The organism is Mycobacterium sp. RTGN4, from assembly GCF_033804635.1.
GTDB lineage: Bacteria > Actinomycetota > Actinomycetes > Mycobacteriales > Mycobacteriaceae > Mycobacterium.
In genome coordinates this window covers 285,358-342,321 of record NZ_JAPZLB010000007.1, presented here as the reverse complement: position 1 = coordinate 342,321, position 56,964 = coordinate 285,358, and the positions used below count along the sequence as shown (strand labels likewise).

Sequence of the window (56,964 nt, the reverse complement as noted above, 5' to 3'; positions counted from 1 at the left end):
CTTGACGAAGGTGCCGTCCTGAATGTCCTTGAGGATGGCGCGCATCCGCTCCTTGGTGTCCGCGTCGATGACGCGCGGACCCGACAAGTAGCCACCGAACTCCGCGGTGTCGGACACCGAGTAGTTCATGCGGGCGATGCCACCCTCGTACATCAGGTCGACGATGAGCTTGAGCTCGTGCAGCACCTCGAAGTAGGCCATCTCGGGCGCATAGCCCGCCTCGACCATGACCTCGAAGCCCACCTTGACCAATTCCTCGGTGCCGCCGCACAGTACGGCCTGCTCACCGAAGAGGTCGGTCTCGGTCTCTTCCTTGAACGTGGTCTTGATGACGCCGGCCCGGGCGCCGCCGATGCCCTTGGCGTACGACAGCGCCAGCGCCTGCCCCTCACCCGTGGGGTCCTGGTCGATCGCGATCAGGCAGGGCACGCCCTTGCCGTCGACGAACTGACGACGTACCAGGTGCCCTGGCCCCTTGGGCGCCACCATGCCGACGGTGATGTCGTCCGCAGGCTCGATCAGATCGAAGTGGATGTTGAGGCCGTGGCCGAAGAACAGCGCATTGCCGGCCACGAGGTTCGGCTCGATGTCGTTCTTGAAGATCTCGGCCTGTGCGGTGTCGGGCGCCAGCAACATGATCACGTCGGCCCACTTGGCGACCTCGGCGGGCGTGTCAACCTCGAGTCCCTGCTCGGTGACCTTCTCGCGGGACTTGGAGCCCTCCTTGAGGCCGACCTTCACCTGAACACCCGAGTCGCGCAGGCTCAGCGAGTGCGCATGCCCCTGGCTGCCGTATCCGATGACGCCTACCTTGCGTCCTTGGATGATCGACAGGTCTGCGTCGTCGTCGTAGAACATCTCAACTGCCACTTTGAATTTCCTTCTCTGTGTTCGTATTTCGTCGAAAACTATTACTTCGAGGTGACGATCCCGCGCGGACCGCGGGCGAGCGTCACCAGTCCGGACTGAGCGATTTCCCGGATGCCATAGGGCTCGAGGAGATTCAGCAACGCCGTCAGCTTGCCTGCCGTACCGGTGGCCTCCACGACCAACGACTCCGCCGACACGTCGACCACCTTGGCGCGGAACAGATTGACCGCTTCGATGATCTGCCCGCGGGTCGTCGCGTCGGCGCGCACCTTGATCAACGCCAGCTCACGCGACACCGAATTGTCCTCGTCCTGCTCGACGATCTTGATCACGTTGATCAACTTGTTGAGCTGCTTGGTGACCTGTTCGAGCGGGAAGCCCTCCACCGAGACGACGATCGTCATCCGGGACAGGTTCTTCTGCTCGGTCGCGCCGACGGCAAGCGACTGAATGTTGAAGCCACGCCGAGAGAACAGCGATGCCACGCGCGCGAGCACGCCCGGCTTGTCCTCGACGAGCACCGACAGGGTGTGGGTATGAATGCTCATCAGGCGTGTCCCTCGTTGCCCTGGTCGTCGAAGAGCGGCCGAATTCCCTTGGCCGCCTCGATCTGGTCGTTGCTTGTGCCCGCGGCGACCATCGGCCAGACCTGGGCGTCGGCGCCGACGATGAAGTCGATCACCACGGGTCGGTCGTTGATCGCCCGGGCCTGGTTGATGACATCCTCGACGTCTTCGGCTCGCTCACAACGCAATCCGACGCACCCCAGGGCTTCGGCCAGCTTGAGGAAGTCCGGGATGCGACGATCGTGCGTCGACAGGCCGGTCTGCGAGTAGCGGCCTTCGTAGAAGAGCGTCTGCCACTGCCGCACCATGCCCAGGTTGCCGTTGTTGATCACGGCGACCTTGATGGGCGCACCCTCGACGGCACAGGTGGCGAGCTCCTGGTTGGTCATCTGGAAGCAGCCGTCGCCGTCGATGGCCCACACCTCGGCGTCGGGCCTGCCGAATTTGGCACCCATCGCGGCGGGCACCGCGTAGCCCATGGTGCCGAGTCCACCGGAGTTCAGCCATGTCTTGGGGTTCTCGTACTTGATGAACTGCGCGGCCCACATCTGGTGCTGCCCAACACCTGCCACGTACACCGCGTCCGGTCCCGCGATGCGGCCCAATGTCTCGATGACGTACTCGGGGCTCAGGCTGCCGTCACTCTGCGGTCCGTAGCTCAGCGGGTAGGTCGCCTGCACGCTGCGCAGGTACTCCCACCAATTGTCGATGTTCAGGGTGACCGAGCCATTCCCCCGCTCGCTGCGGTCCTGCCCGACGGACGACACGCCGTCCTTTCGCAGCACCTCGACGAGGTCCCGGATGACGGCCTTGACATCGCCCACGATCGGCACATCGGCGTTGCGGTTCTTGCCGATCTCGGCGGGGTCGATGTCGGCGTGGATCACCTTCGCCTCGGGTGCGAACGAATCCAGCTTGCCGGTCACGCGGTCGTCGAAGCGGGTACCCAGTGCGATGAGCAGATCGCTCTTCTGCAGCGCGCCCACCGCAGCGACCGTGCCGTGCATCCCGGGCATACCCAGATTCTGCGGATGGCTGTCCGGGAAGGCGCCACGGGCCATCAGTGTGGTCACCACCGGGATTCCCGTGAGCTGAGCCAACTCCAGGAGTTCGTCGGTCGCCTCGCCGCGGATGACGCCGCCACCCACGTACAACACGGGCTTGCGGGCCGCGGCAATGAGCTTGGCTGCCTCACGGACCTGCCGGCTGTGCGGCTTGGTGTTCGGCTTGTAACCGGGCAGGTCGATCTTCGGCGGCCAACTGAAGGTGCACTGGCCCTGCAGAACGTCCTTCGGGATGTCGACGAGCACCGCACCCGGCCTGCCCGACTTCGCGATGTGGAATGCCTCGGCGATCACCTGGGCGATGTCGTCGCCGTTGCGAACGAGGAAGTTGTGCTTGGTGATCGGCATGGTGATGCCGGAGATGTCGGCTTCCTGGAAGGCGTCGGTGCCGATCAGGGCCCGGCCGACCTGTCCGGTGATGGCGACGACGGGAATGGAGTCCATCTGGGCATCAGCCAGTGGGGTGACGAGGTTCGTCGCGCCTGGCCCAGAGGTGGCCATCATCACGCCGACCCTGCCGGTGGCGTGGGCGTACCCGCTGGCTGCGTGGCCCGCGCCCTGCTCGTGACGGACGAGCACGTGACGGAGCTTCACCGAATCGAACAGCGGATCGTAGACCGGCAACACGGCTCCACCGGGAATGCCGAAGATGACCTCGACGTCGAGCTCCTCCAGTGCGCGGATTACCGCCTGCGCGCCAGTCATCTGTTGCGGGGCAACCGTTCTCGGCTGCGGGGTGGGCGGGTTCGCGACTGCGGGCGTTCCGTTCGCACGGTGTGTCGGCTCCGGTGGTCGCGTGGTGGGTGCGCTCACGATGTCTCTCGGTCTCTCTTCGTCACGATCAGTGGGTTCTCGGGCAACAAAAAACCCCCGTCAGCGTCTGCTGCACGAGGGTTGCGCGTCGATGCTCGTAGGCTCAGGCCTGGTTATGCACCAACACGCCAACCAATTACTACGAGCAATCCCGTTTTCATAATGCTCGACGGTAGCCCCCGCACTGGTCGAAGGTCAAATTTCGGACCAGTGCAAGGATGGTCGTCGTGAGTTCGCCAGCAGCCCAGGGTGCCACCGCACCCGTCGTCGTCAAGATTTCGCCGATGGCCCACCTGGCGGTCGGGTTCTTCGCGCTCGGCCTGCTGGCCCTGGTGCTGGCCAAACCGGAGGTCTTCGCCCCGTTGCTCGTCCTGCCGGTGATCGCGTCGACGATCATCGTCCGCTACCGCACGGTGGCCGACAGGGACGGCGTCACGGCACGCACTCTGGTCAGCAGCACGACGGCGCCCTGGTCGGACGTGGACGGGCTGCGTTTCGACAGGTCTTCGTGGGCATTGGCCCGCCGCAAGGACGGGTCCGAATTTCGGCTGCCCGCGGTGACCTTCACGACACTGCCGCTGCTAGCAGCGGCGACTGACGGTCGCGTTCCGAATCCCTACGAGTAGCAACGCCTACGCGAGCGGGTTGGCGCCGTTGAGGAACACCCAGACGGCGACGCCAACACCTATACCGAGCACCAGCGCCGCGGCCGAGCCGAGGAACGGCCGACGGGCCCATCCGCGACCCGCGTCGAATCCGTAGCGTCCCGGGCCCGTCAGCACCAGGGCCGCGGCCACCACGATCAGCGTGACCTGGTATTCGTGCCCTTCGGGCAGGAAGAAGGGGAAGTAACCGGACGCAGGCTGAGCGACCACCGCAGCGAGCAGCGCGTTGATCAGGTAAGCGACGGCGGCCGCGGCGGCCAACGGGGTGAAGAGGCCGAGTACCAGCAGCGTGCCCGCGCCGAGCTCCGCGGCGACGCCGACGTAGCTGAGCGCGCGTGCGTGCTGGAAGCCGAGCTCGGCCAGCGACTCTGCGAAGCCACCGAAGCCGGTCCCGCCCCACCATCCGAACGCCTTCTGCAGGCCGTGAGCGATGAGCAGTGCACCAAGCCCGACCCGCAACAGCATCAACCCGATGTCCTGGGTGCCGCGTCGACCCGCCGTCCGGATGTGCTCATCGGTGACGCCGTCGGGTTCGATCTCGGTGGGCTCGACGAGGCGCGCCTCGTGACGCCCGCCGGGCTGGACATAGGGCAGCGGCTCCGGGTCGCCGAGCAGGGCGTATCCCTGCTGGTCCGGTGCCCCCGTACCGCTGTCGTAGCGGGGAATGGCCGTGGTCTCGAAGTCACCGGAGTAGGTCGCCGAGGGCAGATCGTCTTCGGGATCGACCAGGCGCGCCGACTCCGGCCGCGAGGCGTGCCCCTGAGGCGGTTGCCACGCGCGTGGGTCGTGAGAAGTACTGGTCACCAAACCAGCGTAAGTGCTACTCACCTGGGAATGGCGGATTGGCGCGTTGCTTTCCCAACATATTCGGGGGTGTTTCGACCCGGCGTGGTGCAACCAGCGTGGCGAGCATCGCCAAACGATCCGTAACCTGGCCTGCATGAGATTGCGCCGGCCGATGCAAGGTGTGCTGGTGCTGCTCTGCGCCGCGGTGCTGTGCGGGTCGGGTTGCGCGCGCTTCAGCGAGGCGCAGTCGGAGCCGTTCACGAAGCCGCCGCAGTTCGGCGCGGCACCGAGTTCGACGCCACCGCCGCCCCCGCCGCTACCGCCGTCGACGTTCAAGAAGGTCTGCCCCGCGCCAGGGGTGTTGCAGGGCTGCCTCGACAGCACGAGCGGGCTGATCATGGGGCCCGATAGCCACTCGGCACTCGTCGCCGAACGGGTGACCGGCGTGGTCAAGGACATCTCGGCCAATGCCGAACCCAAGGTGAAGATGGTGATTCCGGTCGACCCGTCCGGTGACGGCGGCCTGATGGACATCGTGCTGTCGCCGACGTATGACCAGGACCGCTTGATGTTCGCGTACGTGAGCACGCCCACCGACAACCGCGTCATCCGCATCGCGGACGACGACGTGCCCAAGCCGATCCTGACCGGAATTCCCAAGGGCGCCACGGGAAACATGGGCGCGCTGATCTTCACCAGCCCCACCACCCTTGAGGTGCTTACCGGCGACGCGGGCGATCCCGCCCAGGCCGCGGACCCGGGTTCGATGGCGGGCAAGCTGCTTCGCATCGAACAACCGACGACGATCAATCAGGCGCCGCCCACGACCGCGCTGAGCGGCCTCGGGGCCGCAGGCGGTCTGTGCCAGGACACTGGCGACGGCTCGCTGTACATCACCGATCGCACACCCACGGGCGACCGCTTGCAGCGCATCACCAAGGATTCGGTCGTCTCGACGGTGTGGAACTGGCCGGACAAGCCAGGCGTCGCGGGGTGCGCCGCCTCCGACGGCACCGTGCTGGTCAACCTGATCAACACCAAGCAAACCGTCGCCGTCCGGTTGGCCCCGGATACGGGCGCGGTGACGGGTGATCCCGAGGTGCTGCGCCAGGACCAACACGGGCACGTCTGGGCACTGCAGATGTCACCGGACGGCAACGTGTGGGGCGCGACGGTCAACAAGACCATGGGCGACCCAGAAAAGCTCGACGACGTCGTCTTCCCGCTGTTCCCGCAGGGCGGATTCCCGCGCGCCAACGCCGACAACACCTAGCCGACGGGCGCACCTTTACGATCCTGTCCCGCAGTGTTACGTTCCGAATTGGTTGGTTGCGGAGCAGGACTGGCTGACTGAGAGGCGATTTCACGTGTCGGACCTGTGCAATCCGGATTTTGCGCAGCTGACCGCAGCCCTCGGATCGCCCTGCACGGGCGCCCCGCCCATCGTGCACCTAACCAATCCGTTCGAGCTGGCGAACTGGACCTTGCCGGTCGTCGAGCTGTTGATGGTCAGCGGCGCGTTGATGGCCTTGGTGTTCGCGATCCGAAGGCTGCGCCGCGACGGCGACCCCACCAATCTGGCGTTGTGGTTCGCCTCCGTCGTCTACCTGCTGATCATCGAGCCACCGCAGTACTTTCCCGAGGCGTTCGGCATCGCAGACCAACTCGGAGTGGTGTTCGCGCACAACGTATTCACCGTGGACTTCATGTACGACCGACTCCCCCTGTACATCGTCGCGCTGTATCCGGCGACGATCACGCTCGCATTCGATGTGGTGCGCGCGGTCGGTGTGTTCGAGCGCCGCGGAGCGGTAATCGGTTCCGTGTGTGTCGGTTTCGTCAACGGGTGCTTCTACGAGGTGTTCGACCACCTCGGCCCGCAATTGCGGTGGTGGGCCTGGAACGACGACAACGCGCTGAACCACCCGATGATGAACTCGGTGCCGATGACGAGCGTGGTGATCTTCGCGATGCTCGCGCCTGCAGCGTTGGCGTTCCTCGTCTACGTCTTCGTCGGTCGACGCGTCGCACGTGGCGACTCGGTCCGAGGATGGGGATTGGGTTGGCGGACAATGGCAGCGGGCGCACTCGTTGCCCCTGCGATGACGCTCCTGAGCCTGCCCACATCGCTGTTCGAACGTCACAAGACCGTGCAGGCCATCGTCTTCGCGGCCGAGCTGGTCATGTTCGCGGTCGTTGCGGTGCCGGTGCTCGTCCAGCAGTGGCGCCGCACGCGACGCGAGGGTAGTGAGTACCCAAGCACTTTCGTCAAGGTGTTCGGTGCGCTGTATCTGGCGGTCTTCGCCGTGCTCTGGCTCACCGCGCTGCCCGACTATGCCGGGGCCATCGAAGGAATGACTAGCTCAGGCACACCGATCGGCAATGTCGCCTATGCCACAGTGTGTTTCGTCTTCGCGGGCTACTGCGTGGCTGGGGTCAGCACCGTCGTGCAGCGCGGACAGCAGCGTCCAGTGTCCGACGATCTGCCTGCGGCGCTGGCCTGATCAGGCGTGCGCGACCAGCCGTTCGCGCACCTCGGCGGGTGATACGGTGCGCGGATCGGCCGGCGGACCCGCCTTCAGATGCTGTGCCAGCACCTTGGCGGTCTCGGGCACCAATCGGCGCGACGCAGCCAGCATCAGTCGGGAGTCGTCTGCGGACATGGCTCGCACCACCGCGCGCGCCATCGGAGTCACCGCGGCATCCACGGCGGCGGGCTGATCGAATCCGCCCATGTGACGCATCCACTTCGGCAGCGTGGCGATGGCCGCAGGCGCCATGATTCGACTGCCCGCCCACAACCGCACGCCACGGTCCTGCGGCGTCCACAGCAGATAGCGCATGGCGCGATCGGCGTGTTCGGAGGTGCATAATCTGCCGCGCACGTCGGCAAAGTATTGGCGCACTTCGGTTCTCGATGCAGGTACGTCCGACGGCTTGCAGGTCTGCAGTTCCGCCGCGATGCGCGACTCCGCCCAGTAGCGGGATTCCTCGGTGGGCGACAGCGGCCCAGGTCCGTAGCGCTCATAGCATTTGAGCACCGAATGCCAGCCGGTCACGTGGATCCACAGTTGGGCATCGGGATTGTTGGCGCTGTAGCGCGCCCCGCTGATCGGCTCGATGCCCTTCGCCTTCGCGTGCACCTTCATCAAGGCGTCCGACACCCCGACCGCGGTGCGCCCATCGGCAACGGCGACAGTCAGGAAATAGGCCAGCGTCCGGTCCAGGCGCCCGCGGGGGTCGGAGTAGATCCCCGCACTGTCGGCGACCGCAGCCGCCAAGAATGGGTCGAAGTGTTCCAGCACGACCGAGCGCTGGAACCCGATGAGCGCCGTCGGGGAGGCCCACACCTTCCAACTCGGCGATCCGGGCCCGAAGAACCCGTAGTCGTCCTGGCGGATGGCCGCATTCGTATTCCACATAGCGCTGCTACCTCGGCTTTCGCGTCAATACAACGCAACCGTAGCAATTTGCGCCTTGGAATACAACAGTGGCGTAATATTGACGGCGTGACCGTTCGGCAGCGCCGCAAGTACGCGCCCCGCCTCCCCCGTGAGGAACGCCGCGAACAGCTGCTCGACGCGGCGCTGACGGTGTTGGCCGACGGCCCGCTGCACGAACTCAGCATGGAGGCGGTTGCCGAGGCGGCGGACGTCGGAAAGCCGGTGCTGTACACCGTGTTTCGCACACGCCAAGAGCTCGTCGCGGCGCTGCTGCAGCGCGAACACCGGCGCGGACTGGAGCAGGTCCGCGTCGCGATGCCGGACGACCTCTCGACCCAGGGACCGACGGGCGCATACACGGCAACGGTGTCGGCGTTTCTCGCGGCGGTGCTGGACAATCCGACCCGCTGGAGGCTGATTCTCACCGTTCCGGACAGTGCGCCCCGCGAATACCGCGACTCGCTACGCGTGGCCCGCTCCGCGATCCTCGCGCAATCGGAGGCCCTGGCGACGGCCGGTATCGGCCTGGATTCGCGGCTCGATGGCCTCGATCCGGCGCTGCTCGGACACACCATGCTGTCGTTTGCCGAGATGCTCGGCCGGTTGGCGGTCAACGACCCGGCGGCCTACCCCCGCTCACGGCTCGAGTCGTATGCGACGACCGTGATGAAGGCGCTGGGCCGCTAGCGCTCGCTACTGCGGACCGGGCAGCCGCAGCATCATTCGCGTCCCGCCCATCGGGCTGACCTCGAGTACCGCTGTGCCACCGTGCAATTCGGCCTGCTGCGCGACCAGCGCGAGCCCAAGCCCCGAACCCGACCGGGACGCCGTCGTGCCGCGATGGAAGCGCTCGAACACCGCGATGCGTTCCTCTTCCGGCACCCCCGAGCCGTCGTCGTCCACCGCGATCTCGACACCGTCACCGGAACTCACGACGCTGAGCTGCACGCGGGTCGCGCTGCCATGCTTGACGGCATTGGCGATGGCGTTATCGATGACAAGCCTCAGACCGGCAGGCAACCCGAGCATCAGGACGGTCGTCGACGACGCCAACGACACCTCGAGACCCGGGTAGTTGTGCGTCGCGTCGTGCGCGGCCCGGTCCAGTAGCTCCGTGACGTCGACCGGAACGAAGTCGTCGACCGTCGTCAGCTGGCCCTGCGCCAGCCGTTCCAGCGCCATCAGCGTCGCCTCGATCCGGGTCTGCGTGCGCATGACGTCGCCGATCACCTCGTCGCGTTGTTCATCGGCGAGGTTCATCGTGGACAGCACCTCGAGGTTGGTACGCATGGCCGTCAACGGTGTACGCAGTTCGTGCGATGCCACCGCGGCGAAGTCGCGCGCCGACTCCAAAGCCGCTCGGGTGCGCTGTTGCTCGTCACCGATGCGCGCCAGCATGCCCTCCACCGCCTCGGAGATCTCGACCGCTTCCCACACGCCGCGCACCTGCACCTCGTCCGGGTTGGACTGCGCGTTGATGGCCCGCGCCTGCTGCGCAAGCAACCGGAACGGGTTGACCATGATCACCGCAATCACCCAGCCGACCAGCAAGGTGCCCAGAATCACGCCGGCGCAGATCCAGAACACCCGCCAGTGAAGCGAGTCGATCTGGGCCTGGGTCTCGGCCACCGGAGCGCCGAGCGCAATCGACGCCGTGCCCGTCGTGATGGTGCGGACCCGGTACTCGACCCCACCAATCGTGGTGTTGGAGTAGCCCCGCGGAAGCTCGGGCAAGACGACGTCGCTGGGGATCGACACGGTGATCTGTCCGATGCGGGCCGTGCGCACCAATCCGTTTGCGGTGGCTTGCGGTTCGACGCCGCTCTGCTGCGCACTCCTGAGCAGGGTGTTGACGTCGCCAAGGCTGCTCAGCGAGTCCAGTCGACGGTCGAGTTGGTTGTACTGGTCGTTGGTGACGCCGACCCACACCCAGGCGCCGAGAATCAGTACCAGCGTGATGACGCCAAGCGCACCGACGACGACGATCGACCGCAACGAGAGCAGCCGAAGCGGCTGTCGCAGCAAGCGGTGGACCAGATCTTGAGGTTTCATCACTAGCCGCAGGCGGCCAGCACCAATTCGCGCACCAAGGCGGCGTCGGCCTGCCCCTTGGTGGCCTTCATGACCGCGCCGACGATGGCGCCTGCGGCCTGAACCTTGCCGCCCCGAATCTTCTCGGCCACATCGGGATTGGCCGCGAGCGCCGCTTCGACGGCAGCCTTGATCACCGAATCGTCGCGGACCACGGCGAGCCCGCGGTCGGTCATCACCTGCTCGGGTTCGCCCTCGCCTGCCAGCACGCCCTCGATAACCTGACGGGCCAACTTGTTCGACAGCTTGCCCTCGTCGACCAGCTTGATCACCGCGGCCACCTGGGCCGGGGTGATGGCCAGCGCGTCGAGTTCGACTCCTTCTTCGTTGGCCTTCTGCACCAGAAAGTTGCCCCACAGTGCGCGCGCCGATTCGCTCGACGCTCCGTGCGCGACGGTCGCGGCCACCAGGTCGATGGCGCCGTTGTTCACCAGGTCACGCATGACCTCGTCGGAGATCCCCCACTCCACCTGAATGCGCTTGCGCGACAACCACGGAAGCTCGGGGATGGTCTGACGCAGTTGCTCGACGAGTTCGTCGCTGGGCGCCACTGGTTCGAGGTCGGGCTCGGGAAAGTAGCGGTAGTCCTCGGCGGTCTCCTTGCTTCGGCCCGCCGTGGTGTGCCCGTCCTCGTGGAAGTGCCGGGTCTCCTGGGTAATGCTTCCGCCGGCCTCGAGCACCGCGGCCTGGCGCCGCATCTCGTAGCGCACCGCCACCTCGACGCTCTTCAGCGAGTTCACGTTCTTGGTCTCGGTGCGGGTACCGAACTCACTGGCGCCCTTGAGTTTCAAGGACAGGTTGGCGTCGCAACGCATCGAGCCCTGGTCCATTCGCACGTCGGAGACGTTCAACGCGCGCAACAGATCCCGCAACGCGGTCACGTACGCCCTGGCGATCTCCGGCGCGCGCTCACCCGTGCCTTCGATGGGCTTCGTGACGATCTCCACGAGCGGCACGCCTGCGCGGTTGAAGTCCAACAGCGACGTCGTGGCACCCTCGATGCGGCCGGTGTCGCTGCCCAGGTGCGTCAGCTTGCCGGTGTCCTCCTCCATGTGCGCGCGTTCGATCTCGATGCGCCACGTGGTGCCGTCGTCCAACGGCACGTCGAGGTAGCCGTTGACGGCGATCGGCTCGTCGTACTGGCTGATCTGATAGTTCTTCGGCTGATCCGGGTAGAAGTAGTTCTTCCGCGCAAACCGGCCCCACGGCGCGATGCCGCAGTTGAGCGCCAGCCCGATGCGAATGGCCGACTCGACGGCGCTCCCGTTGAGCACCGGCAGTGCCCCAGGCAACCCGAGGCATACCGGGCACACCTGAGTGTTGGGCTCGGCCCCGAACTCGTTGGCGCATCCGCAGAACATCTTCGTGGCGGTGGACAACTCGACGTGCACTTCCATGCCCATCACGGGGTCGTAGCGCGCAATGACCTCGTCGTAGTCCAGGAGTTCGGCAGAGGCGACGGTCATGATGGCAATCCTAGTAAGCCCATCCGTCGAGACTGCGCCCAGATCGCGACCACGGCCGATTTCACGATCTCACTGCAGTTTCGACGCTGGCGGAGAGAACAGTCAGCCGAAGAACTCGGCGGCGTCGTCGTAGCGCCCCTGCGGCACCAGCTTGAGTTGGCGCACCGCGTCGGCCAAGGCCACCCGCCCGATCTCCTGACCGCGCAGCGACACCATCATTCCGTACTCACCGGAGTGGGCGGCATCGGCGGCGTTGACCCCGAACCGGGTGGCCAGCACACGGTCGTACGCCGTCGGCGTGCCGCCGCGCTGGACATGGCCGAGCACCGTCGTCCGCACTTCCTTCTTGATCCGCTTCTCGATCTCGACGGCCAACTGCTGAGCGACGCCAGTGAACCGCTGGTGTCCGAACTCGTCGATGCCACCGTCACGAAGCTGCATGGAACCCTCGGCAGGCTTGGCGCCCTCGGCCACCACGCAGATGAAGTGCGAATCACCGCGCACGAACCGCTGCTTGACCAGTCGGCACACTTCTTCGACGTCGAACGGCTGCTCCGGGATGAGCGTCATGTGCGCACCGGACGCCAGCCCCGCGTTCAGCGCGATCCATCCGGCGTGGCGACCCATCACCTCGACGAGCATCACCCGCTGATGCGATTCCGCCGTGCTGTGCAACCGGTCGATGGCGTCGGAGGCGACCTGCAACGCGGTGTCGTGGCCGAAGGTGACGTCGGTGCAGTCGATGTCGTTGTCGATGGTCTTCGGAACCCCGACCACCGGGACGTTCTCCTCCGACAACCAGTGCGCCGCGGTCAACGTGCCCTCGCCGCCGATCGGGATCAGCACGTCGATGCCGTTGTCCTCCAGCGTCTGCTTGATCTGGTCGAGGCCCGCGCGCAGCTTGTCAGGGTTGACGCGAGCGGTGCCGAGGATGGTGCCGCCCTTGCCGAGCAACCGATCGTTGCGGTCGTCGTTGGCGAGCTGGATGCGGCGGTCTTCCAACAGCCCGCGCCAACCGTCCAGGAACCCGACGACAGTCGATCCGTACCTGACGTTGGACGTCCGCACGACGGCCCTGATCACGGCATTCAGGCCAGGACAGTCGCCGCCGCCGGTGAGCACTCCGATCCGCATCTGCTCATCCTCCCCTGTCAGACCGCGGTTGGCAGCGGACCGCGCGCAGCCTCGTAGGCTCCGCCGACGCGATACAGCCGATCGTCGGCAAGCGCAGGGGCCATGATCTGCAGCCCGACGGGCAGGCCGTCGTCCTCGGACAGCCCCGAGGGCACCGACATGCCGCAGTGCCCCGCCAGGTTCAGCGGCAGCGTGCAGAGGTCGAACAAGTACATCGCCAGCGGATCGTCGACCTTCTCCCCCAGCGGGAACGCCGTAGTGGGAGTGGCAGGCGAGACCAGCACGTCGACGCTCTGATACGCGCGCTCGAGATCGCGGGCGATCAGCGTGCGTACCTTCTGCGCCTGGTTGTAGTACGCGTCGTAATAGCCCGCCGACAGCGCGTAGGTGCCGATCATGATGCGGCGCTTGACCTCTGGGCCGAAGCCGGCCGCGCGGGTCAACGCCATCACCTCTTCGGCGCTGTGCGTCCCGTCGTCACCGACCCGCAATCCGTACCGCATCGCATCGAAGCGGGCCAGGTTGCTCGACACCTCCGACGGCAGGATCAGGTAGTAGGCCGCCATCGAGTGGTCGAAGTTCGGACAGTCGACCTCCGTCACGTCGGCGCCCAGCGCAGTGAGTTGGTCGACCGCGGCGTTGAACGAGGCCAGTACGCCCGCCTGGTAGCCCTCGCCACTGCGCAACTGCTTGACGACGCCGACCCGCACGCCCTTCAGGTCTCCGGCCGCGCCCGCCTTGGCCGCAGCCACGACGTCGGGCACCGCGACGTCCACCGACGTCGAGTCGCGCGGATCGTGCCCGGCGATCACCTCGTGGAGCAACGCGGTGTCGAGCACCGTGCGCGCACACGGACCCCCCTGGTCCAGTGACGATGCGCAGGCGATCAGGCCGTACCGCGAGACCGTGCCGTACGTCGGCTTGACGCCGACGGTCGCGGTCAGCGCCGCCGGCTGACGGATCGAACCGCCGGTGTCCGAGCCCATCGCGAGCGGAGCTTGGAATGCAGCAAGTGCGGCCGCACTGCCGCCACCCGAGCCGCCGGGCACCCGGTCGACGTTCCACGGGTTGCGCGTCGGCCCGTACGCCGAGTTCTCCGTCGAGCTGCCCATCGCGAACTCGTCCATGTTGGTCTTGCCGAGGATCGGGATGCCCGCCGCGCGCAGGCGGGCCGTGACGGTCGCGTCATACGGTGAGCGCCAACCCTCGAGGATCTTCGAACCGCACGTCGTGGGCATGTCGGTGGTGGTGAAGACGTCCTTGAGCGCCAGCGGAACGCCGGCCAGCGGTGACGGCAGCGGGTCACCGGCTGCCACCGTCGCATCGACCTGCGCCGCGGCGGACAGCGCCTCGTCGGCGGCGACGTGTAGAAACGCGTGATATTGCCCGTCGGACGCGGCGATCTGGTCCAGGCAGGCCTGGGTGACCTCGGTCGCGGACACTTCCTTGGCTGCGATCTTGGCGGCGAGGTCAGCGGCACTCAGCCGCACTAGCTCACTCATTCGGCCTCCCCCAGGATGCGCGGGACGGCGAAGCGGCCGTCGACCGCCTTGGGGGCTTCGGCGAGCGCCTCGTCCTGGGTCAGGCACGGCGCGACGACGTCGGGCCGCGTGACGTTGACGTCCTTCAGGGGATTGTCGGTGGCTTCCACTCCTGTGACGTCGACGGCCTGGATCGCACCGACATGGGCAAGGATGGCGTCGAGTTGGCCGGCGAAGCTGTCCAGCTCGCCGTCGGTCAGGGTGAGCCGGGCCAGACGCGCCAGATGGGCGACGTCATCCCGGGATATCTGTGACACGACCACAAAGCCTAGTCAAGGGCTTCAGGGCCAGCTGCGAGGACTGCCGTGCGCAGGCTCCTGTGTCACAGTGTTGCGCGTGCCGTCATATCTGCTGCGCGTGCAACTGGAGGACCGACCGGGCAGCCTGGGCTCGCTCGCGGTCGCCCTGGGCTCGGTGGGCGCCGACATCCTGTCCCTGGACGTGGTCGAGCGCTTGGCCGGCTACGCCGTCGACGATCTGGTCGTCGAACTGCCACTCGGCGCCATGCCCGACATGCTCATCACCGCCGCCGAGAACCTGCAGGGCGTGTACGTCGACAGCATCCGGCCCCACACCGGACTGCTGGAAGCTCACCGCGAACTGGAGTTGATCGATCACATCGCGGCGGCGGGCTCGCGGGCCAAGAAGCTCGTCGTGCTCGCCGAGGAGGCGCCGAAGGTGCTGCGGGTCGGATGGTGCGCCGTGGTTCACCTGACGCCCTCGGGTCTCGAACGCGTCGCAGGTAGCCACGGCGCTCCCGAGACCGAAGCGCAGACCGCGCCCTGGTTGCCACTGGAACACGCTGCGGCACTGGATGGTTCGGGCGAATGGGTGCCACAAGTGTGGCGTGACATGGACACCACGTTGGCCGCAGCGCCGCTGGGCGATCAGGAGACCGCATTGATGCTGGGCCGGCCGGGCGGGCCGCTGTTTCGGCCGTCGGAGGTCGCGCGGCTGGGCTACCTGGCCGGGATCGTCGCGACAATCCTGCGCTGACGTCAGCCTCATTCCATCCGCCAACTGACGGCGATCTGCCAGGTTCACCACAGCTTGGTGACAGGCACTTGCGGTTACTTTCTAGCAAATCATGCTGCCGCGTCGGTTGCACGGAGGGAACTCGGGTGGGGACTGGGCTTTTCGTGGCGGCCGTCGTGCTGTTCATCGCCGCGGTCATCGTCCTGATCATCGCGCTGCGCAGGCCGCGAATCCCCAAGCAGGCACCGTCCCGCCAGGACCCGTTGGCGTTCAACGCAATGCCGCAGTTCGGGCCCCGCCAACTGGGCCCTGGCGCGATCGTCGGATACGGCGGCATCGATTACGTCGTCCGCGGCACCGTCACCCTCAGCGAAGGTCCATTCGTCTGGTGGGAACACCTTGTGGTGGGTGACGGCGCCGAGCCGCTGTGGTTTTCCGTCGAGGAGGACGAGGGTCGGCTCGAGTTGGCGTTCTGGAAGGCCCGCAGGGATCTCGTCCTCCAGCCTGGCGGGGCGCTGACCGCCGACGGCCTGCAGTTCCACGAGCAGGAACGCGGCCACGCGTCCTACACCTCGGAGGGCATGACCGGTTTGGGACCTGCCGGCCAAGTGGACTTCGTCGACTACGCCACCGACGACGGCGCGGCGCTGCTTAGCTTCGAAAGATACGGAGCCGACATGCCGTGGGAGCTGTCGACCGGCACCCCCGTGCGGGCCGGCGAACTCACCACGTATCCGGCGCCGCCGCCGACTGGCGCCTAGGACACCCCGGTGCCCCTGCACGAACTCGCCGTGACGCCAACGGACGTCAGTGACACGGGATTGCGGCTGGCGCTCAATGCGCCCGCCCCTTCACCGCTTGCCATCCTTCGGCTCGCCCATCCCGACGGCGGCGCACTCGAACTCGGCATTCTCGGTGCATCGCACGTCGTGACCGTCGCCCACGCTGATTCGGCATTCTCCGAACAGATTTCGTGCGCGGCGCAGGCGAGCGGCACCGGGCTGCCGACGCACGCCCGGGCTCCGGGATATGACCTACAGTCGCAGACGACGGCATCCGACGAAGCGCGGTTCCGCACGCTCGCCGGTCGGCTTCGCAGGCATTGCGCGCTGGAGCCGAGCTGGCTCGGTGGCTCCTTTCCCGGCGACACGGCCGCGCTGACGGCGATCCACGCCGTATCCGACGGCACGGGCTGGCACTGGGAGACGTGGCACCTCTACCCAAAGCGTCCCGGCGGCACCGTCGTTCACACCGAAAGCCGGTGGCGGCCGTGACGCGCGGGCGCCTCTTCCTGATCGCAGGCGTATTGGCGGTCGCGGGCGTGGGCTGCCTGATAGGCAGCGTCGTGGTCGGACCAAGCATCCCGTCCTACCTCGGCGACAACTACGACTCCGCGGGCCCGAACCGCTACAACTGCTCGGGTTCACCCGATGACGTCGCCGACGACATCGCCGAGGACCAGCCGCCGGAAGCCCGGACGACCGACGACAAGACCAACACCGAGTATCTGCGCTACGACGACAACGTCGTGACGGTCGGCAAGTACGGCAACCAGTCGTGCAGCATCCACCTGGAAGGCCTCAACGATGGCTACAACCAGGGGCACTACACCTACCTAGGCCCCGGCTTCTACCCCGGATCACCCGCGAGCAGTTCGGGCGGAAGCTCCGGCGGACCCGACGGCGTCAAGTGACGCTCCAGCCCACCCATTCACCCCGAGGAGACGCAGATGTACCTGGCCGCCATCGATTTCGGCACCATCAACACCGATGTCCTCGTCCAGAACGTCGTCAGCACCCTGCTGTACTTCGTGGTCGGGGTGGTCATCCTGATCGCGGGTTTCGCCATGATCGATGCGCTGACCCCGGGCAGACTGCGCAGGCAAGTATTCGTCGAGCGCAGGCCCAACGCGGTGGTCGTCACCGCGGCCACCGACGTGGCGCTGACGTTGGTGATCGTCTCGGCCATCGTGGCGAGCTCCGACAAGTTGGGGCAGGGCCTCGTCGACACGGTGGTCTACGGACTGGTCGGCGTGGCACTGCAGGGCGTGGCACTCGTCGTCCTTGAGGCCGTGGTGCCGGGGCACTACCGCAACATCGTCGACGCCGAACAGTTCCATCCCGCGTCGATCGCCGCTGCGGTCATACTGCTGGCGGTCGGAGGGATCAACGCGGCCGCGTTGTCATGATCACCGACGCTCCCCCGGCCCCCGCTGCTGCCTTCGGGCTGCGCTGGCGGGCGCTGCTGCTGGCTTCCGTCGCGGCCTGTGCCGCCTGCGGCATCGTGTATGAGCTTGCGCTGCTGACGCTTTCGACGAGCCTCAACGGCGGAAGCGTCGCGGCAACCTCGCTGATCGTCGCTGGTTACGTCGCGGCGCTCGGGGTGGGCGGGCTGCTCGTCAAACCACTGCTGGCGCGGGCGGCCGTCACCTTCATCGCCGTCGAGACACTGCTCGGGCTCGTCGGAGGGGTTTCGGCGACGGCCCTCTACGTCGCATTCTCGTTCGTCGGCGGCTCGGCATGGGTGCTCGCGATCGCCACCGCCTTGATCGGCATCCTGGTCGGGGCCGAAGTGCCCCTGCTGATGACGCTGCTACAGCGCGGGCGCACGGCGGGCGCCACGGACGCGGGCCGGGTGCTGGCCAACCTCAACGCCGCCGATTACCTCGGCGCGTTGCTCGGCGGGTTGGCGTGGCCCTTTCTGGTGCTGCCGCAGCTAGGGATGATCCGCGGTGCAGCCGCCACCGGGATGATCAATCTGGGCGCCGCCGCGATCGTCGCGATCTTCCTCCTGCGCAAGGTTCTGACCAGACGCGAATTCGCCAGTGCCCTGGCTGTGCTCGCGCTGGCTTTGGTGGTCCTGGTCGCGCTGATGGCAGCGGCGCAGGGCATCGAGACCACCGCCCGGCAGCGGCTCTACTCCGACCCGATCATCGCCTACCGGCATTCGGCGTACCAGGAGATCGTCGTCACCAAACAGGGTGACGACATGCGGCTGTACCTCGACGGCGGGCTCCAGTTCTCCACCCACGACGAGTACCGGTACACCGAGAGCCTGGTGTATCCCGTGTTGGGCGCGGGGGCGCGGTCGGTGTTGGTCATCGGGGGCGGCGACGGGCTCGCCGCGCGAGAGTTGTTGCGCCAAAAGGGTATCGACGACATCGTTCAGGTCGAGCTCGACCCGGCGGTAATCGCTATGGCCAAGACCACGATGCGCGCCGCCAACGGCGGCGCACTGGACGATCCGCGGGTACACCTCGTCGTCGACGATGCGATGACGTGGCTGCGGGTGCCGCACCCCGGCGTTGTGCCGGCTGGTGGTTTCGATGCGGTGATCGTCGACCTACCCGACCCGGACAACCCGGTGCTCGGGCGGCTGTACTCCGCGGAGTTCTACACGCTGATCACCCACGCGCTCGCCCCGCACGGGTTGATGGTGGTGCAGTCCGGCAGCCCGTACTCGACGCCGACGGTGTTCTGGCGGACCGTCTCGACCATCGGATCCGTCGGCTTCGCGGTGACGCCCTATCACGTGAACGTCCCGACCTTCGGCGACTGGGGGTTCACCCTGGCCCGGCTCGGTTCCGAGCCTCCGGTCCCCATGATGCCGAAAGACGCTCCGCCGCTGAGGTTCCTGAGTCAGCGAGTGCTCGACGCGTCCACCGTCTTCGCTGCGGACGTGGCCCCGCAGCACCTGGAACCCTCGACGCTGGATCACCCGCGCATCGTCGACGACATGCGCGCTGGCTATCGCTGACGCTCAGTCCGCCTCGGGGCCCTGTTCCAGCAGCCGTCGGAAGCCGTCCTCGTCCAACACCGGAACGCCAAGCTCGATGGCCTTGTCGTACTTGGACCCTGGCGCATCACCGGCCACCACGTAGGCGGTCTTCTTCGACACCGAGCCGGCCGCCTTGCCGCCGCGGGCCAGAATCTGCTCCTTGGCCTCGTCGCGGGAGAACCCCGCGAGCGATCCGGTGACGACGATCGAGAGACCTTCCAGCGTGCGCTCGATGCTGGCGTCACGTTCGTCGGCCATCCGCACGCCCGCCGCCCGCCACTTCTCGACGATCGCGCGGTGCCAGTCGACGGTGAACCACTCGACCACCGCGGCGGCGATGGTGGGCCCGACGCCCTCGACCGCGGCCAACTGCTCCTCGGACGCCTCTTCGATGGCCTGCAGGCTGGCGAACTCGGTGGCCAACGCGCGGGCCGCGGTGGGACCCGCGTGCCGAATGGACAGCGCGACGATGACCCGCCACAGCGGCTGGGCCTTGGCCTTGCCCAGATTTGCCAGCAGGCGTTGGCCGTTTGCGCTCAGCTCGCCCGCCTTAACCCGGAACAGGTCGGTGCGCAGTAGATCGTCCTCGGTGAGTGAGAACAGGTCACCCTCGTCGGTGATGACACCCGACAGCAACAGCGCCGTCGCGGCCTCATAGCCGAGCCCCTCGATGTCGAAGGCCCCGCGGCCCGCGACGTGAAAGACTCGCTCGCGCAACTGCGCTGGGCAACTTCGCGAGTTGGGGCAGCGGATGTCGGCGTCCCCCTCCTTGGCGGGCGCGAGCGTGGTGCCGCACTCGGGGCACTGCGTCGGCATCTCGAATTCGCGCTCGGTGCCGTCGCGGACGTCGACCACGGGGCCGAGCACTTCGGGGATGACGTCTCCGGCCTTCCGGATGACGACGGTGTCACCGATGCGCACGCCCTTGCGCTTGACCTCCGAGGCGTTGTGCAGCGTGGCCTGGCTGACCGTCGACCCGGCCACCTTGACCGGCTCCATGAAGGCGAACGGGGTGACGCGACCGGTGCGGCCGACGTTGACCTTGATGTCGAGCAGCCTGGTGGTGGCTTCCTCGGGCGGATACTTGTAGGCGATCGCCCAGCGAGGTGCGCGCGACGTGGCACCCAGCCTGCGCTGCAGCCCGACCTGGTCGACTTTGACCACCAGACCGTCGATTTCGTGTTCGACGTCGTGGCGATGCTCGCCCCAGTAGGCGACGCGCTCGGCGACTGCGGCAATCCCGGTCACCCGCGTGGTGTGGTCGGACACGGGCAAGCCCCATGCCTTCAACGCGCGGTAGGCATCGTGCAGCGTGGCCGGAGTGAAACCCTCGGCTCGGCCGAGCCCGTGGCAGATCATGTGCAGGTTGCGGCGCGCGGTGATCGCCGGATTCTTCTGTCGCAGTGAGCCGGCCGCGCTGTTGCGCGGGTTGGCGAACGGCAGCTTGCCCTCCTCGACGAGGTTGGCGTTCAGTACCTCGAAGTCGGCCAGCCGGAAGAAGACTTCGCCGCGCACTTCGAGCACCTTCGGGACCGGGAACTCCGCGTTCTCGGCGAGCGTCTCGGGTACGTCGGTGATGGTGCGGGCGTTGAGCGTCACGTCCTCGCCGGTGCGGCCGTCGCCGCGGGTGGCCGCCCGAACCAGCTTGCCGCCGCGGTACACCAACGCCAGCGCGACGCCGTCGATCTTCAACTCGCACAGGAATTCGGGATCGTCGCCGACCTCACCGACCAGGCGCGCCGCCCACGCCGTGAGTTCCTCGGGCGTGAAGACGTTGTCCAGTGACAGCATCCGCTCGAGATGATCGGCGGAGGTGAAGTCGGTGGCGAAGCCGGCGCCCCCCACCAGTTGGGTGGGTGAGTCGGGGGTCCTCAACTCGGGGTGACGCTCTTCGAGGGCGGTGAGCTCGGAGAGCAGCTTGTCGAACTCGCCATCGGAGATGACGGGCGCGTCCCTGACGTAGTAGCGGAACTGGTGGCCACGCACGTCCTCGGCCAGCGTCTGCCACTCGCGCCGCACCTCGGCGGGAACCGGATCGGCCTCAGGATCTGAGGAGGGGTCGGGCGGGGCTGAGCTCACCATCGAAGGCTATCGGAGAGCCCCGACGCTCAGCCGGTGTACTCGACGAACGTCGCCATCCCACCGTCGAGGTGGTAGTCGTTGTGGCAATGCACGATCCACCGGCCCGGGTTATCGGTGTCGAAGTCCACCTCGACGGTTTGCTCGGGTGGGACCAGCACGGTGTCCTTGCGGGGTCCCTTTCCGCCCGGCTGGACCACCTGGAACGTGTGGCCGTGCAGGTGGAACGGGTGGAACATCATCGACTGGCTGATGAACCGGAGCCGCACCCGCTTGCCTGCAGATAGTGCGATGGGGTTGTTGGGTGGATCGTAGAGCTTGCCGTTGATGGGCCAGGTGTAGCCGTCGAGCGGCCCGGTCAGCCGAAGATCGATCGAGACGTCCGGATTGCGTTGGGGCAGAGTCACATCCGGGGAAGACTCGAGCGCGGCGGTGTTGAGCGGTGCGCCGGCGCGCACGGTCTTGACGAACCCCTCGACGTCGACGTCGGACGGTTTCTGGTCGACCCGCAGATTCAGCTGGGCATACCCGTCCTTGCCCTCCGCGGCCGCGACCACCGGCACCGACGCGTTGACCGTCACGATGGCGTCGACGCGCTCCCCCATGCCAAGGATGACCGAGTCGGTGCGACGCGTCACGACGGGAAAGCCGTCAGTATGGGTGACGTTGAGCTGAACGCCCGGTACCGCGACGCGGAAGGCGGTATCCGCGCCCGCGTTGATGATGCGCAACCGGACCCGTTGTCCCGCACGATAATCGTGCACTTGTGGGTCCTTGGCGGTGCGGCCGTTGATCAGGAAGTACGGGTAGGTGACGTCACCGCCGTCCATGCCGAGCGGCATCGTCGGTCCGAGCATCGGCCCGCCCGCCGCCATCGGCTTCATGCCCGTCTTCTTGAGCTTCGCGGCCACCTCGTCCGGGGTGGTGCCCGTACCGTCGATCCAGTCGTCGAGCACCACGACCAGCTCGTCGTCGTAGTCCTTGCCGTCGGCGGGGTCCTCGATGATCAACGGTCCGTACATGCCGCGATCGAGTTGGGTGCCGACGTGCGAGTGGATGTAGTACGTGCCTGCGTCGGGCGCGGTGAACTCGTAGGTGAACTTGCCGCCAGGGGGGATCGCGGGCTGAGTCAGCACGGGTACGCCGTCCATCTTGTTGGGAATGGCCAGCCCGTGCCAGTGCACGGTGGTTTCCTGTGGCAGTGCGTTGGTCACGTGGGCGCGCAACTGTCCGCCCTTCTGGAGGCGGATCTCGCGTGCAGGCACGGTGTCCGTGTACGTCCACGTACGCACGACGACTCCCCCGAGATCTACGTCGGTCTCGCGTGCAGTCATGTCGGCGACCACGGGAGCCGCAGCGGGCGGGCCTGGGGCCGTCGGCCGCGGCGAGCACGCCCCTGCCACACCCGCGACCGCACCCATCGCGGACAGCGCGAGGAAGCCACGTCGGTCGATCATGATCCGATGGTGACACCGTCGCGAACCCGTCGGTGAGGAATCGACACTGTGCGTAACGTGCTCCCCGTGCCGCACCCGATCATGTTCGACGACGACGATCCCGGCCTCGCCGAGTTGAGGAAGCTCGCGCTCGGCTATCCCGAGGCGTTCGAGAAGGTGTCGCACGGCAGACCCGGGTTCTTCGTCTCCAAGATGTTCGCCATGTACGGCGGCAGCACGAGAGAGTCGGGCCAGATGGTCGCAGTCCCCCACTGCGTGATGGTCAAGGTCGACGAGGCCGAACGAACGGCTCTGCAGCAGGACCAGCGGTTCTTCTACCCGGCATACCTGGGTCCATCGGGCTGGTTGGGGTTGGACTTCTCGGTGGCCACGGTCGACTGGACCGAGGTGGGTGAACTGGTCGACGCGTCCTACCGACTCGTCGCCGGAAGAAAACTGACCAAGCTGCTCGACGAAGCCTGACCCGCCGCGAGCCCCACGTGGTTCGATCGAACACGCTATGAGTTTCGCGAGCCCCTTCCCCCAGGTCCAGATTCCCACCACCAGCCTGTACGAGTACCTCTTCGGCACGCTTGCCGACGACGACCGCGACCGCGTCGCGTTGGTCGACACCACATCCGACACGAAGACCACCTACGCCGACATGATCGCGCGCATCGACGCCTTCGCCGGCGCGCTTGCGCAGCGCGGTATCGGGGTCGGTGACGTGGTCGGATTGCTGGCACCCAACAGCTCCGCGTTCGCCATCGCGTTTCACGGCATCCTGCGAGCCGGCGCAACGGCCACCACCATCAACGCGCTGTTCACCGCAAACGACATCGCCAAGCAGCTGACCGACGCCAAGGCCACGATGCTGGTGACGGTGTCACCGCTGCTGGCGCAGGCCGCGGACGGAGCCGCCGCGGTGGGGCTGTCGGCCGCTCAGGTCGTGGTGCTCGACGGCCCTGGCCTCGCAGTCGACGGCCACCCCAACGCCGCCGACCTGGTCAGCCCCGGACTGCCCGCACCGGACGTGACTTTCGACCCGGCCACCCACATCGCGGCGCTGCCCTACAGCTCCGGCACGACGGCCAACCCCAAGGGCGTCATGCTGACGCACCGCAACCTGACCTCCAACGTCGCGCAGATCCGGCCGCTGCAGGGCATGACGCACGAGGATCGAATCCTGGCCGTGCTGCCGTTCTTTCACATCTACGGGATGACGGTGCTGCTCAACGCCGCCCTGCATGCGCGGGCGCAGTTGATCATCATGCCGAGCTTCGACCTCGAGGAATTCCTCGGCAACATCGCGAAATACAAGTGCACCTTCGCGTTCATCGCGCCACCCGTCGCGGTGGCACTGGCCAAGCACCCGCTGGTCGAGCGGTACAACCTGTCGAGCCTGCGCGGCATCATGTCCGGCGCCGCACCGCTTGACGAGGAACTCGGCACCGCGGTCAAGCAGCGGCTGGGCTGCCAGGTGGTCCAGGGCTACGGCATGAGCGAGCTGAGCCCGGTCAGTCACGTCACGCCGTTCGACGGAGGGCGCGAGCTCCTCGGTTCGACCGCGCGGATGAGTTCGTGCGGCTGGACCGTACCCAACGCCGTCACCAAGATCGTGGACGCAGACACCGGCGCCGAGATCGACCCGCCCGCATCCGGGCTCAGTGAGACCGGCGAACTGTGGTTCAAGGGCCCCAACGTGATGGCCGGTTACCTGGGCAACGACGAGGCCACCCAGGCGACGATCGACGCCGACGGCTTCCTGCACACCGGCGACGTGGCCCGGGTCGACGCGACAGGGTGTGTCTACATCGTTGATCGGCTCAAGGAGCTCATCAAGTACAAGGGCTACCAGGTGCCGCCCGCCGAACTGGAGGCCGTGTTGCTTTCCCACCCCGACGTCGCCGACGCCGCCGTCATCGGCGTCACCGACGCGGACTCCGGCGAGGAAGTGCCAAAGGCGTTCGTAGTCAAGCAATCTGGTGCCGACCTGACCGAAGCGCAGGTGATGGAGTTCGTCGCCGAGCACGTCGCCCCGTACAAGAAGGTGCGGCAGGTGGCGTTCATCGACGTCATCCCGAAGTCGGCGTCCGGAAAGATCCTGCGGAAGGATCTGCGCGGCAGCTAGCGATCGGCGAATTGGTCGGCGGCGTCCGCGCCGCGAGCCTGGCGGTAACCGATCCACACACCCGCCAGCGGCGCGACCACCAGGCCTGCGATGCCGAATACCAGCCCGCCGGGGAACGCCGGGTGCAGCGGCGCCCAGACGCGATCGATGAATTCGGTCCGCTGCGAAGCTAATTCACGCACTGCCGTCGTCGGCGGCGGTACCGCGGGGGCAGGCGACCACTGACCCGCCGCCGCGGGGTCGATCGGTAACGGGATCGGCTCTGGTGCCCTGGTCAGCCGGCCGGCGCCGCCGAGGACGCCGGGTGCTCTGCCGTTGCCGAAGGTGACCTTCGGCGCCACGAAGGCGGGCTGGGCCGCGCCCCCGGAACCACCGCCGGCAATGGCAGCGGGCGCCTCGGCCGGCGCTGCTTGTGGAGCCTGTTCGGCGACGAGCGAGTTCGTCGTCGGTGCCGGAACGCTTGCTATGGACCGAGCGGCTACTTGCACGTCCTCGATGCCGTCGGTCCCGTTGGCACCTCCGACGTCGGACTTCCCACCGACGTCGGACGTCGCTCCGCGGTCGGACTTCCCACCGCGGTCGAGGTCGCCGCGGCTGTCGCGATCACCCCTGCGGTCGTCCTGGTCGTTGCCTCGGCCTTGGCGACCATCACCCGATGAGCCGCGGTTCCGGCCCTGCCGGTCGCCGCCGTGGCCACGTCCCGAATCCTTGTTGGGCTTGGAATGACCGTGGCCGGAACCGCCCGGATCTGCCGAAACGGCCGCGATGCCGGGACCGACGATGCTCAACGAAGCGGCGAATAGTCCGGCACCCGCTGCCACGCGTAGGCGTGCTGGTGCCACTGCCAACTCCCGTCGCATTGTGCCGAATGCTTCGCGTGCGGAACGACCCGCTAATGGATCTTCGCATGTCTAGCCGCGTCGCTGGGCGGTTAGGCGCAACGAGCTAGGCGGAATCCGGATCGAGCTCGATGCCGTCGGCGACCTTCTGCGCCAGTTCGACCGCAGTCCTGGCCCATTGCGGAGTGGCTCCCGCAAGGCCACAGGCCGGCGTAATGCCGATCCGCTCGCGCAACACCGAACGCTTGAAACCGAGCCGATCCGTGATCGACGCCGCGGCCGCCGCTGCCTCTTCCACAGTCGGACGTTGGTGCGGCGGTGTCACGGGGATGACGCCCAGCACGACGGTCCGACCGGACTCGACGAACTCGCCAATCCCGTCCAGATCCGCTGCGGTCAACGTCGCCACGTCGACGGATATCGCTTGAAAAGTACTGCGCTGAAGCAACTTCCATGGAAGCTCGGGGGCGCAACTGTGCAGGGCTACCGACCCCCCGACGACTGCGACACATTCATCGAACAGGCTGGTCGCCAGGGCCTCGTCCACCGGGTGCACGGGCGTCATGCCGGTCACCCCGGTCAGCCGGCCCAACAGCGCGGCCTGCAACGTGGGCTCGTCGAACTGGACGACGACTTCGGCTTCCAGGCGTCGCGCCACCAGCGCCCGGTGGGCGGCGACGCCCTCGGCAAGGCTTCCGGTCAGATCGCGCAGCGCCCCCCGGTCGGTGATCGCCCGGTGACCGTTGGCGAGTTCGAGCTGCGCGGCCAGCGTGATGGGACCCGGAGCCTGCACCTTGACCTTGCGCCCGCTCCCCCGCAAACCCGCGAGCTCCCACGCTTCCTCGAGCGCATCGACGTCCTCCCCGAGCAAGCTCACGGCACGCCGGTGCACCGAGCTGCGGCCCGGTGCAATGCGGTAGCCGCGGGGCACCGTGTCGATGCCGATGTCGACCAGCAGCGCCCCGGCCCGGCCGATGATGTCGGCCCCGACTCCGCGGCCGGGCAGCTCCACCAGATGCGTCAGCTGATGCAGTTCACCGACCACGACTTCGGCGGCCTCGCGCGCCGACGTGCCGGGCCAGGAACCGATGCCCGTCGCTACGGCGAAATCGCTCACGCCGCCACAGTATTCGATGGTGGCGCGTTATCCTCAATCATGCCCGGCTCCGCGACACGGTCGCCGGACCGCGCGTGGTCCGCCCTGGTGGCCGGGTGTGCCGTGGTGCTCCTCGCGGCCTGCACGCACACCGTCACCGGGGCTGCGGTCCGCGCGACACCGGGGCTCGATGACGATTCCCGTTCGCCGGTCGACGTCGAGTCCGTGATGCTCGAGCAGTCGCAGATGCGCGCCATCACCGGTGCGGGCGAAGACCTCACCGTCATCCCGAGCATGGACGGCAAGTCGCCGGTCGACATCGAGGTGCTGGCCGAACCGGCACCCGCACCGTGCCGGTGGTACTTCGAGGAGACGAAGACCTTCGGACCCGAGCTCGAGGAGTTCCACAAGACGACGTACCAGAATCCACCCGACGGCGGGTTGATCTCGCAGGGGGCGGCGGCGTATCGGGATCCACCCGCGGCTCGCCGTGCCTTCGACGGGCTGGCCGGACTGGTCGCCGACTGCGAGTCCAGTGGGGACGGCCTGGTGTTCGTCGGCGATGTGACCGCGACGGCGGATTCCCTTCAGCTGCGGAACGGCGCGTGCGGCAGGGATTATCGCGTGAAGTCGGTGGTGCTCGTCGAGGTGACCTTCTGCCGGTTCTCGCCGTCGGTGCCCGACATCGTGATGACGAACCTGCTGAAGCACGTTCCCGACTAAGCGGGCGCAGTGCCTCGGATCGTCGCGCTCGCGATGACCTCGTCACCGTCTGCGTCGGGCAGGTACAGCACCATCGTCTGGCCCGGCGCCACACCGCGCAGCGCGGTGCGCAAGTCCACCACCAACTGATCCCCACGCAGTTCGGCGACGCCTGGGGCAAGCCCGCCGTGCGCACGCACCTGCACCTCGCACTCGATGGGTGCACCCGGCGCGGCGCCGGACGTGAAGACCGGACGCTCGCCGGTCAACGTCCACACGTCGAGTTCCTCGGCGTCGCCGACCCTGACGGTCCCGGTTTCGGCGTCGATCGCGGTCACGTAACGCGGAGTGCCTTCGGGGCCGGGCCCGGCGATGCCAAGACCCTTGCGCTGACCGATCGTGAATCCGTGCACGCCATCGTGTTCGGCCAGCACGGCGCCGCTGGAATCGACGACGGTGCCGCGCCGCATGCCGATGCGCGACCCGAGGAACGTCTTGGTGTCACCGCTAGGAATGAAGCAGATGTCGTAGCTGTCAGGCTTGTCCGCGACCGCCAACCCGCGCTGCGCCGCCTCCTCGCGAATCTGCGGCTTGGGGGTGTCGCCGATCGGAAAGACGGCGTGCCGCAACTGATCCGCGGTGAGCACTCCCAATACGTACGACTGGTCCTTGTCCCGATCGACCGCGCGGCGCAGCCGTCCGTCGGACAGCCGGGCATAGTGACCGGTGGCGACGGCGTCGAAACCGAGGGCGAGCGCGCGGGCGGACAACGCCGAGAACTTGATGGTCTCGTTGCATCGCACGCACGGGTTGGGAGTTTCGCCGCGGGCATAGGAGGCGACGAAGTCGTCGATGACGGCTTCCTTGAAGCGTTCGGCGAAATCCCAGACGTAGAAGGGGATGTCGAGGATGTCCGCGACGCGACGCGCATCGCCGGCGTCCTCCTTCGAGCAGCACCCGCGCGAACCCGTGCGCAGGGTTCCGGGAGCCGCCGACAGCGCGAGGTGCACGCCGACGACGTCGTGACCGGCGGCGACCATCCGGGCGGCGGCGACCGAGGAGTCGACCCCGCCGCTCATCGCAACAAGAACTCGCATGACTACTTCGCGTGCCCCGCGCTGGCGAGCGCCGCCTCGCGGGCACGGTTCACGGCCGCGGGCAGCACGTCAAGCGCCGCATCGACGTCGGCTTCGGTGCTGTTGTGCCCCAACGAAAAGCGCAGCGATCCGCGCGCGCTCGCCGCGTCGGCACCCATCGCGATCAATACGTGCGACGGCTGGGCCACTCCGGCCGTGCACGCCGAACCCGTCGAACATTCAATGCCCTTGGCGTCCAACAACATCAGCAGCGCGTCGCCCTCACACCCGCGGAAGGTGAAGTGTGTGTTCCCTGGCAGCCGCCCGTCGCCGACGGCTCCGTTGAGGTCGACGTCGTCGATGGTGGAGCGCACCCCGTCGACAAGCCGGTCGCGCAGCGCGCTCAGCCGGGCCCGATTGTCATTGAGGCCTTCGACCGCGACCCGTGCCGCGGCGGCCATCGCGACCGCCCCAGCGACGTCGGGAGTGCCCGAGCGCACGTCGCGCTCCTGACCGCCACCGTGAAGCAGCGGCACGCAGGCGGTGTCCCGGCGCAGGAACAGGGCCCCGACGCCGGTTGGACCGCCGAACTTGTGGGCGGCGATGCTCATCGCCGAGAGCCCGCTGGCCCCGAACTGGACGGGGATGTGACCGACGGCCTGGATCGCATCGCTGTGCATCGGCACGTCGAATTCGGCGGCGACCGCGGCCAGGTCGGAGATCGGCATGATGGTGCCGACCTCGTTGTTGGCCCACATGATCGAAACCAGCGCGACGTCGTCATGCGCCTGCAGGGCTTCCCGCAGTGCCGACGGTGCGACGGCGCCATCGGAATCGACGGGCAGCCACGTCACATCGGCGCCCTCGTGCTCGACCAGCCACTCCACGGCGTCCAACACCGCGTGGTGTTCGACGGGTGAACTGATGATGCGGCGGCGGCGTGGATCGGCGTCCCGGCGTGCCCAGAAGATGCCCTTGACCGCCAGGTTGTCGCTCTCGGTGCCGCCCGCGGTGAAGATGACCTCCGACGGCCGGGCACCGAGCAGACCTGCGAGTGTCTCGCGCGCCTCCTCCATCCGGCGGCGCGCGGTGCGGCCCGCGGTGTGCAGCGAGGAAGCATTGCCGACCGTCGCCAGCACGTCCGTCATCGCCTCGATGGCAGCGGGTTGCATCGGGGTGGTGGCGGCATGATCCAGGTAGACGGCACGCATAGCTCACCAAGGATACCGGCCGCCCAACCGGGCTCAGGCAACCAGCGCGTGCGCCCCCGCCCGGACGGTGGTTCCACGCACCGCGGCCTCGCAGCGCGCGGTCAGGTCGCGGCGGTCGTCGCCAGGCAACTGCAGTGACTGCACCTGCACGTGGCAGATGGTGAGCCGCGCCGTGATGACGCGCCGGATGGACGCCAACAAGCTGTCGTCGCCGATGAATGCGGGCACCGTCGAAGGCTGACCGTCGCGATGGTGATAGTTCAGGCGCAGCGGTTGCACGGGGCGGCCCGCGTCGATGGCGCCCTGGAACATAGCGGGGCGGAAGGCGCCGTAGCCCAGCCCGCACCACGTGGTGCCTTCCGGGAAGGCCACCACGGTCTGACCGGCCCGCAACCGGACGGCGATGGTGCGCACTACATCGGGCAGCCGACGCAGATTGGTGCGCTCGATCGGGATCACCTTCATCAGCCGCGCGAGGAAACCCAGCGCAGGCCAGTCGATGAGATCGGCGCGCGCGACGAACGAGCCAGGAAGCACAGAGCCGATCACGAAGATGTCCACCCACGACACGTGACCGCTGACCACCAGCACACCGCTGAGGTTGCGAATCGGACCGCCGGACACCGTGATTCGCACGCCGAGGCAGCGCAGCATCAGCCTGCAGTAGACCCGCTGAATACGCGAACGGCCGGGCAGTGGGACGGCGAGCATCGGCACCGCGGCGAACAACAGCAGCGCACAGCACACGCGGCCGGTGGTGCGCAGTGCCACGACCGACCGCCGCGACGCGTTCGCATCGACTCCGATGCAGTGGGCGCCGCAGGAGGCGCGGGGCAGCCAGGGATGCTCACTGAGGTCGTGGCTGCTCATTCCGATGCCCCTTGAGTCATGTCGGTGGCCTGCGACACCGATCTCAACCGTGTGAGGTAGCGGACGTCGGCCTCGCGCTTGTCGAGCAGCGCGGGGAAGTCGCCGACGCCGAAGTCCGGATCGTGCGCCGGTTCGCCGCAGACTTTCGCACCGAGGCGCAGGTAACCCCGCATCAGCGGTGGGACGCCCAGTCGATCCGGCGGCGCGATGTCGTCCAGGCCCTTGCCGTCGATGAGCACCGGCCGATGCGGACGGACGGTGTACTCCGACGCGTGGCGCTTGCGCACGAAGTCCCGCACCCCGCGGATCTGCGTGCCGAGTGGCTCGCCGTTGCCGCCGTCCACTGGCACCGAGACGCAGCCCGTCACGTAGTCGTACCCGCAGCGATCGAGGTAGGCCAGAATGCCCGCCCACATCAGCAGCACGACCGCGCCGTTGCGGTGATCCTCGCGGACCACCGCCCGGCCCATCTCTACGAGTGCCGGCCGTAGCGCGTCGAGGGCGCTCACGTCGAACTCAGTGGCCGTGTAGAGGCCGCCCGCGGCGATGGCGCCCGGCGGCGGGAGCATGCGGTAACAGCCGACTAGCTCGCCTGACCCGTCCTCGCGAACCAGCAGGTGGTCACAGAATTCGTCGAAGCGGTCGGCATCTCGGCCGGCGTCGAACCCCGGGGCGGCCCCGGAGAGGTCGAAGCCAGGCTCGGAGGTGAACACGTCGTGACGCAGACGCTGCGCGGCATCGATGAGCGCAGGGTCGGTCGAAACGAGCAGGGTGTAGCGCGGCCCCGTCGCACTTGGGATCGCGCCACCGAGTTCATCAGCGGCTATGAGTACGGATGCGGTGCTCATATCCAGCACGTTCGCTGAGCAGGTAGGCGAGCCGACTACGGCTACGTAACGTGTCCGTGCACGCTGAGTGACGAATGGGCGCGCCGAAGGTGTGGAAACCACACCTCGGCGCGCCCATTGCGCGTCTTGTCTGGAGAACTACCCCTTGCGGGTCTTGACCGCCTCGGTCAGCTGCGGCGCAACCTTGAAGAGATCGCCAACCACGCCGTAGTCGGCGATGTCGAAGATCGGTGCCTCTTCGTCCTTGTTGACCGCGACGATCGTCTTGGACGTCTGCATACCGGCCTTGTGCTGGATCGCCCCGGAGATGCCCAGCGCGATGTACAGCAGCGGCGACACGGTCTTGCCGGTCTGGCCCACCTGGAACTGGCCCTCGTAGAAGCCCGAGTCGACGGCGGCGCGGGAGGCACCGACGGCAGCACCGAAAGCGTCGGCGAGCTCTTCGATGACGCCGAAGTTCTCCTTGCTGCCGACACCACGACCGCCGGAGACGACGATCTTGGCCTCGGTGAGCTCCGGGCGCGCGCTCTTCTGCGCGGGGTGACGAGCCGTGACCTTGGTGGCATTCTCCGCGGGCGCGGGCACCTCGACGGTCACCAATTCGCCTGCCCCGTCAGCTGGCTCGGCCTCGACCGAACCCGGGCGCAGCGCGATGATCGTGACGTCGCTGGCGGCCTTCGCCTCGACGGTGTACGCACCACCGAACACCGAGTGGACGCCGACCGGGCCCTCGTTGACACCGACGACGTCCCACAGCACACCGGAGTAGGTCGCGGCCGCAAGGCGACCGGCAACTTCCTTGCCCTCGGCTGTGGAGGCGACCAATACCGCTGCCGGGGAAGCCGATTCGATGAGCCCCTCCAGCACCGCCACCTTGGGGGTGACGAGGTACTGATCGACGACGTCGGACTCGGCGGCGTAGATCTTCGCCGCGCCGGCCGCCTTCAGTGCGTCGGTGAGCGTCGCTGCGGTGCCAGGAGCGGCAACCACGACGGCCGACGGCTCGCCCAGTGTGCGCGCCGCGGTGATGAGCTCACCGGTGATGGTCTTCAACTTGCCTTCTGCGTGCTCGACGAGCACGAGTACTTCTGCCATTGCCTTCGCTCTCTGCGTATGGGTTCTAAGTAGGTCTGGAGAAGGATCGACTGAGCTCAGACGAGCTTCTGCGCGACGAGGTAGTCGGCAATCTGCTTGCCGCCCTCGCCCTCGTCGGTCACCTTCTCGCCCGCTGTCTTCGGGGGCTTCGGGGTGGCCGAGGACACGGTCGACCACGCATTCGCGCCACCAACCTCGTCGGCTTCGACGCCGATTCCGGCCAGCGTCAACGCTGCGACGGGCTTCTTCTTGGCGGCCATGATGCCCTTGAAGGAGGGGAATCGGGCGTCCTCGACGATCTTCTCGCTGACGCTGATGACCGCGGGCACGGTGGCCTCGAGTTCGAAAACGCCGTCATCGGTCTCGCGCTCGCCGGTGACCTTGCCGTCGTTGACGTCGATGGTGCGCAGGTGCGTCAGCTGGGGCAGTCCGAGGTAGTGCGCGAGCATCGCGGGGATGGCCCCGCCGACGCCGTCACTGGACTCGTTGCCCGCGATGACGAGCCCGATGTCCTCGATCTGTCCGAGCGCACTCGCCAGCGCGAACGAGGTCTGGATGGCGTCCGAGCCGTGCAGTCCCTCATCGGAGAGGTGGTACGCCTCGTCGGCGCCCATCGACAGCGCCCGACGGATCGCCGATTCGGCAGTCGCAGGGCCTGCGGTCAGCACGACTACGTTGTAGCCGGCGTCCGCGTGCTTCTCCTTGAGTTGTAGCGCGACCTCGACCGCCTTCTCGTTGATCTCGTCCAGCACGGGGTCGCTACCAGCCCGGTCCAGCGTGAAGTCATCCGAGAGTTGGCGATTCTCGTAGTCTGGGACCTGCTTGATCAGGACCACGATGTTCGTCATGGGTGTGGTTCGTCCTCCTCGATGAGGCCGGAAAGCGGCCTGTGTTATCACGTCTTACGCAATGAACACCATGTTACTCGTCGGTAACTTTAGGTGATACGCAGAAACACCATAACCGGTCTGCGTTTGTGTGCTGACCTCCCCTTGCGTCGGTGAAGCGTTCATGGTCGGGTGACAAACCACTCCCCTGCGTTAGCCTGCGTTTGCAATGAGCACATATTCCGTCCACGGGCCGTCGGCTGACCTCCCCCTCACCGGCGAACGCACGGTGCCAGGGCTGGCGGAGGAGAACTACTGGTTCCGTCGCCACGAGGTCGTCTACCGACGGCTGACGCAACGCTGCGCGGACCGCGACGTATTGGAAGCGGGCTGCGGCGAGGGCTACGGGGCAGACCTCATTGCCGAGCACGCAACCCGGGTGATCGGCCTCGACTACGACGAGCAGACCGTTGCGCACGTGCGGGCCAGGTACCCCAGGATCGACATGCGCCACGGCAATCTGGCCGAATTACCGCTGCCCGCAGGTGCAGTGGACGTGGTGGTCAACTTCCAGGTGATCGAACACCTTTGGGACCAGGGTCAATTCGTCACCGAATGCCACCGGGTGCTACGTCCGGGTGGGGTGCTGCTGATGTCCACTCCCAACCGCATCACGTTCTCCCCCGGGCGGGACACCCCGCTTAATCCGTTTCATACCCGTGAACTCAATGCCGCCGAACTCACCGAATTGCTCGTCGAGTCGGGCTTCGCCATCGAGGTCATGCTCGGCGTCTTCCACGGGCCGCGGCTGGTCGAACTCGACGAGAAGTACGGCGGTTCCATCATCGACGCGCAGATTGCCCGCGCCGTCGCCGACGCGCCGTGGCCGGACGACCTGCTGGCCGACGTGGCCGGGCTCTCCACCGGCGACTTCGAACTCGTCGACGCAAACCAGCGCGACATTGACGAGAGCCTCGACCTCGTCGCCATCGCGGTGCGTCCGTGACACATCCGCCGGCGCCCGGCCTCTTCACCCTCGTCCTCCACACGCATCTGCCGTGGCTCGCGCATCACGGGCGGTGGCCGGTCGGCGAGGAATGGCTGTACCAGTCGTGGGCAGCGTCCTACCTTCCGTTGATGCGGGTGCTGCGCACCCTGGCAGGTGAGGGCAGGCAGCGGCTCGTCACGCTCGGCATGACGCCGGTGGTCACCGCGCAACTCGACGATCCGTACTGCCTGACCGGAATGCAGCACTGGGTGTCCAACTGGCAGCTGCGTGCGCGCGAGGCGGCCACGCTACGCGACAGCGCAGGCAACGGCGCATACGCGACACCGGAAGCCATGCGCGCGTTCGGGATTCGCGAGTACGCCGAAGCAGGCCGCGCGCTCGACGAACTCGCCACGTCGTGGCGTCACGGCGGTAGCCCGCTGCTGAGGCAGTTGATCGACGCGGACACCATCGAACTGCTCGGCGGCCCGCTGTCGCACCCCTTTCAGCCGCTGCTGAATCCGCGGCTGCGTGAGTTCGCACTCCGCGAAGGCCTCGCCGACGCCGGCCAGCGGTTCGCCCACACGCCAGGCGGCATCTGGGCGCCCGAGTGCGCATACGCGCCCGGCATGGAGGACGGATACGCCGCGGCCGGTGTGACGCACTTCATGGTCGACGGACCCTCGCTGCACGGCGACACCGCGCTCGGCAGGCCAGTCGCCGGGTCCGACGTCATCGCCTTCGGTCGCGATCTCCAGGTGAGCTACCGGGTGTGGTCACCGAAGTCGGGCTATCCGGGTCACGCCGCCTATCGCGACTTCTACACCTACGACCACCTCACCGGGTTGAAGCCGGCCAGGGTCACCGGACGCGCGGTTCCGTCCGAGGACAAGGCGCCCTACGACCCGGAGCGCGCCGATGCCGCCATCGACGCGCACGTGGCCGACTTCGTCGACGTCGTGCGACGACGGCTGCACTCCGAGTCGGAACGCCTCGGTCGCCCTGCGCACGTCGTCGCGGCGTTCGACACCGAACTGTTCGGCCACTGGTGGTACGAGGGCCCGGTCTGGCTGGAGCGGGTGCTGCGCGCGCTGCCGGCGGCCGGAGTCCGCATCGGCACGCTGTCCGACGCCATCGACGACGGCTTCGTCGGCAGCTCCGTCGAATTGCCGCCCAGTTCTTGGGGTTCCGGCAAGGACTGGCAGGTATGGAATGGGAGCCAGGTCACCGACATCGTGCACCTCAACAACGAAGTGGTCGACGCCGCGCTTTCGACGGTGGACAAGGCGCTGGCGCAGAACGCCTCCATCGGTGCCCCCACTCCCCGCGACAGAGTGGCCGACCAGATCCTGCGGGAGGCGTTGCTGACGGTGTCGAGCGACTGGCCGTTCATGGTCAGCAAGGACACCGCCGCCGACTACGCCCGCTATCGGGCTCACCTGCACGCCCACGCGACCCGCGAGATCGCCGACGCGCTGGCCTCCGGCCGTCGGGATCACGCGCAGCGGCTGGCCGACGGCTGGAACCGCGCCGACGGCTTGTTCGGGGCCCTGGATGCCAGGCGCTTGCCGCGATGAAGGTGCTGATGGTGTCGTGGGAGTACCCGCCCGTGGTGGTCGGCGGGCTCGGACGCCATGTCCACCACCTCGCGACGGCGCTCGCGTCCGCGGGCCACGAGGTGGTCGTACTGAGCCGTCGCCCGTTCGACACCGACCCCGCCAGCCACCCGTCGACCGACGAGCTCAGCGAGGGCGTGCGGGTCGTGGCGGCCGCCCAGGACCCGCACGAGTTCGATTTCGGGACCGACATGATGGCGTGGACGCTCGCCATGGGCCACGCGATGGTTCGGGCCGGACTGGCGCTGAAGACCCAACGCCCCAGCAAGCCGTGGCGTCCCGACGTCGTGCACGCGCATGACTGGCTGGTCGCCCACCCGGCGATCGCATTGGCCGAAAACTTCGACGTCCCACTGATTTCCACGATTCACGCTACCGAGGCGGGCAGGCACTCCGGGTGGGTGTCCGGCCGCATCAGCAGGCAGGTGCACGCCGTCGAGGGCTGGTTGGTGCGCGAATCCGACTCGCTCATCACATGTTCGGCGTCGATGGGCGACGAGCTCACCGAACTCTTCGGACCGGGGCTCGCGGAGCTCCGGGTCATTCGCAATGGGATCGACGCGGGAATGTGGCCGTTCGCCAAGCGCAAGCCCCGCAGCGGCCCGGCTCGGCTGCTCTACCTCGGTCGACTCGAGTACGAGAAGGGCATCCACGACGCCATCGCGGCCATGCCGCGAATCAGGCGCACTCACCCCGGCACCACGCTGACCATCGCAGGCGACGGTACGCAACAGGACTTCCTCGTGGAACAGGCTCGAAAGCACAAGGTGCTCAAGGCGATCGAGTTCGTCGGCCGCTTAGATCACGAGCAACTCGTCGCGCTGCTACATGACACCGACGCGGCCGTGCTGCCCAGCCACTACGAGCCGTTCGGCATCGTCGCGCTCGAAGCCGCGGCGACGGGCGCGCCACTCGTCACGTCGAACGTCGGTGGCCTCGGCGAAGCCGTCATCAACGGCGAGACCGGGGTCTCATTCCCGCCGCGGGACGTCGCCGCACTGGCCGCTGCCGTGCGGGGCGTCTTGGACGATCCCGCCGCTGCGCAACGCCGAGCGTCGGCGGCCAGGGCCCGGCTCACCTCCGACTTCGATTGGCACACCGTCGCCGCCGAGACCACGCAGGTCTACCTTGCGGCCAAACGTGGTGAACGCGAACCGCATCGGCGCCGTTTGATCGTAGAGCGAGCGCTGCCCGACCGCGGCTAGCTCACTGCGGGTTGGCCAGCGGTGACACCGACCAGTTGGACAGCTCCGACGGCCCGAGGATCCGATGCCTGGTCTGACCGGCGCTGTAGAACGTGAATTTGGTTGCCCGGTAGCACTGTTCAAAGCAGTCGAACGCTTGCCCGGCCGCGTCGAAGCTGACCCCGCGGATTCGCACGACCGGTTCGTTGGCGGGCAGCCCGAGCTGTTCGGCCTCCCAGCTGTTGGGACTGTCGACCTCGAACGCCTGCTCGGTGTGTTCGTCGGTCAGTCCGTACCGCTCCTGAACGAAGCGGTACAGCGAGTCACCCCGGGCCAGCCCTTCCTGGTCGATGGCAGGCACCCTGCTCAACGGCAGCACGGCGCGTTCGAGGATCTGGTCGGACACCTTGTCGGGGCCCTCGATGCTGCGCTTTCGCCAGATCTCCCATACCGGTTGGCCGGTGTCGACGCCGAGCGCCTTGGCGATCGTCGAACTCGGCAATCCGACGGACAAGGCGATCAGCGACGTCGTCACCGTCGTCGGACGTCCTGGCTCGCCGATCAGCGTGTGAAGCAGCTCGCCAGGCCGGGTCGGATCGGTCGCAATGCGGGGTTCGGCGACGAAGGTGCCGAGGCCCTGGTGCCTCCGGATTCGTCCGGCCCGCTCCAGTTCATCGAGCGCCCGACGCACCGAAATGCTGCTGACCTCTGCGATCTCGGCGAGTTCTGCGGTCGACGGTAGCCGGTCGCCGGGTTGCAACTCGCGCTCGGCCATGATGCTCAGCACCAGTTCCTGCACCTGCTGGTAGCGCAGCTTGCGGTCGCCGCCCGCCGCGGCTCCGCCCTTCGCTGCCGGCATGCCGCCTCCCTTCATAATCGTGCTGTACACGGCAAAGCACATACTAACTATGCATCATGTCCCGCTGTGTCATAGCTAGGACCCTTGACCTGCTGTAAGAGGTGCTCTTTTGCGTAAACTCCCCGAAACAATGCGGATACACCCACATAATTTCTCAGACTCACAATACTGTGTATGCACACTGGCCGGGGAAAGGATGGATTCATGGTCGAAATGGATCGGCGCAAGTTCATACGGGCATCGGCGGTGTTCACCCTCGCCGTCGGCGGCGCCGCGGCCCTGGCCGCTTGCGCACCGGAGACTGCAACTCGCACCGTGTTGCGGGTCGGGTCGCTGACCGACATCGATTCACTGAACCCGTTCACCGCGTTCTCCACGCAGTCCTACGACGTGTTCCAGCTGATGTACGACAAGCTGATGGACTACGACGCGCAGCTGAATGTCGTGCCCGCCCTGGCCACCTCGGTGGAAAAGACCGATGGCGGCAAGACCTTCACCTACACCCTGCGCTCGGGCGTGACGTGGCACGACGGCAAGCCGTTTACCGCCGACGACGTGGTGTTTACCTTCCTGCTGATCCGCGACAACGACTACGGCTCGTTCGGCGCCTACTTCAAGGACCTGACCGAGGTCACCAAGGTGGGCAACGACAAGGTCAAGCTCACGTACGCAAACCCGCAGACCCTCGAACCAGGCGTCATCACTCCGATCGCGCCAAAGCATCTGTGGGAGACCGTCTCCAAGGACGACCTGCCCAAGTTCGCCAACGACAAACCCGTCGGGACGGGACCGTTCAAGTACGACTCGTGGAATAAGGGCAGCGTCGTCACCGTCACCCGAAGCGACTCGTGGTGGGGTCCCAAGCCCGCCGCGGAGAAGGTGACCTGGACCAAGTTCGGTAGCGACGACATCGTCACTCAGGCGTTGCGGACCGGCGACATCGACATCGTTGCCGAGGTGCCGCCGACGATCTTCACCGGTCTCAAAGATGCCCAGAACGTCAAATCGACTGAAATGGAATCGTTCTCGTTCCACATGATCGGGTTCAACTGTTCGACGGTGCCCGGGTCCAAGGGCAATCGCACCCTACTCGATCCGGTGGTCCGCCAGGCCCTGTCCTGTGCGGTCAGCCGCCAGCAGCTCGTCGAACTCGCGATGGCGGGCTACGGAGAGCCGGGCACCGGACTCATGCCTCCCGCGTTCGGCGACTATCACTACGTGCCGGCCCCAGACGCCGTACTCGACAACAATCCCGGCAAGGCCGGTCAGCTGTTGGACGCCGCCGGTTACACCCGCCGCAACGGTGACGGCATCCGGGAGTCCAAAGACGGCAAGCCACTGGACTTCCGGATCCTCGCGATCGCCGACACCGCCGTCGACGTCAAGGCCGCGGACCTGTTCATCACGGCCGCCAAGGCGGTCGGCATCAACCTGAAACTGTCGACCACCGACGCCGACAGCATGGGTGCCACGGTGTACAACACCGACGCCCCGGACTGGGACATCATGGTGTGGGGTTGGGATTCCGAACTCTACGATCCGTCCTACCTGCTGGGCATCCCGACGACCGACCAGATCGGCGGCAACAACGACACCTTCTGGACCAACCCGCGTTACGACGAGCTCTACGCGCAGCAGAACACCACGATCGACCACGCCGCCCGCGTCAAGCTGGTTCAGGAAATGCAGGGCATTCACTACGCGGCCTGCCCCTACATCGTGATGTGGTACCAGAAGAAGCTCTGCGGCACCCGCACCGACACCTGGACCGGCTGGCAGGAGATGCCTGGTGGCATGATTCTCAACTTCCCAAGGATCAACTACCTCAACGTGAAGCCCAAGTGAGGTCCGACCGCACTCCATGTCGCGTTACGTCGCAAAGAAACTCACCTACCTGGTGCTGACGGTGCTGGCGGTGCTCGCAACGAACTTCGTGATCTTCCACTTGATGCCCGGCGATCCGGTCACCCACATCGCCAGGGGTCAGCATCTGGACGCCGCCGCGATCGCGCGGCTGCGCGCGTACTACGGCCTCGACGACCCGCTCAGCAGCCAGTTCGCCGAGTACGTCGGACATTTGGTGCACGGTGAGCTCGGCTACTCCTACACCTACCAGGCCGCCGTCGGTCCGATCGTGCTCAAGGCGCTTGGCAACACGCTCATTCTGGTGGCGGTGTCGACCCTGCTGGTGGTCGGACTTGGCGTGATCATCGGGGTGTTCGCGGGCTCCCGAAGGGGCACCCGCACCGACGGCGGAGTGGTCATCGGCTCGCTGGTGTTCTGGAGCCTGCCCACCTTCTGGGTGGGCATGCTGCTGATATTCGTGTTCGCGGTGACGCTGGGCTGGCTGCCGATCGCGGGCATGTTCACCGCCGACGCGCTGTACCCCACGGTGTTCACTCAGCTCGCCGATCTGGCCCGCCATCTTGTGCTGCCAACGATCGCGATGGTGCTCGTCGACATCGCACAGTTCGTCCTGATCACCCGAAGCTCGCTACTGGCAACGCTTTCCGAGGACTACATGACGACCGCCAAGGCCAAGGGACTGCACCCCCGCCGAGTGCTGTGGCGCCACGGAGTCCGGAACGCGTTGCTTCCCGTGGTCACCGCGACCACGCTGTACTCGAGCGCCGTAGTCGGCGGCACCATCCAGGTGGAGACGGTGTTCTCCTGGCCGGGCATGGGCCAGCTGATCTACCTGTCGGTGGTGCGGCGCGACTACCCGGTCATGGAGGCGTGCTTCCTGGTCTTCGCCGTTGTGGTCGTGCTTGCGAACTTCGCGAGCGACCTCGTCTACCGTCGGCTCGATCCAAGGGTGCGGCTGACATGACCGTCTTCGAACCGATCCCCGACACCACCGGGTGGCGCAGCACGGGCCGCCAACTCTGGCGGGCTTGTATGGGCCGCACCGGAATCGTGATGGCAGCGGTGATCGTCGCCATCGCCGTCATCGGTCCGTTGGTGGCGCCGTTCGACCGGGGTGCGGTGGCGACGTCGCGCGCAGGCATCCTGCAGCCGCCGAGTGCAGCGCACTGGCTCGGTACCGACGAACTGGGCCGCGACGTCCTGCGACAGGTCCTTGCCGGCACCTCGGTGTCGCTCGAGATCGGTTTGGCCGCAGCGTTCTTCACGGTGCTCATCGGGACCATCGTTGGTGTGCTGGCCGGCTGGTTCACTGGATTCATCGACGCCGTGCTGATGCGCATCACCGATTTCTTCCTGGTGCTGCCCAGCCTGCCGCTGATGATCGCGCTCGGTGCGATCGTCGGCCAGAGCATGCCGATGATCGTCCTGGTGATCGCGGTGACGAGTTGGCCCAGCACGGCGCGTATCGTCCGGTCACAAGCACTGGCGCTGCGCGAACGCGAGGTGGTGGCGCGGGCGCGCACCGTCGGGCTGTCGCCGCTGGCCATCCTGTGGAAGCTGATCCTGCCCGGTGTGCTGGCGCTCGTCATCGCCAACGCGGTACTGGTGATCGCCGGTTCGATACTCGCAGAGGCGACCCTGTCGTTCCTCGGCCTCGGCGACCCGACCCGTTCGTCGTGGGGTCAGATTCTGCACGACGCGTTCGTCTCCGGTTCGGTGGGCAACGGGTACTGGTGGTACTTCCTGCCGCCGGGTATCGGAATCGTCGTTGTGGTGCTTTCGTTCTCACTCATCGGTCAAAGCCTCGAGCGCATCCTCGATCCCAAATTGGCGGCGGTATGAGCCTTCTGGAGCTGCGCAACCTCACCGTCACCTATCGCGGCGAATCGGGCCCCATCCGCGCCGTCGACGGTGTCGACCTCGACGTCAATGCCGGTGAGGTGGTCGGACTGGCAGGTGAATCCGGCTGCGGCAAGAGCACATTGGCATTGGCAGTGACCCGCCTCCTGCCACGCGACGCCGAGGTTACCGCCGACCGCATGCAATTCGCCGGAACCGGCCTACGTGAGCTCGACGCGCGCAAGATGCGGGCGCTGCGGTGGCGGCGGCTCTCGATCGTGTTCCAAGGCGCCATGAACGGGTTCAACCCGGTGATGACCATTGGGGCCCAGATCGCCGAGGCCGTCGCGACCCATCGACCGGAACTCCGGCGGCGCGAGCAACGCGAGAGGGTCGGCGAGTTGCTCGCCCAGGTCGGCATCAGCCCGGGGCGCGCCGCCGACTATCCGCACCAGTTCTCCGGGGGCATGAAGCAACGCGCGATGATCGCGATGGCGCTGTCGTGCGATCCCGATCTCGTCATCGCCGACGAACCGACGACGGCGCTGGACGTCATGACGCAGGCCCAGATCCTCGATCTGATCCGGCGGCTCTCCGACGAGCTCGGACTCGCGATGCTGATCATCTCGCACGATCTGACGGTGCTCAGCGAGCTCTGTGATCGTGTGGCGGTGATGTACGCAGGCCGCATCGTCGAACGCGGGCCCGCATCGACTGTGCTTTCCGAGCACCCGGGACCCGCCCACCCGTACACACGGCAATTACTGGCCTGCTTCCCGCGCCTAGGTGACGGCGAAGCCTCCATCAGTGGAATCCCCGGCAGCCCACCCGATCTCTCGAATCCACCGGCGGGCTGCCGGTTTCACGAGCGATGTGCGGTCGCCCTACCTCGATGCTCAGAGGTTGAGCCCGCCCTAACCCAGCTGGCCGACGGCGACAGCCACATCGCCGCGTGCCACCGCCTCGACGCCGTGGCGGAGGTGTCGTGATGAGTGAATCCGTGGTCGCCGAAATACGCGACCTCCACGTCCACTTCCCAGTGCGGCACGGTCGCAGGCGACTGATCGCCCGTGCGGTCGACGGCGTCGACCTGTCCATTCACGACCGCGAGATCCTGGCGCTGGTCGGCGAATCGGGCTGCGGGAAGACGACAATCGCCCGTGCGATCATGCGCCTGCGAGATCCAACGTCGGGCTCGATCTTCCTCGGCGGATCCGATGTCACCCACGTCGGCGGCCATGCGCTGCGCAAGCTCCGGCGTGACTTTCAGATGATCTTCCAGGATCCCTTCGAGAGCTTGCCCGCCAACGCCACCGCGCTCGACGTCGTCTCGGCGGGGTTGGTGGTTCACCGCAAGGACCTCGAGCCGGACGTCCGTCGCACCACGGCGCTGGCAGCGCTGCACGACTGTGGGCTACGCCCCGCTTCGTGGGTGGCTGGCAGGCGCATGTTCCAACTGTCGGGCGGGCAGCGTCAGCGCGTCGCGATCGCGGCTGCGCTCGCCATCGAGCCACGGCTGGTGGTCGCCGACGAACCGGTGTCGATGCTCGACGTCTCGGTGCGCGCAGGCGTGCTGCGGGTGCTGCTCGATCTTCGTGAACGGCTAGGCGTGGCGACGCTTTTCATCACCCACGACCTGGCGCTGGCCGGCGTCTTCGCCGACCGGGTCGCGGTGCTCTATCTCGGGAAGGTCGTCGAGGAGGGCACTGCAACCGACGTCATCGGCAATCCGCTGCACCCCTACACCCGCGCGCTGGTCGAAGTTATGCCCACGCTCGGCAAGACGCACACCGGGCCGCGCAAGCTGTTGCGCGGAGAGCCAACGAATGTCACCACGGTGTTCACCGGATGCCGGTTCGCACCACGATGTCCGCTGCACCAGGAGCTCGATCGACCCGAGCGCTGTCTCACCGAAGAACCCGCGCTGAACGCGTTGAGCGCCGCCCACACCGTGCGATGCCACTTCGCCACCACCCCAACGGATTTACCTACCAGCACCGAGGAGCACACCCCATGACCGTTACCCGCGAAGAAACCGTCGAACTGCTCGAGGCCATGGTTCGCATCGACTCAGTCACGCCATGGCTGATCCCTGGCGGCGCAGGCGAAGGCGAGGTCGCTCGCTACGCGCAGGACTGGTTCACCAAGCTCGGGCTAGAGGTGATCCTCGAGGAGGTCGAGCCGGGACGTCCGAATGTGCTTGCCTGGTTACGTGGTTCGGCACCAGGTCCGACGATCTGCCTCACCGCCCACAGCGACACCGTCGGCTATGCTGGCTGGCCCGACCGGGCCCTGAACCCCGTCATCGAGGGTGATCGGATGATCGGCCTCGGGGTGGCCGACGACAAGGGCGCCTGCGTCGCGGCAATGCTGGCCGCCGCCGAGTTGGTGCGCTCCGGAGCACAACTGGCGGGCAACGTGCTCATCGCACTGGCGATCGACGAGGAGGGCGTCAGCATCGGCATGGAGCATCTGGTCGCCCACCACGCCGACGAGATCGACCTGGCCATCAATCTCGAGCCCGACGGCTCCCACACCATCTTCGGCGAACATCAAGGCTTCGGCTGGATCGACATCGTGGTGCACGGCGTTCCAGCGCATGGCTCAGCGCCCGAGAAGGGTGTCGACGCCATCGTGCACATGGCCGAGGTCATCACCCGACTGCACCGGCTGGACAAGACGCAGTGGACACCCAAACCCGATCCACGCAACGGCCGAACCGTGTTCCACACCGGGACGATTCACGGCGGCACCGACTACGCCACGTATCCGAACGAGGTGGTCCTCGGCATCGAGATCGGCACCCAGCCCGGCGAGACGCTTGCCAACCGGGTCGCCGATATCGAGGCGATCTTCGACGAGGTCAAGGCCGAGGAGCCAAGCTTCTCCGGCGAGGTCAGGGTCCGGCTCGACCGCAACCCGTTCACCGGGGAAGGCAACGAAGCGCTACTGACCGCGCTCGCCGACGCGACCGAGGAAGTCAACGGCGTGCGCAGCAAGATCACCGGCCTGAACGCGTGGACGGATGCCGCGCTGCTTCAGAGCGCAGGCATCCCGACGGTGCTGTTCGGTCCGGACGGGGGCAACTATCACGCCGCCGACGAATGGGTGTCGATTCCGGACGTCATCGCCTCGGCCGAGATCCTGCGCCGCACCGTCGTGACGTTGATCGGTGCGCCGGTCAACTCGGCACTGTGACATGAGCACCGTCGAAACGAAAGAGAGTCCGATGTCGTTCGCCGAGGCCTACGCGGCAAGGACGCCGCGTACCCAAGCGCTCTTCGAGCGCGCCAAGCGCACCGTGCCGGGCGGCGCCGGGTCGACGGCCCGGCTGCCCCGAAACGGATGGCGGCCCTACCCGATCTTCATGGCCGAAGGCACCGGGTCGCGGCTGACCGACGCCGACGGCAACACCTACATCGACTATCTGCTTGGGTTGGGACCGATGATTCTTGGCCATCGCCATCCGGTGGTGACCGAAGCTGTCGCGCAAGCGATCTCAGATTCGGGTACCTGCTTCGGGTTGCCCTACGAACTCGAGATCGAAGCCGCCGAGAAGGTCGTCGCCGCGGTACCCGGCATCGAGCAGGTACGGTTCACCAACTCAGGGTCGGAGGCAGTCGGCACGGCGGTGCGGCTGGCGCGCGCCACCACCGGACGTCGGCTCATCGTCCGGTTCGAGGGGCACTACCACGGCTGGCAGGACACCGTGTACTGGTCCAATCACGTCGACCCCGTGCTCGCCGGGCCGGCCGACCATCCCCGTCCGGTGGCGATGGGTCCGGGCGTACCCAGCGAGCTCGAGGACACGCTCGTAGTGCTGACCTGGAATGACCCGGAGAGCTTCATCGCGCTGATGGCGGAACGCGGCGACGAGGTGGCGGCCGTGCTGACCGAGCCCGCGGTGTTCAACACCGGGTGCATCCTGCCCGCGCCCGGCTATCTTGAATTGCTGCGCACCGAGACCCGAAAGTACGGGGCGCTGCTGATCTTCGACGAGGTGATCACCGGTTTCCGATTCGCGCGCGGCGGCGCTCAGGAGTGGTTCGGGGTGCTGCCTGACATCACCACTCTGGCCAAGGGACTCGGTGGGGGCTTCCCGGTGGCTGCGATCGGCGGCACCATGGAGGCGATGCACCTCGTCGCCGAGGGCGTGTATTCGCACTCAGGTACCTACAACGCCAACGTCGTACAGTGCGCTGCGGTCTCGGCGACCATGGACGTCATCGCCGAGCCCGGACTCTACGAACGTCAACGCGCACTGGGCTTTCGGCTCGCCGAGGGCTTGTCCGCGATGGCCACCGAGCGCGGCCTTGACGCCTACGTCGAGGGGTTGGGCACTGTCTTCCAGTTGTGGTTCGCCGACGGCCCGATCCACAACTGGCGCGATGCGGTGGCCCACGCCGATGAGGACCTGTTCACCCGCTGGTACCAGGAGATGGTGATCCGAGGGGTGTTGTTCCACCCGTTGCAGTTCGAGAACCTGTTCGTCTCGCTGGTGCACCAGGATCGCGACATCGACGAGACGCTCACCGCTGCCGCCGATGCACTGACCGTGGTGGCCCGCAGCCGAAAGCCCGTGCGCTAACCATGACCGTCCATCCGCCCGCCTTCCTCGGCGTCGACCTCGGTACGTCGGCGCTGAAGGTGGTTGCGGTGGGCGGCGACGGAGCGCTGCGAGGCGCCGCGCGCCGTGAATATTCGACCTCCCGCCCTGAACCCGCAGCAGCAGAACAGGATCCCCGCGACTGGTGGTCAGCCCTGGACTGCGCGCTGAACGACCTCGCCTACGACGTGCCCCCCGCGTCGTGGGCGGGGCTCGGGTTGTCGGCCATGCTGCCGACCCTCGTCGAACTCGACGATGACGACGTGCCGCTGTCCCCCGCGATCACGTGGGAGGACGGCAGGGCCGAACCCGAGGCCCAGGACTTCCTCGACGCCGTGGGAGCCGACGGGGTCTACCGCATCACCGGGCAGCGGGTCGACGGCCGCTACCTGGCCCCGATGCACGCCCGACTGCGCCGGCTCGACCGGCACGGTGCCAGGGTGGCCGGCGCCAAGGATGTGCTCTTCTGGCACCTGACCGGGGAGTTGCTGACCGACCCGAGCACCGCGGCGGGTAGCGGTGTCTACGACCTCGCAGCCGCGCGCTGGAATGACGAATTGGTCGCCGCAGCAGGCATGTTCAGGCTGCCGGATGTCGAGCCGGCGGCGACCGCGCGTCCGCTGCGCGCGGCGCTGTGCCAGCGATGGGGCGCCCCCGTCGGAATGCCAGTGGTACTCGGCGCGGCCGACTCGGTACTCGGGGCCACCGGAGTCGGCGCTACTCGACACGGCGACGTCGCCGTCATCGCAGGAACCAGCGCGATCGTGCTCGGCGTGTGCGACAGCGCGGTGCTCGACGGCGACCGGCGCTATCTGGTCACACCGCTCACCGGTACCAGCTGGGGGCTCGAAATGGACCTGCTGGCAGTGGGTTCGGCGTTCGACGGCATCGCGAGCCTGCTCGGGCTCGCCGGTCCGGCGGCCCTGCTTGCGGCTGCGGAGCAGGTACCCCCGGACGAAGCCCCCGTGTTCCTGCCCTACGTGTCCCCCGGCGAGCAGGGCGCGCTGTGGGACCCCGACCTGACCGGCACCCTGCACGGGCTGCAGCTCGGGATGAGCGCAGGGCACGTCGGCCGCGCGCTGCTCACCGGTGTAGTGGTCGAATTGCGCCGCTGCACGGATGTTTTGGCAGAGGCCACCGGGCGGCGCGGGCCGATCCTGCTTGGCGGCGGCGCGGCGGCAAGCCCACTGATGTGGCAGGACCTCGCCGACGCGACCGGACGTGAGGTACTGGTCGACCCGTCGACACACGACCACTCGGCCCTTGGCGCCGCACTGTTCGCCGCTTCAAGCCTCGGGGCACCGATACCGCGCACCGCGGTGACGCACCGCGTCGCCCCGCGCCAGCACGGGTCCGGATGGTGGGCTGACGCCGCCGATCGCCACGACGCGTTGCGCACCACGTTGCGAGCGGATCGGGAATGACGGCGCTGGGTGCACTCAAGTTGCTGGTGGTCGATGACCGCGACGTCGGATCGACCGCGGCGGACGCCGTACTGGCCGGGCTGCCGGCTACCCGGTCAAGGATCGGCGTCGCCACCGGCGCGACGCCGCTGCCGCTCTACTGGGAGCTCGCGCGGCGCGCCGCCGCAGGCACCATCGACCTGAGCTCGGCGACGCTCGTTGCGCTCGACGAATACGTCGGGCTGGGCCAAGGGAATCCACGCAGCTATGCCGCGTACGTGCACGATGTGATCGCCGGGCCCTTGCGCATCGACGCCACCCGCGTCCTGGTGCCCGACGGCCTGGCGCCGGACCCAGATCGCGCGGCGGATGCATTCGAGCGGGCGATCGCGGCGCTGGGTGGGGTGGACGTCCAGATCGCGGGCCTCGGAGCGAACGGGCATCTGGCGTTCAACGAGCCAGGATCGGCCCTCGATTCGACGACGCGCACGGTCGAACTGTCGGCAGAGACCCGGCACGACAACGCCCGCTTCTTCGCCGACCGGTTTTCCGACGTACCCACCAGGGCCATCACGCAGGGACTGGGGACAATCAGCCGTGCTCGCTCCATCGTCTTGGCAGTCCGGGGCGCCAACAAGGCACGGGCGCTGCGGGCCACCCTCGCCGGGCCGGTCACCTCGGCCGTACCGGCGTCCATACTGCAAGAGCATCCTGCAGTAACCGTGATCGCCGACCGCACCGCGGCGGTCCTGCTGCCATCACCAGAGGAGGACCGGTGAACGCCAACGAGATACTCGATCTGTTCCCGCCAGGCACCCACACCGACGGTGACGGCACTCTCGTGGTCGGCGGGTGTCGCCTCGACGAGCTCGCAACGGAGTTCGGCACGCCGGTCATGGTGGTCGACGAGGGTGCGTTACGGGCGCGGGCCCGCGAGTACTTGCACGAGTTCCGCAGCCGCCGACCACGCACCGACGTGGCGTTCGCGTCGAAGTCCTTCCCCTGCACTGCTATTCAGCGTGTGATGGTGGAAGAGGGCTTGCACCTCGATGTCGCGGGCGGCGGTGAGATCCTCACCGCACTTGCCGCAGGGGCCGATGCCAGCCGGCTGGTGCTGCACGGCAACGCCAAGACCGACGAGGAACTCGAGCTCGCCGTGCAAAGGGGGGTCGGGCTGGTCGTCGTCGACAACTTCGACGACATCGACCGGTTGGAACGCATCGTGCCTCCCGGGTACGTCCAGCCGTGCCTGGTCCGGGTGATCCCCGGCGTCGTCGCAGCCACCCACGCGGCCGTGGCCACCGGCCACGCGGGCTCCAAGTTCGGGCTCATGCCCGATGACGCGAGAAGGGCGATCGCCCGCATCGAGCGAAGTGGTGTGCTGCGCTGCGACGGCTTGCACACCCACGTGGGCTCGCAGTTGCTCAACGTCGAACAGCTGGCGGAGGCCGTCGCGCCGCTGGCCGCCCTCGGCGACTTCGACACCTACGACCTCGGCGGCGGGCTCGGGGTGCGCTACACCTACGACGAACATCCGCCCACGCTCGCCGAATACGCCGAAGCCATGGTCGGGGCGGCCGACGCGCTACTACCTGCGGGCAGCCGCATCATCGTCGAGCCCGGCCGCAGCATGGTGGCGACCTCCGGATGCACCGTGTACCGGGTGACGACCGTGAAGCACGGCGAACTCACTCATGTCGCGGTCGACGGCGGCATGGGCGACAACCTGGAGGTAGCGCTGTACGGACAGCGTTTCGAGGCCACCGTCGTCGACCGCGTCGGTGGCGGGGCATCGGTCAGCCTGGTCGGGCGGCACTGCGAATCCGGTGATCAACTGATCGACGGTGTGGCGCTTCAGGATCCGGTGGTCGGCGACCTGGTGGCGCTGCCGGTGACCGGGGCGTACTGCTACACCATGTCGAACCAGTACAACGGCGCCCGACGGATCCCGGTGGTGTTCGTGAGCGACGGAGCCGCACGACTGGTGGTCCGTCGTGACACCTGGGACGACCTGCTGGCCCGCGACGTGACCTGACGACCGACGGTTCGACCGGCATCGAATCATTCCGCACTTAGCGTGCGGTCATGGCTTCCAACCGATCCCAGGTACCCGTGTTCATCGCCGCCTACCTGGGGCTGTTCGTCGGACTGATCGACAGCAACGCCGTCAACCTTGCCCTGCCCGCGATCCAGCACGACCTCGGCGGCGGCGTCTCCGGTGCCCAGTGGACCGCTGACGCCTACAACGTGACGTTCGCCGCCGCCCTGTTGACGGCCGGCTCGCTCGGCGACCGCTTCGGCCGCAGGCGTGTACTGCGAGCCGGCTTGTGCGCCTTCTTCATCGCGTCGCTGGCGTGCGCGCTGGCCCCCAGCCTGGGCGCACTGCTCGCAGCCCGCGCCGCGCAGGGGGTGGGCGCCGCACTGATGTTGCCGCAGGGGTTGGCCATCGCAGCGGCCGCGTTCCCAGATGCGGCCGGACGAGCCAGGGCGACCGCGGCGTGGGCGGTGGCGGCGGCCTCCAGTGCGGCGTTGGGTCCGATCGTCGGTGGGGTGCTGACCGATACCCTCGGCTGGCGTTACATCTTCTGGCTCAACGCGCCGGTCGTCCTCGCCGCACTCGCGATGTCGTTCCGGTATCTGCCCGAGTCACGTGATCCCGCCGCGGGCAAGCTCGATCCCATCGGACAGACGCTGATCATGCTCACGCTCGGCACCCTCACGCTGTTGCTCGTCGAGGGCCGCACGTTGGGCGTGAGTTGGACCTCGGCGATGGTCGTCGTCCTCGCGGCAGGCGGCGCAACGCTGGTCTGGTCCCAGCGGCGGGCCGCCCACCCCATGCTCCCGCCGCAATTCCTGGGCAACCGACGCCTGGTGATCGCCCTGGTCGCGACTTTCGCGATGACATTCGGTACCTACGGCATGTTGCTGGTCAACAGTCTCGCGTTCCAGCAGCAGCGGGGCGTCAGCGCGTTGGCCACCGCGGTGGCGTTCCTCCCGATGCCACTGACGTATCTGGCACTCATCCCGGTGGCCAACGTGCTGGCCCGCCGGTCGGGCCCACGGCTTCCGATGACGGCCGGCCTGGCCCTGATGGGTGCGGGGATGTTGCTCTACGCGCTCGTCGGTCCTGGCGCCGAGCTGTGGCTGCTGGAGTCGGCGTTCGTGCTGGCGGGCGCTGGACTAGCGCTGAACACCGGCCCTGCGGTCGGGATGGCGATGGGTTCGGTGTCGGTTTCCCGCGCGGGCCTGACGTCGGGCATCGTGAACCTCGCGCGGTTGGTCGGCATCACCGTTGGCGTTGCCGTCATGGGAACCGTGTTGGCACTAGTGGGCGCTCGAGCCGCCGTGCTCACCGGCGGGGTGGCCGAACTGCTCGGTGCTGTCGTGGTGTTCGGGTACACCCGAAGTGGACGGGCGCAGGAAACGGCGCTGAAAGACGTGAAGGAAGAGGTCTGCCATGCGTGAGCTTGCCGAACTACCCGCCACCGGCGACGCCGACATCGCCGCGCTGGCCAGCTTGCTCGCCGACCCCGCGCGGTGCAAGGTGCTGCTGGCGCTTGACGACGGCAGAGCGCTGCCCGCCAGCGTGCTGGCCGACGAGGCCGGGGTCAGTCGGTCGACGGCCAGTAGCCACCTCGGCAAGTTGACCGAGGCGGGGTTCCTCACCGTGCAGACCCACGGACGTCATCGTTACTACCGGCTGGCTGGTCCCGAAATCGGCGACCTGCTTGAGCGGCTCGGCCGACTGGCTCCGCCGCGGCAGGTGACGTCGCTACGGGACGGCACTCGGGCAGCCCGATTGCGTTCGGCCCGTACCTGTTACGACCATCTTGCGGGCCGGCTCGGCGTGGCGGTCATGGGCGCGCTGCTGGAACATGACGTGCTCGTCGGCGGCGACGGACGCTACGATCCGCGGCTGCACCGACACGACTCCCCGAGCAATCCGGGTCACGACGTCGACTACGAACTCACCACTGCGGGGCGCACCTTCTTGAGCGACGTCGGCATCGAATTGCCAAGTGGGCCAAGACCGGTGCTGCGCTACTGCATCGACTGGACCGAGCAGCGCCACCACCTGGCGGGCGGGCTCGGCGCGGCCGTGCTGGATCGCTTCGTCTCGGCGCATTGGATCAAGCGGTCGCCGCGGGGTCGCGCGGTGACGGTCACCGACGGCGGCCGGACCGCACTGGCCAACTGCTTTGGCATCGACTGGCCGGACTAGTCCATCGCCTCCGCGATCGCGATGTGCCCCTCGAAGCCAAGCTCATTCGCCATGTCGCGGTAGCGCTCCCGATAGTCGAGGTAGGCCGGCTCGTCGCCGTGGGCTAAGGCCAGCAGTGCGCGAAGCCGCAGCAACGGCAAATCGTGGAGCACGAAACCCGGGTCGGTCGGAACGGCGGCCAGGCGTTCGATCGCGGACTTGGCCTCCACCAGATCGGCGACACCACAACGGCTGACAAGGAACTCGACCAGCGCCGTCACGGCCGACCCGCGTGTCATCATGTCGCCGGATTCGTACACGAACTCGACGGCCACCCGCGCGGTATCGATGGCACCATCGAGGTCCCCCGACCGTGCCTTTTCCTTCGCGTTCTCGATGTCCACCCAGCGCACCGCGTTGGTCGCGTAACCGTGGAGCAAGCACGCATCCCGATACTGGTTCATGAGCCTCAACCCCGCGGAGCGGTGGGCAGCGCCCGAGTTGACGAGCACCACTCCACGGACCAACCGAGCCGAGTCGAGCGAGAAGTCATCACTACCACGCTCCGCGGCCTCGAGCGCCTCCTCCGTATCGGCCAGCGCCGTCGCGTCGGGCCGGAAGGCGCCGTAGACCACGGCGGCCACGTATTTCATCAAGATCCCCCCGACGTGCGAGGTCAGGTCCATGGATTTGGCGATGGTCGCCCCGCGATCGAGGTCGTCACGCCACCCGGGCATGCCCAAGGCCAGCCGGCTGACACCACTCAAGGCGTAGGCGATCGCCAGCGGTGCGCCGACGATCATGCTGTCCGCCAACGCGTCTCCGTCAGCCAGTTCGATCGCACACTGAGCCATCCTCAAGCCCTCGATCGTGTGACCCGCTTGCACCATGGCGTTGGCCGGGGCGACAAACAGCGAGAGTGGCAGCGGCTCGTCCCCCATCGATTCCAGCAGTGTGCTGCAGTCAGCTGCGACACGCGCGGCATCACGGAAGCGATTGTGAAAGATCAACGCGGTCAGCATTCCCGCCATGCCGAAGGCAAGTGAGATTCTGTCGTCGGCGGATGTGCACAGCTCCTGCAACTCCTCGAACCCGATTTCCTCGATGCTGCCGCTAAATCTGAATCCGCTGGCCGCGAGCAGGGTGCGCGGGCCGATCCGCATTTCAAGCTCGGCTTTGGTCTCGCCGGCTAGCCGATCGGCGACGTCTTTGGCCCGCAGCCAACTCGTCCGAGCCGCCCGAACGTCTCGGTACTGCGCCCAGGTACCCGCTCTCATGTGCCACTGGTACGCGTCACGAAGGTCGCCCGCCGCTTCGAGGTGTTGCGCGATGAGGGCGGCGTCTGCGTCGGTACCCCGACCCTCGATAGCGGCCGTAAGTACCCGATGTAGTTGCGCGCGATCGGCTTTCAGTTGTGATTCGTATGCCACGGCGCGAATCATCGGGTGCCGAAACGCGTACCGGGCGGGCCCTGTGAAGGTGACCTGGTCGATGAGCTCGGCGGTGACGAGCTCCTGCAGATCGATCGCCGCGACGAGTTGGGTGAGCGTCTCGGCGTCGAATTGCGAACCGATGACCGCCGCTGCGTTCAGTGTGCGCTTGCCGGGCGTGCTCAATCGGTCGATGCGGGCGGCAATGGTGGCCTGCAGCGTTGCGGGCACGCGTACGTCGCCCGAGTCGATCCCAAAGACGAAGGAGCCGGGACGACCTTCGACGACACCACGCTCGGCCAGGTCACGAATGAGCTCCTCGACGAAGAACGGATTCCCTGCGGCCCGGTCGGCAATGGTTTCGACCAGTCCCGCCACTGAAGCGTCTGCTCCCAGCAACTCGGCTGCCAATGCGGTGGATTCCGAATCATCCAGTGGTGCAAGGGCTATTCGATGCGAGCCCGACACGTGGCCAAGCGGGCCACCGTACTCGGGTCGATACGTCACGAGCATGAGCGAGCGTGTCTGCGGCACCACTGAGGCAAGGTCGGCCAACATCGCCTCGCTGGCCTGGTCGATCCAGTGCACGTCCTCGATCGCGTAGACGACCGGTGAAGTCCGCGCGGCCGCGGCGGTTTTGAGAAGCACCGTGAGCCGTCGCCTGCGGGCGTCGGCATCGATGGCGGGCAACTGCGTGTCGCCGTCGCGGATACCGATCAGATCGTCGAGCAGAACGAGGTCATCGGGGTCGGCTTCTGGCATTCGGGCTCGCACGGTCGCCCGAGTCCCGCCCGGATCGCCAGCCGCCCCGAAGATGTTGCGCAGCAGGCGCGCAACCACGTAGAACGGCAATTCGCTTGTGTGAGACTCACATGCTGCCTGGAAGACCTCGACGCCCTTGCTCGCGGCCATCGAACTCACTTCCCAGGCCATGCGACTCTTGCCGATTCCCGGCGGGCCGACCAGACCAACGACGCGGCCCTTGGCGTGCATCGACTGGTCCAGGATGCCGGCGATCGTGGACATCTCCCAATGGCGACCGATCAGTGTCGACAGCTGCCGCACGGCGCTTCCGGACTCCGCACCCACAGCCATGAGCCGTCGAGCGATCACCGGAGTCGTCGCGCCCTTGATGCTCACGTGTTGGGGATCGCCCAGCGTGACCGCTCGCTCGACCAGGTTGACGGTGGACTCACTCAACATCACCCCACCTGGAGGCGCAACGGACTCCATGCGCTGCGCCAGTCCCACCTGTTCACCCACGGTCGTGTAAGTCGCCGCACCCGAACCTATTTCGCCCGCTATCACCTCCCCGGAATTCAAGCCCACCCGAAGCTGCAGTCCGACTCCATCGTGAAGCTTCACGTCGGTGCCGATCCGGTCGGCCGCCTGCTGGAGTTCAAGCGCGGCCAGGCAGGCGCGAATCGCATGATCCTCCAAGGCAATCGGCGCCCCGAATACCGCCATCACTCCGTCGCCGGTGAACTTGTCCACGGTGCCGCCGTAGCGCTGCACCACCGCAGAAGACCGTTTGAACAACTCGGCCATGATCTCGCGCAGGCGCTCCGCACCGACCGCCGCAGCGAGGTCCATCGAATGCACGACGTCTGCGAACAGCACCGTCACCTGCTTGTATTCGGCCTGACCACCTTCTGGTGCCAGCCGCGCACCGCAGCCGTCGCAGAACCGGGCGCTCGGGCGCACGTCGCCGCCGCAATCACCGCATGTGTCCCCCACGTCAATATCGTGGCACTCGCGGCGGCGCCGCGGTCGAACTTGGACAGGCTGCTAGCGCGCGGCCTTCTTGCGTTCGATATCAGCCAGCGCAGCGGCATGTGCGGCCCTTTCGGCCGCAGTCGTGTCCCATGCCAGCTTGCGGTTCTTGACCACCTTGGCAGGTGCACCGACGGCGATCGAGTAGTCCGGAATCTCACCCTTGACCACGGCGTGCGAGCCGAGCACGCAGCCCCGCCCGATCGTCGTCCCGCGCAGGATCGACACCTTGGTGGCCACCCAGGTGTCCGGTCCGATGCGCACCGGGCCCTTGATGATGCCCTGGTCCTTGATCGGCAGTTCGATGCTGTCCATCCGGTGGTCGAAGTCGCACACGTAGCACCAGTCCGCCATCAGCACCGAATCCCCCAACTCGATGTCGAGGTAGGTGTTGATGACGTTGTCCCGACCGAGCACAACCTTGTCGCCGAAGCGCAGTGAACCCTCGTGGCAGCGGATCGTGTTCTTGTCGCCGATGTGGACCCACCGACCGATCTCCATTGTGGAGAGCTCCGGCGTCGCCTGGATCTCCACGCCCTTGCCAAGGAACACCATGCCGCGGGTGATGATGTGCGGGTTGGCCAGCTTGAACTTCAGCAGCCGCCAGTATCTGACCAGGTACCAGGGCGTGTAGGCCTTGTTCGCGATGACCCACTTCAGCGACGCGAGCGTGAGGAAACGGGCCTGACGTGGGTCGCGCAGCCGCGATCCGCGCCAGCGAACGTGGATGGGTGCCCCCCACATCGTCGTCATGGCGGGACAGCCTACGCGAGCCGTCGCATGACATTCCCCGGTCGCTTCGCTCCTGCCCTCCGTGACATTCCCCGGTCGCTTCGCTCCTGCCCTCCGTGACTACCACTACGCTCGAACCTCGATGCCTGCTCGACGAAACACCGCGCGCCGGATGGCGGCCGCCGCAGCCGCAGCACTCCTGCTGAGCTCGTGCGGCAACACCGACTCCTGGGTGGACGCCCATCCCGCGGGTGGCTGGCCCGCCCAGTACGGCGACGCCGCCAACAGCAGCTACGCCGATGTTGCTGGCGCCAACGCGTTACGGCTGGACTGGACGCGGTCCGTCAAGGGCAGCCTCGCCGCGCAGGTCGCGCTCGGCTCGACCGGCGCAACGAACTACCTGGCCGCGAACGCCCAGACGGCGGGTGGCTGCTCGCTGATGGTGTGGGAGGCCGACAACCAGGGCAGGCAACGCTGGTGCACCCGACTCTGGCAGGGCGGCGGGCTGTCCGGTCCCCTATTCGACGGGTTCGACAACCTCTACGTCGGGCAGCCCGGAGCGATGCTCTCGTTTCCGCCGACGCAGTGGATCCGCTGGCGCCAGCCGGTGATCGGCGTCCCGCTGACGCCGCGGATCCTGAATCCCGGTCAGGTGTTGGTGGTGACACACCTGGGCCAGGTACAGGTATTCGACGCGCACCGCGGCGAAGTCGTCGGCACGTCGCTTGATCTCGTCGACGGCCTCGATCCCACCGATTCGCAGCGCGGACTCCCCGACTGCGCCGTCGGCCGAAAGGGATGCCCGGTCGCTGCGGCGCCGGCCTTCTCGCCCGCCACCGACATCGTCGTCGTCACACTGTGGGAGCCCAACGCAGACGCGCCCGAGGTCGTCGGCCTTCGTTATCGGCCTGGCCAGACCCCACTGCTGGCGCGTGCGTGGACCAGCACCGACGTGGGCGGCGGCCCGATGGCCAGCCCGGTGCTCTCGGCCGATGGACGCACCGCGTACGTCACCGGTCGCGACCAGAAGCTCTGGGCGCTGAACACCGACGACGGCAAGGCCAAG

52 protein-coding genes (2 of these 52 cut by a window edge) are annotated in these 56,964 nt (G+C 67.3%); 29 read left to right on the top strand and 23 right to left on the bottom strand.

The window, feature by feature from the left end:
* The 3 genes in view from ilvC to SLQ30_RS17795 are tightly spaced (at most 53 nt apart) and all read right to left on the bottom strand, a layout consistent with a single transcriptional unit that may run on beyond the window.
* Positions 1-858, bottom strand: the 5' portion of a protein-coding gene (gene ilvC, locus SLQ30_RS17805) for a ketol-acid reductoisomerase (RefSeq protein WP_319447291.1). 144 nt of this gene lie to the left of the window's left edge; only the first 858 of its 1,002 coding nucleotides appear in the window; it begins with the start codon at positions 856-858; the stop codon falls past the left edge of the window.
* Between the two features lie 53 nt (positions 859-911).
* Positions 912-1,418, bottom strand: coding sequence for an acetolactate synthase small subunit (gene ilvN / locus SLQ30_RS17800; RefSeq protein ID WP_319446998.1), 507 nt, complete (start codon positions 1,416-1,418; stop codon positions 912-914).
* Positions 1,418-3,313, bottom strand: a complete 1,896-nt coding sequence (locus SLQ30_RS17795) for an acetolactate synthase large subunit (protein WP_319446999.1) — start codon at positions 3,311-3,313, stop codon at positions 1,418-1,420. The genes ilvN and SLQ30_RS17795 overlap by 1 nt, the downstream gene beginning before the upstream one ends.
* Positions 3,314-3,597: 284 nt before the next feature.
* Between SLQ30_RS17795 and SLQ30_RS17790 the strand changes: the two genes are divergently transcribed.
* Positions 3,598-3,939, top strand: coding sequence for a PH domain-containing protein (locus SLQ30_RS17790; protein WP_413468076.1), 342 nt, complete (start codon positions 3,598-3,600; stop codon positions 3,937-3,939).
* A 6-nt stretch (positions 3,940-3,945) separates the two neighbouring features.
* On the opposite strand, the gene SLQ30_RS17785 is transcribed toward SLQ30_RS17790, so the two are convergent.
* Positions 3,946-4,782, bottom strand: a complete 837-nt coding sequence (locus SLQ30_RS17785; protein WP_319447001.1) for a DoxX family protein — start codon at positions 4,780-4,782, stop codon at positions 3,946-3,948.
* Positions 4,783-4,918: 136 nt separating this feature from the next.
* Here SLQ30_RS17785 and SLQ30_RS17780 point away from each other — a divergent pair, with 136 nt between their 5' ends.
* Entirely contained in the window at positions 4,919-6,037 is a 1,119-nt protein-coding gene (locus tag SLQ30_RS17780; protein ID WP_319447002.1) for a PQQ-dependent sugar dehydrogenase, read from the top strand.
* A gap of 94 nt (positions 6,038-6,131) precedes the next feature.
* The gene (locus SLQ30_RS17775) at positions 6,132-7,268 is read left to right on the top strand and encodes a hypothetical protein (protein ID WP_319447003.1); all 1,137 of its coding nucleotides are present in this window, start codon (positions 6,132-6,134) and stop codon (positions 7,266-7,268) included.
* Here SLQ30_RS17775 and SLQ30_RS17770 read toward each other — a convergent pair whose 3' ends face one another.
* Positions 7,269-8,186, bottom strand: a complete 918-nt coding sequence (locus SLQ30_RS17770; protein WP_319447004.1) for an oxygenase MpaB family protein — start codon at positions 8,184-8,186, stop codon at positions 7,269-7,271.
* Between the two features lie 87 nt (positions 8,187-8,273).
* Here SLQ30_RS17770 and SLQ30_RS17765 point away from each other — a divergent pair, with 87 nt between their 5' ends.
* Positions 8,274-8,894 (top strand): helix-turn-helix domain-containing protein, encoded by a 621-nt coding sequence (locus tag SLQ30_RS17765; RefSeq protein ID WP_319447005.1) that lies wholly within the window; start codon positions 8,274-8,276, stop codon positions 8,892-8,894.
* Positions 8,895-8,900: 6 nt separating this feature from the next.
* On the opposite strand, the gene SLQ30_RS17760 is transcribed toward SLQ30_RS17765, so the two are convergent.
* The 5 genes from SLQ30_RS17760 to gatC all read right to left on the bottom strand — a co-directional run bounded on the left by SLQ30_RS17760 (position 8,901) and on the right by gatC (position 14,696).
* Positions 8,901-10,259 carry a sensor histidine kinase gene (locus SLQ30_RS17760; protein WP_413468075.1) on the bottom strand — a complete coding sequence of 453 codons (1,359 nt, stop codon included), beginning with the start codon at positions 10,257-10,259 and terminating at the stop codon, positions 8,901-8,903.
* Between the two features lie 2 nt (positions 10,260-10,261).
* Positions 10,262-11,764, bottom strand: coding sequence for an Asp-tRNA(Asn)/Glu-tRNA(Gln) amidotransferase subunit GatB (gene gatB, locus SLQ30_RS17755; RefSeq protein ID WP_319447007.1), 1,503 nt, complete (start codon positions 11,762-11,764; stop codon positions 10,262-10,264).
* A 102-nt stretch (positions 11,765-11,866) separates the two neighbouring features.
* Positions 11,867-12,898: an ATP-dependent 6-phosphofructokinase gene (locus SLQ30_RS17750; RefSeq protein WP_319447008.1), complete on the bottom strand. Its 1,032-nt coding sequence runs from the start codon at positions 12,896-12,898 to the stop codon at positions 11,867-11,869.
* Between the two features lie 17 nt (positions 12,899-12,915).
* Positions 12,916-14,400: an Asp-tRNA(Asn)/Glu-tRNA(Gln) amidotransferase subunit GatA gene (gene gatA, locus SLQ30_RS17745; protein WP_319447009.1), complete on the bottom strand. Its 1,485-nt coding sequence runs from the start codon at positions 14,398-14,400 to the stop codon at positions 12,916-12,918.
* Positions 14,397-14,696: an Asp-tRNA(Asn)/Glu-tRNA(Gln) amidotransferase subunit GatC gene (gene gatC / locus SLQ30_RS17740; protein ID WP_319447010.1), complete on the bottom strand. Its 300-nt coding sequence runs from the start codon at positions 14,694-14,696 to the stop codon at positions 14,397-14,399. The genes gatA and gatC overlap by 4 nt, the downstream gene beginning before the upstream one ends.
* 79 nt (positions 14,697-14,775) lie before the next feature.
* On the opposite strand from gatC, the gene SLQ30_RS17735 reads away from it, so the two are divergent.
* The 6 genes from SLQ30_RS17735 (at position 14,776) to SLQ30_RS17710 (ending at position 19,170) form a co-directional block, all read left to right on the top strand.
* Positions 14,776-15,435 carry an amino acid-binding protein gene (locus SLQ30_RS17735; protein WP_319447011.1) on the top strand — a complete coding sequence of 220 codons (660 nt, stop codon included), beginning with the start codon at positions 14,776-14,778 and terminating at the stop codon, positions 15,433-15,435.
* 125 nt (positions 15,436-15,560) lie between these two features.
* On the top strand, positions 15,561-16,175 hold the full coding sequence (locus SLQ30_RS17730; protein ID WP_319447012.1) for a DUF4178 domain-containing protein: 615 nt from the start codon (positions 15,561-15,563) through the stop codon (positions 16,173-16,175).
* Positions 16,176-16,184: 9 nt separating this feature from the next.
* A complete protein-coding gene (locus SLQ30_RS17725) occupies positions 16,185-16,688 on the top strand; it encodes a DUF2617 family protein (RefSeq protein ID WP_319447013.1) in 504 nt (167 codons plus the stop codon).
* Complete coding sequence (locus SLQ30_RS17720; RefSeq protein ID WP_319447014.1) at positions 16,685-17,107, top strand: DUF4247 domain-containing protein; 423 nt, start codon at positions 16,685-16,687, stop codon at positions 17,105-17,107. The genes SLQ30_RS17725 and SLQ30_RS17720 overlap by 4 nt, the downstream gene beginning before the upstream one ends.
* 36 nt (positions 17,108-17,143) lie before the next feature.
* On the top strand, positions 17,144-17,602 hold the full coding sequence (locus SLQ30_RS17715) for a DUF350 domain-containing protein (protein WP_319447015.1): 459 nt from the start codon (positions 17,144-17,146) through the stop codon (positions 17,600-17,602).
* Complete coding sequence (locus tag SLQ30_RS17710; protein WP_319447016.1) at positions 17,599-19,170, top strand: polyamine aminopropyltransferase; 1,572 nt, start codon at positions 17,599-17,601, stop codon at positions 19,168-19,170. Before SLQ30_RS17715 ends, SLQ30_RS17710 begins: the two co-directional genes overlap by 4 nt.
* Before the next feature lie 3 nt (positions 19,171-19,173).
* Here the strand turns inward: SLQ30_RS17710 and ligA are convergent, their stop codons facing one another.
* Both ligA and SLQ30_RS17700 read right to left on the bottom strand, forming a co-directional pair.
* Positions 19,174-21,273, bottom strand: coding sequence for an NAD-dependent DNA ligase LigA (gene ligA, locus SLQ30_RS17705; protein ID WP_319447017.1), 2,100 nt, complete (start codon positions 21,271-21,273; stop codon positions 19,174-19,176).
* Positions 21,274-21,299: 26 nt separating this feature from the next.
* Positions 21,300-22,727 carry a multicopper oxidase family protein gene (locus SLQ30_RS17700; protein WP_319447018.1) on the bottom strand — a complete coding sequence of 476 codons (1,428 nt, stop codon included), beginning with the start codon at positions 22,725-22,727 and terminating at the stop codon, positions 21,300-21,302.
* 66 nt (positions 22,728-22,793) lie between these two features.
* On the opposite strand from SLQ30_RS17700, the gene SLQ30_RS17695 reads away from it, so the two are divergent.
* Both SLQ30_RS17695 and SLQ30_RS17690 read left to right on the top strand, forming a co-directional pair.
* Positions 22,794-23,189 (top strand): MmcQ/YjbR family DNA-binding protein, encoded by a 396-nt coding sequence (locus tag SLQ30_RS17695; protein WP_319447019.1) that lies wholly within the window; start codon positions 22,794-22,796, stop codon positions 23,187-23,189.
* A 37-nt stretch (positions 23,190-23,226) separates the two neighbouring features.
* Entirely contained in the window at positions 23,227-24,837 is a 1,611-nt protein-coding gene (locus SLQ30_RS17690; RefSeq protein WP_319447020.1) for a 4-coumarate--CoA ligase family protein, read from the top strand.
* On the opposite strand, the gene SLQ30_RS17685 is transcribed toward SLQ30_RS17690, so the two are convergent.
* Together SLQ30_RS17685 and SLQ30_RS17680 are read right to left on the bottom strand one after the other, a co-directional pair.
* A complete protein-coding gene (locus SLQ30_RS17685) occupies positions 24,834-25,679 on the bottom strand; it encodes a hypothetical protein (protein ID WP_319447021.1) in 846 nt (281 codons plus the stop codon). The two genes, SLQ30_RS17690 and SLQ30_RS17685, sit on opposite strands and share 4 nt — an antisense overlap.
* Positions 25,680-25,782: 103 nt before the next feature.
* The gene (locus SLQ30_RS17680) at positions 25,783-26,793 is read right to left on the bottom strand and encodes a methionine synthase (protein WP_319447022.1); all 1,011 of its coding nucleotides are present in this window, start codon (positions 26,791-26,793) and stop codon (positions 25,783-25,785) included.
* Positions 26,794-26,832: 39 nt separating this feature from the next.
* On the opposite strand from SLQ30_RS17680, the gene SLQ30_RS17675 reads away from it, so the two are divergent.
* Positions 26,833-27,495: a sensor domain-containing protein gene (locus SLQ30_RS17675; RefSeq protein WP_319447023.1), complete on the top strand. Its 663-nt coding sequence runs from the start codon at positions 26,833-26,835 to the stop codon at positions 27,493-27,495.
* On the opposite strand, the gene mnmA is transcribed toward SLQ30_RS17675, so the two are convergent.
* The 6 genes from mnmA to SLQ30_RS17645 all read right to left on the bottom strand — a co-directional run bounded on the left by mnmA (position 27,492) and on the right by SLQ30_RS17645 (position 33,422).
* The gene (gene mnmA / locus SLQ30_RS17670; RefSeq protein WP_319447024.1) at positions 27,492-28,571 is read right to left on the bottom strand and encodes a tRNA 2-thiouridine(34) synthase MnmA; all 1,080 of its coding nucleotides are present in this window, start codon (positions 28,569-28,571) and stop codon (positions 27,492-27,494) included. The two genes, SLQ30_RS17675 and mnmA, sit on opposite strands and share 4 nt — an antisense overlap.
* Before the next feature lie 2 nt (positions 28,572-28,573).
* Positions 28,574-29,761 (bottom strand): cysteine desulfurase family protein, encoded by a 1,188-nt coding sequence (locus SLQ30_RS17665; protein ID WP_319447025.1) that lies wholly within the window; start codon positions 29,759-29,761, stop codon positions 28,574-28,576.
* Between the two features lie 33 nt (positions 29,762-29,794).
* Positions 29,795-30,631, bottom strand: a complete 837-nt coding sequence (locus SLQ30_RS17660; protein ID WP_319447026.1) for a lysophospholipid acyltransferase family protein — start codon at positions 30,629-30,631, stop codon at positions 29,795-29,797.
* Complete coding sequence (locus tag SLQ30_RS17655) at positions 30,628-31,479, bottom strand: GNAT family N-acetyltransferase (RefSeq protein WP_319447027.1); 852 nt, start codon at positions 31,477-31,479, stop codon at positions 30,628-30,630. Before SLQ30_RS17655 ends, SLQ30_RS17660 begins: the two co-directional genes overlap by 4 nt.
* A gap of 138 nt (positions 31,480-31,617) precedes the next feature.
* Entirely contained in the window at positions 31,618-32,574 is a 957-nt protein-coding gene (locus SLQ30_RS17650) for an electron transfer flavoprotein subunit alpha/FixB family protein (RefSeq protein WP_319447028.1), read from the bottom strand.
* A 56-nt stretch (positions 32,575-32,630) separates the two neighbouring features.
* On the bottom strand, positions 32,631-33,422 hold the full coding sequence (locus SLQ30_RS17645; protein WP_319447029.1) for an electron transfer flavoprotein subunit beta/FixA family protein: 792 nt from the start codon (positions 33,420-33,422) through the stop codon (positions 32,631-32,633).
* A 208-nt stretch (positions 33,423-33,630) separates the two neighbouring features.
* On the opposite strand from SLQ30_RS17645, the gene SLQ30_RS17640 reads away from it, so the two are divergent.
* Genes SLQ30_RS17640 through SLQ30_RS17630 form a run of 3 tightly spaced genes read left to right on the top strand, consistent with a single transcriptional unit; the run spans position 33,631 to position 37,210 of the window.
* Positions 33,631-34,407, top strand: a complete 777-nt coding sequence (locus tag SLQ30_RS17640; protein WP_319447030.1) for a class I SAM-dependent methyltransferase — start codon at positions 33,631-33,633, stop codon at positions 34,405-34,407.
* A complete protein-coding gene (locus tag SLQ30_RS17635; RefSeq protein ID WP_319447031.1) occupies positions 34,404-35,966 on the top strand; it encodes a glycoside hydrolase family 57 protein in 1,563 nt (520 codons plus the stop codon). Before SLQ30_RS17640 ends, SLQ30_RS17635 begins: the two co-directional genes overlap by 4 nt.
* Entirely contained in the window at positions 35,963-37,210 is a 1,248-nt protein-coding gene (locus SLQ30_RS17630; RefSeq protein ID WP_319447032.1) for a glycosyltransferase family 4 protein, read from the top strand. Before SLQ30_RS17635 ends, SLQ30_RS17630 begins: the two co-directional genes overlap by 4 nt.
* Before the next feature lies 1 nt (position 37,211).
* On the opposite strand, the gene SLQ30_RS17625 is transcribed toward SLQ30_RS17630, so the two are convergent.
* Positions 37,212-38,048 carry a GntR family transcriptional regulator gene (locus SLQ30_RS17625; RefSeq protein WP_319447033.1) on the bottom strand — a complete coding sequence of 279 codons (837 nt, stop codon included), beginning with the start codon at positions 38,046-38,048 and terminating at the stop codon, positions 37,212-37,214.
* Between the two features lie 204 nt (positions 38,049-38,252).
* On the opposite strand from SLQ30_RS17625, the gene SLQ30_RS17620 reads away from it, so the two are divergent.
* The 12 genes from SLQ30_RS17620 to SLQ30_RS17565 are packed head-to-tail and all read left to right on the top strand — an operon-like array spanning position 38,253 to position 51,984.
* Positions 38,253-39,893 carry an ABC transporter substrate-binding protein gene (locus SLQ30_RS17620; protein ID WP_319447034.1) on the top strand — a complete coding sequence of 547 codons (1,641 nt, stop codon included), beginning with the start codon at positions 38,253-38,255 and terminating at the stop codon, positions 39,891-39,893.
* Positions 39,894-39,909: 16 nt separating this feature from the next.
* Positions 39,910-40,878, top strand: coding sequence for an ABC transporter permease (locus tag SLQ30_RS17615; protein WP_319447035.1), 969 nt, complete (start codon positions 39,910-39,912; stop codon positions 40,876-40,878).
* Positions 40,875-41,756, top strand: a complete 882-nt coding sequence (locus SLQ30_RS17610; RefSeq protein WP_319447036.1) for an ABC transporter permease — start codon at positions 40,875-40,877, stop codon at positions 41,754-41,756. Before SLQ30_RS17615 ends, SLQ30_RS17610 begins: the two co-directional genes overlap by 4 nt.
* On the top strand, positions 41,753-42,742 hold the full coding sequence (locus SLQ30_RS17605; RefSeq protein WP_319447037.1) for an ABC transporter ATP-binding protein: 990 nt from the start codon (positions 41,753-41,755) through the stop codon (positions 42,740-42,742). The genes SLQ30_RS17610 and SLQ30_RS17605 overlap by 4 nt, the downstream gene beginning before the upstream one ends.
* Entirely contained in the window at positions 42,742-43,770 is a 1,029-nt protein-coding gene (locus tag SLQ30_RS17600; RefSeq protein WP_319447038.1) for an ABC transporter ATP-binding protein, read from the top strand. The genes SLQ30_RS17605 and SLQ30_RS17600 overlap by 1 nt, the downstream gene beginning before the upstream one ends.
* On the top strand, positions 43,767-44,951 hold the full coding sequence (locus SLQ30_RS17595; RefSeq protein WP_319447039.1) for a M20 family metallopeptidase: 1,185 nt from the start codon (positions 43,767-43,769) through the stop codon (positions 44,949-44,951). Before SLQ30_RS17600 ends, SLQ30_RS17595 begins: the two co-directional genes overlap by 4 nt.
* 1 nt (position 44,952) lies before the next feature.
* Positions 44,953-46,341: an aspartate aminotransferase family protein gene (locus SLQ30_RS17590; RefSeq protein WP_319447040.1), complete on the top strand. Its 1,389-nt coding sequence runs from the start codon at positions 44,953-44,955 to the stop codon at positions 46,339-46,341.
* Between the two features lie 2 nt (positions 46,342-46,343).
* Positions 46,344-47,783, top strand: coding sequence for an FGGY-family carbohydrate kinase (locus tag SLQ30_RS17585; RefSeq protein WP_319447041.1), 1,440 nt, complete (start codon positions 46,344-46,346; stop codon positions 47,781-47,783).
* Complete coding sequence (locus SLQ30_RS17580; protein WP_319447042.1) at positions 47,780-48,541, top strand: glucosamine-6-phosphate deaminase; 762 nt, start codon at positions 47,780-47,782, stop codon at positions 48,539-48,541. Before SLQ30_RS17585 ends, SLQ30_RS17580 begins: the two co-directional genes overlap by 4 nt.
* A complete protein-coding gene (gene lysA / locus SLQ30_RS17575) occupies positions 48,538-49,797 on the top strand; it encodes a diaminopimelate decarboxylase (protein ID WP_319447043.1) in 1,260 nt (419 codons plus the stop codon). Before SLQ30_RS17580 ends, lysA begins: the two co-directional genes overlap by 4 nt.
* 50 nt (positions 49,798-49,847) lie before the next feature.
* Entirely contained in the window at positions 49,848-51,227 is a 1,380-nt protein-coding gene (locus SLQ30_RS17570) for an MFS transporter (RefSeq protein ID WP_319447044.1), read from the top strand.
* The gene (locus SLQ30_RS17565) at positions 51,220-51,984 is read left to right on the top strand and encodes a helix-turn-helix transcriptional regulator (protein WP_319447045.1); all 765 of its coding nucleotides are present in this window, start codon (positions 51,220-51,222) and stop codon (positions 51,982-51,984) included. The genes SLQ30_RS17570 and SLQ30_RS17565 overlap by 8 nt, the downstream gene beginning before the upstream one ends.
* Here SLQ30_RS17565 and SLQ30_RS17560 read toward each other — a convergent pair.
* Positions 51,981-55,130, bottom strand: coding sequence for an ATP-binding protein (locus tag SLQ30_RS17560; protein ID WP_319447046.1), 3,150 nt, complete (start codon positions 55,128-55,130; stop codon positions 51,981-51,983). The two genes, SLQ30_RS17565 and SLQ30_RS17560, sit on opposite strands and share 4 nt — an antisense overlap.
* A gap of 51 nt (positions 55,131-55,181) precedes the next feature.
* The gene (locus tag SLQ30_RS17555; RefSeq protein WP_319447047.1) at positions 55,182-55,919 is read right to left on the bottom strand and encodes an acyltransferase; all 738 of its coding nucleotides are present in this window, start codon (positions 55,917-55,919) and stop codon (positions 55,182-55,184) included.
* A 121-nt stretch (positions 55,920-56,040) separates the two neighbouring features.
* Between SLQ30_RS17555 and SLQ30_RS17550 the strand changes: the two genes are divergently transcribed.
* Positions 56,041-56,964, top strand: the 5' portion of a protein-coding gene (locus SLQ30_RS17550) for a PQQ-binding-like beta-propeller repeat protein (RefSeq protein WP_319447048.1). The gene runs 390 nt beyond the window's last position; the window shows 924 of its 1,314 coding nt (coding positions 1-924); it begins with the start codon at positions 56,041-56,043; the stop codon falls past the right edge of the window.

What these genes read in the sequence shown, in the direction of transcription:
- SLQ30_RS17605 (WP_319447037.1), top strand. Translation starts at nt 41,753, where the DNA reads ATGAGCCTTCTGGAGCTGCGCAACCTCACCGTCACCTATCGCGGCGAA.
- SLQ30_RS17555 (WP_319447047.1), bottom strand. Translation starts at nt 55,919, where the DNA reads ATGACGACGATGTGGGGGGCACCCATCCACGTTCGCTGGCGCGGATCG.
- SLQ30_RS17615 (WP_319447035.1), top strand. Translation starts at nt 39,910, where the DNA reads ATGTCGCGTTACGTCGCAAAGAAACTCACCTACCTGGTGCTGACGGTG.
- SLQ30_RS17790 (WP_413468076.1), top strand. Translation starts at nt 3,598, where the DNA reads ATGGCCCACCTGGCGGTCGGGTTCTTCGCGCTCGGCCTGCTGGCCCTG.
- SLQ30_RS17625 (WP_319447033.1), bottom strand. Translation starts at nt 38,048, where the DNA reads ATGCCGGCAGCGAAGGGCGGAGCCGCGGCGGGCGGCGACCGCAAGCTG.
- SLQ30_RS17640 (WP_319447030.1), top strand. Translation starts at nt 33,631, where the DNA reads ATGAGCACATATTCCGTCCACGGGCCGTCGGCTGACCTCCCCCTCACC.
- SLQ30_RS17665 (WP_319447025.1), bottom strand. Translation starts at nt 29,761, where the DNA reads ATGCGTGCCGTCTACCTGGATCATGCCGCCACCACCCCGATGCAACCC.
- SLQ30_RS17590 (WP_319447040.1), top strand. Translation starts at nt 44,953, where the DNA reads ATGAGCACCGTCGAAACGAAAGAGAGTCCGATGTCGTTCGCCGAGGCC.
- SLQ30_RS17600 (WP_319447038.1), top strand. Translation starts at nt 42,742, where the DNA reads ATGAGTGAATCCGTGGTCGCCGAAATACGCGACCTCCACGTCCACTTC.
- SLQ30_RS17760 (WP_413468075.1), bottom strand. Translation starts at nt 10,259, where the DNA reads ATGAAACCTCAAGATCTGGTCCACCGCTTGCTGCGACAGCCGCTTCGG.
- SLQ30_RS17585 (WP_319447041.1), top strand. Translation starts at nt 46,344, where the DNA reads ATGACCGTCCATCCGCCCGCCTTCCTCGGCGTCGACCTCGGTACGTCG.
- SLQ30_RS17690 (WP_319447020.1), top strand. Translation starts at nt 23,227, where the DNA reads ATGAGTTTCGCGAGCCCCTTCCCCCAGGTCCAGATTCCCACCACCAGC.
- SLQ30_RS17650 (WP_319447028.1), bottom strand. Translation starts at nt 32,574, where the DNA reads ATGGCAGAAGTACTCGTGCTCGTCGAGCACGCAGAAGGCAAGTTGAAG.
- SLQ30_RS17780 (WP_319447002.1), top strand. Translation starts at nt 4,919, where the DNA reads ATGAGATTGCGCCGGCCGATGCAAGGTGTGCTGGTGCTGCTCTGCGCC.
- gatB (WP_319447007.1), bottom strand. Translation starts at nt 11,764, where the DNA reads ATGACCGTCGCCTCTGCCGAACTCCTGGACTACGACGAGGTCATTGCG.
- gatA (WP_319447009.1), bottom strand. Translation starts at nt 14,400, where the DNA reads ATGAGTGAGCTAGTGCGGCTGAGTGCCGCTGACCTCGCCGCCAAGATC.
- mnmA (WP_319447024.1), bottom strand. Translation starts at nt 28,571, where the DNA reads ATGCGAGTTCTTGTTGCGATGAGCGGCGGGGTCGACTCCTCGGTCGCC.
- SLQ30_RS17710 (WP_319447016.1), top strand. Translation starts at nt 17,599, where the DNA reads ATGATCACCGACGCTCCCCCGGCCCCCGCTGCTGCCTTCGGGCTGCGC.
- SLQ30_RS17610 (WP_319447036.1), top strand. Translation starts at nt 40,875, where the DNA reads ATGACCGTCTTCGAACCGATCCCCGACACCACCGGGTGGCGCAGCACG.
- SLQ30_RS17565 (WP_319447045.1), top strand. Translation starts at nt 51,220, where the DNA reads ATGCGTGAGCTTGCCGAACTACCCGCCACCGGCGACGCCGACATCGCC.
- SLQ30_RS17750 (WP_319447008.1), bottom strand. Translation starts at nt 12,898, where the DNA reads ATGCGGATCGGAGTGCTCACCGGCGGCGGCGACTGTCCTGGCCTGAAT.
- SLQ30_RS17630 (WP_319447032.1), top strand. Translation starts at nt 35,963, where the DNA reads ATGAAGGTGCTGATGGTGTCGTGGGAGTACCCGCCCGTGGTGGTCGGC.
- SLQ30_RS17675 (WP_319447023.1), top strand. Translation starts at nt 26,833, where the DNA reads ATGCCCGGCTCCGCGACACGGTCGCCGGACCGCGCGTGGTCCGCCCTG.
- SLQ30_RS17570 (WP_319447044.1), top strand. Translation starts at nt 49,848, where the DNA reads ATGGCTTCCAACCGATCCCAGGTACCCGTGTTCATCGCCGCCTACCTG.
- SLQ30_RS17700 (WP_319447018.1), bottom strand. Translation starts at nt 22,727, where the DNA reads ATGATCGACCGACGTGGCTTCCTCGCGCTGTCCGCGATGGGTGCGGTC.
- SLQ30_RS17660 (WP_319447026.1), bottom strand. Translation starts at nt 30,631, where the DNA reads ATGAGCAGCCACGACCTCAGTGAGCATCCCTGGCTGCCCCGCGCCTCC.
- SLQ30_RS17715 (WP_319447015.1), top strand. Translation starts at nt 17,144, where the DNA reads ATGTACCTGGCCGCCATCGATTTCGGCACCATCAACACCGATGTCCTC.
- SLQ30_RS17620 (WP_319447034.1), top strand. Translation starts at nt 38,253, where the DNA reads ATGGTCGAAATGGATCGGCGCAAGTTCATACGGGCATCGGCGGTGTTC.
- SLQ30_RS17655 (WP_319447027.1), bottom strand. Translation starts at nt 31,479, where the DNA reads ATGAGCACCGCATCCGTACTCATAGCCGCTGATGAACTCGGTGGCGCG.
- SLQ30_RS17580 (WP_319447042.1), top strand. Translation starts at nt 47,780, where the DNA reads ATGACGGCGCTGGGTGCACTCAAGTTGCTGGTGGTCGATGACCGCGAC.
- ligA (WP_319447017.1), bottom strand. Translation starts at nt 21,273, where the DNA reads ATGGTGAGCTCAGCCCCGCCCGACCCCTCCTCAGATCCTGAGGCCGAT.
- SLQ30_RS17595 (WP_319447039.1), top strand. Translation starts at nt 43,767, where the DNA reads ATGACCGTTACCCGCGAAGAAACCGTCGAACTGCTCGAGGCCATGGTT.
- ilvN (WP_319446998.1), bottom strand. Translation starts at nt 1,418, where the DNA reads ATGAGCATTCATACCCACACCCTGTCGGTGCTCGTCGAGGACAAGCCG.
- SLQ30_RS17770 (WP_319447004.1), bottom strand. Translation starts at nt 8,186, where the DNA reads ATGTGGAATACGAATGCGGCCATCCGCCAGGACGACTACGGGTTCTTC.
- SLQ30_RS17645 (WP_319447029.1), bottom strand. Translation starts at nt 33,422, where the DNA reads ATGACGAACATCGTGGTCCTGATCAAGCAGGTCCCAGACTACGAGAAT.